This window comes from Micromonospora sp. NPDC048843, from assembly GCF_040649965.1.
In the GTDB taxonomy this organism is placed as follows: domain Bacteria; phylum Actinomycetota; class Actinomycetes; order Mycobacteriales; family Micromonosporaceae; genus Micromonospora; species Micromonospora hortensis.
In genome coordinates this window covers 1-57491 of record NZ_JBEZGJ010000018.1, presented here as the reverse complement: position 1 = coordinate 57491, position 57491 = coordinate 1, and the positions used below count along the sequence as shown (strand labels likewise).

Genomic DNA, 57491 nt, shown 5'->3' with positions numbered 1-57491 from the left:
GATGGGAACCTGATGCACCACGCCAACCACTTCTACGGCCACGCGCACGTGCTGGCCCGGTACGCCGGCCTCGGCGACCGGCACCCACCCCGGATCAACGGGTACGTGCAGCACGGCTGGAACATCGGCGACGGCCTGGCCCCCGGCCACCCGTACGCCGACCGCACCCCCAGCCTGCTCTGGTCGGAGCAGACCCGCCGCCGGGCCTGGTCGGTGGGGCGACGCAACGTTGTCGTCATCGGCGCGCCGTTCAGCTACCTGTTGGCCATGCGCCCCGAGGAACCACCGGCCGAGGAGCGCGACGGCACCATCTGGTACCCGTTCCACGGCTGGGAGGGTCAACACGTCAAGGGCGACCACCGCAAACTGATCGCCCTCATCAAGGACACCGAGCCCGGCCCGGTCACCGTCTGCCTCTACTGGCACGAGTACCGGATGCGCAACGTGCGCCGGCTCTACGAGCGCGCCGGGTTCCGGGTGATCTGCCACGGCTACCGGGGACACTGGTGGAAGGACACCGATCCGGAGTTCCTCGACCGGCAGCTCACCGAGCTGCGGCGTCACCGCCGGGTAGCATCCAACCGGCTGACCAGCGCGATCTTCTACGGCATCGCGGCCGGGTGCGAGCCTGCGGTCTACGGCGACCCGATGATCCTGTCCAACGAGGACCCCACCTTCGGCGGCACCGCTCGGATCCGACGGCAGTGGCCAGAGCTGCACGGCAGCACTGTCGACCTGCCCACGGCTGTCGAGATCGCCCGCGCCGAGCTGGGCACCGACCACCGCTGCACGCCGGCCGAGCTCCGCGAGCTGCTCGGTTGGGCGAACCTCCAGGAGGAAGAGGAAGACCGTGACGACTGAGACGGCACCCGCCGACCGGATCACCCTGCCGGGCGGCGAGATGCTGGCCTGGTCGGACCTGCCGCAGGAACGGCTGGCCAACGGTGGACCGCTCGCCGCACTGGCCGCACGGTTGGTGCCGCCCGGCGCCCGGGTCCTGGTGGCCGGTCCACACGACCCGGCACTGCTCGACCAGCTCACCCACGCCGAGGTCACCTGTCTGCTGCGCAGCCACCCGGACGCGGTGGCGCTGGCGCACCGAGCCGCCCGCGTGGTGGTGGGTGGTCCGGCCGGGCTGCCCGACGACGAAACGTACGACGTGGTGATAGCGGCTGCCGGGCTGGACCCGGTGGAGTCGGTGGAGGGCGCCCGGCTCGGGTGGGACGGTGTGCTGGCGCGACTCGTCGCCGCGGTGCGACCGGGTGGCGCGTTGCTGCTGCGCCTGGACAACCCGCTGGGCCTGCACCGGCTGGTCGACACCACCCCCTGGTACGCCCGCCGGGACGACTCCGCCTGGGTGATCGGCGGCGTGCTGGACCGGGCCCACCCGGCCAACCGGGACCAACTGCGCGAGCGGCTCGGCGCGGCGGGGCTGCGGACGGCCGCGTGCTGGGCCGCGTACCCCGGTGTCAACACCCCGACGGCGCTGCTGGACGCCGACCACCTCGACCGGGACGCCGGCTCCGGTCTGTTCGACGCGGTGCTGCACGGCGCCTGCGCCGGGGGTTTCACCGGCGCCACGGTGCTCCAGGACCCGGCCCGGCTCGCGGTGGACGCGCTGCACGCCGGGCGCGCCGCCGACCTCGCACCGGGCTGGCTGACCCTCGCCCACCGGCCCGCCGACCCCACGGACCCGACCACGCCGACCATCGAGGCGGACCTGCCGGTGGCCCTCGTGCAGACCGGTCGACCCGGGATCGGCGTGCTGGAGGTGCTGCACGGCCCCTCCGGTTGGCGCTGGGGGCTCATCCCGGCCACCGACGCGACGACGCCGGCCGTCGCGCCGTTCGCCAGCCGCGAGGCCGCGTACCGGGACGCGGAGGCGCTGTCCGGACCGGTGCCGTCCGGCCGGCTGCTGCGTACCCTGCTGCTCGACGCGGCAGTGCGCCGCGACCTGGCCACCCTGCGCGCGCTGCTGCGCGGGTACGCGGGCTGGCTCACCGACCAGGCCGACACCGACGGCCGGATCGCCGGTGCGGCGGCGCTGGCCGGCACCGACAACGTGGTGGTCGACGGCGAGCGGTACGCCGTGCTCGACCCCAGCTGGCGGGCCACCGCCGCGCTGCCCGGCGACGTGGTGCTCGCCCGCGGGCTGTGGCGCTTCGCCACGGGCCTGCTCACCGGCGGGTACGCCCACCCGTGGTCGTCCACTCTCGACGTCGCGGGCCTGACAGTGGTGCTCGGCGGAATCGCCGGCCACGACCTCGACCGCGCGACAGTCAGCGAGGCCGTCGAGGCCGAGGCAGCCATTGCCGCCGCGCTGCACGGGCTGGACGCCGGCGCCACTGTCGGCCTCGCCACCGAACTGCACGCCGTCGCGCCGACCGACCCGCCGGTCGGCGGGCACAGCTACCAGCAGCTACGCGAGGCGTGGCTGCGCCAGCGCGAGGAACTCACACGGTTGGCAGCGCTGACCGCGTGGACCGAGGAGTTGCTCACCTCGCGGGAACGGGCGCTACGCCGGGCCGAGACGACGATCGGCCTGCTCAGCGGGTCGCTCAGCTACCGGGTGGGCCGGCTCGCCATCACCCCGGCCCGGCTGGCCAAGCGGGGTGCCCGCGCCGCCAAACGCCGGGCCACAGCGGTGCTGGCCCCCAAGCAGGAGGAGCAGCAGTGACCGCCGTACCGGTGCCCGTGGTCGCCGCGGACGACGCGGGGCCACGGATCGTCGGCATCGTGCAGGCACGCATGGGTTCGTCCCGGCTGCCCGGCAAGGTGCTCCGCCCGCTCGCCGGACGCTCCGTGCTGGGCCGGGTCGTACGCGCCGCCCGGGACAGCGGCGTCCTGGCCGACCTGGTCGTCGCCACCAGCACCGACGCGGTCGACGACGCGGTGGCCGCCGAGTGCGCGCGGCTCGACGTGCCGTGCCACCGCGGGCCGGTCGACGACGTGCTGGACCGGTTCGTGGGCGCCCTCGCGGCGCACCCGGGAGACGCCGTCATGCGCTTCACGGCCGACTGCCCCCTGCTCGACCCGGAGATCATCACAGTGGTCGCGTCGGTGTACCGGGCGGTCCCCGGGCTGGACTACGCCAGCACGTCGATCGCCCGGACCCTGCCCCGAGGGCTGGACGTCGAGATCATCCGAGCGGAGACGCTGCGCACCCTCGGCCGGCTCGCCACCGACCACCACCGGGTACACGTCACCTCGTACGCGTACACCCATCCGGAGCTGTTCCGGGTGCTCGGGGTGACGCTCACCCCGGATCGCTCCGCGCTGCGGCTCACCCTCGACACCGAACAGGACTGGGCGCTGGTCAGCGCGATCATCGACCACTTCGGTGACGTCAGCGTGCCGCTGGCCAAGCTCGCCGACTGGCTCGACGGTCAGCCCCGGCTGCGCGCGCTCAACGCCGACGTACGACAGAAGCACCTGGAGGAGTCCTGAGCACCCTGAGGGTCGGGTTGCGCTGCGACGCCGGGCCACGGCGCGGCGTCGGCCACCTCGTCCGCTGCCTGGCGCTCGCCGAGGAGTTCCTCGCCCGGGGCGCCGACGTCACGGTGTTCGGCACCGTCGAACGGCTCGACTGGGCAACCGCGGAGCTGGCCGCGCGAGGCATCCCGCTGCTCCCCGGCCCGGACTCGGCGGCCGAGCTGGTCGAGGCGGCCCGCCGACACCACCTGGACGTGCTGGTCCTCGACTCCTACGAACTGGACCCGGCCGGGGCCGGCGCCCTGCGCGCCGCCGGCGTCTACACCCTCGCCATCATCGACGGCGACAGCCGAGGCCAGGTCGCGGACCTCTACCTCGACCAGAACTTCGGAGCGGAGCTGTCGGGGTTGGGTTCCGGGGCGGCACTGCCGGGGCCGGGGTTCGCAGCGGAACTGCCCGGTCGGCTGCTCGCCGGGAGCGCGTACGCCCTGCTGCGCGACAGCGTGGTCAGCGCCCGGCCGCCGGTCGTCCCGCCCGCCACTGCGGTCAGCCGCCCCCGGGTGCTGGCCTTCTTCGGCGGCACCGACGCGGTCGGCGCGGCCCCGGTCCTGACCCGGGTGCTGATGGCCACCGGTCACCCGATGGACCTCACTGTCATCGTCGGACGACCCGAGATCGAGGCGGAGGTCGACGATGTCGCGCCCGGTCGGGGGCAGACCATCCGACCGGTCCCGCCCACCACCTCGCTGCCGGCGCTGATAACCGAAGCCGACCTCGTGGTCAGCGCCGCCGGCACGTCCACCTGGGAACTCTGCTGCCTCGGCGCGCCCAGCGCACTGGTCTGCGTGGTCGACAACCAACATGAGTCGTACACCCGGGTGGTGCGGCACGGCCTGGCCGCCGGCCTCGGCGAGCTGCCGGAGCTGACCGCCGGCGGCGTCGCCGGACGAGCCGCCCGCGCGACGGCGGCGCGGACCCTGCACGGGCTGCTCAGCTCACCGCAGCGGCGCGCGACGCTCGCCGCGCGCGCCTGGGCCACCGTCGACGGGCAGGGCCGGGCGCGGGTGGTGGACGCGGTGTTCGACGCCGTACGCGCCGCCGCCGTCCCCGGCTGACCGCAAGGCCAAGGTCGGAGCGGGCCGACACGGCTCACCGCTAGTACGGGTGTACGAAAGTGCTGCTAGGGTGGTCGCATGACGCAGGCCGCCTACCAGCCGTCGATGCTCGACCTGGCCGACGCCGGGCCGGCCCTGGGGCCACTTCCCGGCCAGATCCGCCGGCACCAGCTCAGCCGGGGCGCCTGGGTCGACCACCTCCCCGGCTGGGTGCAAGGCTCCGACACGGTCCTCGACACCCTGCTCACCGAGGTGCCCTGGCGTGCCGAACGGCGCACCATGTATGACGCCGAGGTCGACGTCCCCCGCCTGCTCTGCTGGTACGACGCCGCGAGGCCACTCCCCCACCCCGTGCTCACCGCCGCGCGGGCCGCGCTCACCGGGCACTACGCGCCCGAGCTGGGAGAGCCCTTCGTCACCGCCGGCATGTGCCTCTACCGCTCCGGTCGCGACAGCGTGGCCTGGCACGGCGACACCATCGGCCGCTCGGCGCACACCGACACGATCGTCGCGATCGTCTCCTTCGGAGCACCCCGACCCCTGCTGTTGCGCCCACGCGGCGGCGGCGAGAGCCTGCGCTTTCCGGTGGGCCACGGCGACCTGATCGTCATGGGCGGCTCCTGCCAACGCACCTGGGAACACGCCATCCCCAAGACCACCCGACCCGTCGGCCCCCGGGTGAGCGTCCAGTTCCGCCCCCACAACGTCGCCTGACTCTGGCCCGTACTAGGACGGAACCAGACGTTCAAGGCGGTGGCGGACCTCCTCGGCTGCGGGGTCGCCCACGTCCTCGTAGATCCGCGCCGCCAGGCGCCAAGCGGCAGCGGCAGCGTTCCGGTCGCCCATCCCTTCCCGGGTTTCCCCGAGACGGATGAGGGTCTCCGCCTCGTGATACCGGTCCGCGGAGTCGCGGAAGAGTGTGATCGCCTGCTCGTAGCAGTTGGCCGCGCGGTCGCGTTCACCGAGGCGGTCGTAGGCGAAGCCGAGGCTGTCCAGCGTCGCGGCCTGACCGTTGCGGTCGTCGGTCCGCCGTTGTTGGTCGAGGGCCTCGGTGCAGCTGGCGATGGCCTGGACATAGTCGCCGGTGGTGGCGAGCAGCCAACCGATCGCGTTGAGGGTCCGGGCTTCGCCCGCGTGATTGCCGACCTGTCGATAGAGCCGTAGCGCCTCGCGACCGTGCGCGAGCGCCTCGTCGAGCCGGCCGTCCAGGTAGCAGAGTTCGCAGTAGTTGTGCAGCGTCTGCGCCTGGCCGATCGGGTCGCCGAGACGTTCGTGCAGCTCAAGCGCGCGCTTGAGCCGGTACTCGGCCGTGGTGCGGTCGCCCAGTCGGGTCAGCGCGCGGGAGACCAGCCGGTTGGCGACGGCCTGACCGGCTAGGTCGTCGATCTTCTCCGCGGCCCCCAGCGCGACCTCTTGGATGGCGAGCTGGTTCTGCCAGAGGCCGCGCGGCGCCACGAAGGTGGTCAGCGCCCAGGCGAGCTGCCAAGCGTACGTTTCGAAGCCGTTCTCGGCGGCCTGTCGGACCACCCGGACCAGCACCCGATACTCCGCAGTGAACCAGGCGAGCGCGCCGTCGTGATCGGTCACCGGCCGCCTGGCGGGTACGGACAGCGGCGGCACCGGCTCGATCGGGGGCCACTGCGGCTGGAGTAGCCGGGCGGCCGGATAGGCGGCGTGCAGGTAGTGGTCGTACAGGCGCTGTCGGGCCGCGACGTGTTCGTCGCCGCGCTCCGAGGACTGTGCGAGCTCGGCCGCGTAGGCCCGCAGAAGATCGTGGAAGGCGAACCGGCCGGGCGCGTGCTCCGCCAGCAGATGGAGCCGGGTCAGCTCCCGCAGGATCGGCGTGACGGCAGCGGCAGACACACCGGCGAGCGCCGAGGCCGCAGCGGTTGTCAGGTCCGGGCCCGGATGCAGCCCCAGCAGGGTGAACAGCCGGGCCGCGTCCGGGCCCAGGGCCAGGAACGACCACGAGAAGACGCGCCGGACGTCGCCGTCGGCCAACGCGTCCAGCCTCGCCTCGGCCGAGTACAGTTCGGCGGCGATCGCGCTGAGCGGGAAGGTGGGATGTGTCGCGACGCGCGCCGCCACTATCGACAGCGCCAACGGAAGCCGGCCTGAGGCCTCGATGATGTCGGCCACCGCCACCGACTCGGAGGCGATCCGGCTGACCCCGAGACGTCTGGCGAGCAGGCTCCTCGACTCCTCCGCCGTGAGCACGTCCAGTGTCAACGGCGTGGCACATTCGGCGGCGATCAAGCCGCCGAGCCGGTCACGGCTAGTGACCACGACCATGCAGCGGCCCGCACCGGGCAGCAGGGCGCGCACCTGGGCGGAGTCACGAGCGTTGTCGAGCACCAGGAGCATCCGCCGCGAGGCCAGCAGGCTGCGGTAGAGACCAGTCCGAGCCTCCATGTCGGAGGGTATCCGGGCGTGGGGCACGCCGAGCGCTTCGAGGAAGCCGGACAGGGCGTCGGGTGGGGACACCACGCCGGCTTCGTCGTAGCCGCGAAGGTTCACATAGAGCTGGCCGTCCGGGAAGCGGTCGGCAACCGAGTGCGCCCAGTGCATCGCCAGGGCCGTCTTGCCGACTCCGGCCATGCCGGACACCACGGAGATGGCGCCGCTCGTCGGCGCCTCAGCCCCGCCACGCAGAAGCCCGTCGAGGCTGGCCAGCTCGGCGCTGCGTCCGACGAACTCCGGCACCGCACGCGGCAGTTGCTCGGGGCGCTGAATGAGCGGCCCCACTGCCGTGTCCGGCAGCAGCCGGTCCGACCCCGTTGGCGGTTGCGCCGCCAGTCCCGGGCGGTGATGCAGGATGTCGTCGTACAGCGCGACGAGCTCAGGTGCGGGATCGAGGCCAGTCTCCTCCGCTAGCGTCTGTCGGGCCTGCCGGAAAGCATCCAATGCGCCGGCTACGTCTCCGATGCGGTACAGGCCCACCATCAGCTGGCCCCACGCCCGCTGCCGCAGCGGGTGCCGGTCGAGCAGGCCGCGCAACCGGTGCACGACGTCGGCCGACGCGCCGAGGGCCAGCACCGCCTCGGCGTAGTCCTCCTCGACGAGCAGCCGGCGCTCCTCCAACTGCGCCACCCGCCGAGCCAGCGTCGAGCGCAGCGGCAGGTCCGACAGCGGTGCACCACGCCACAGGCGCACCGCGGCGGACAGTTCGGCCTCGGCCCGGCCCAGATCGGAAGTGGCGAGCGCCTCGCGGCCACGCACCGCCGCGGCGTCGAACAGGTCCACGTCCCGTTCGCCTGGGCCCACCCGCAGCAGGTAGCCGCCGGCCGCAGCGGTTATCCCATCCCAGGTCGCCCCATCGCCCAGCGACCGCCGCAACCCGCGCACATAGGTGCGCAGATTCGCCGCGGCCGACGCCGGCTCTTCGTCACCCCACAGCATCGCGGTCAACTCGTTGGTGCCGACGACCTCATTCGGGCGCAGCAGCAGGGTCGCCAGCAGGAGACGCTGCTTCACCGAGCCCAGTGGAACCGGTCGGCCGTCGCGGTACACCCGGAACGGGCCAAGGAGTTCGAAACGCAACCAGGCACCTCGCATGTGGACGCTGCCATGTGCCACCACGCGTACCACACCCGGACAAGCGGGCGGGTAAATGAGCTGTGCGTGAGTTGTGCGGGGGCTGTACCGGCCCCACCGTACCTTCTCCAAGGGGGGCCCGGAGCGGTGAGGACGGCAGAACCGTCCTCACCGCCCCATCCAAGAGCACCAATCGCCTGGCCTGGTCGCACGACGACGGGGCGAGGTCAAACGGGACCGTCTGCCCACACCTGCCGCGAGGCCACCTCGCCTCGTCGTGCCGGGCCTGACACTGCCGGCTGACACGACGCCTCAGCACCGTTGCCCCCTCATGATTGCCGACCAAAGGAGATACATGTCGTCGCTCCGCTCCACCCGCCGCATCCTCAGGAGAGTTGCCGTGCCCGCCATCGGCGCGGCATTGGCCATCGGCGTCAGCGTCACCGTCGCCACGCCGGCCGTGGCCAGCGGCTCCTACACGGGCCGGGCCTTCGTCCATGGCACCGGCGCGGTGTCTGACGACTTCGATGACGAAGGCGTCACCAACGTCACCACGCACCGCAACTCGAACGTCGCCTGTCTCTGGCAGACCATTCTCTGGGCGAACGGCTACCTGCCCTCGTCCGGGGTCGACGGCGTCTTCGGCGACCAGACCGATGCCGCGACGAGGAACTTCCAGCGCGACAAGGGCCTCTCAGCGGATGGCTCCGCAGGCCGGAACAGCTGGACGAAGGCCGGCGACAAGCTGGTGCAGCACGACAACCAGAACGGATGGCTGTACGTGGTGTACCACGGGGCGACGGGATCCCGGAGCCCGTACGGCTCGCACCAATTCGTCCTGCAGCGTTCGCCCGACGGGAACTACCGCTTCTACCCTCCTCAGGGCAGCGGCCCCTACTGGGCCGCCTACAACTCCCGCACCTGCTGACCTCGCCCAGGGATGATCGTGCTCGATCCGGGATCGAGTGGCATCACCGCGTCGGTGAACCACTACTTCCAGGATCGAGCACGATCGGCGCGCCGGGCGCGCCGGACGCACGCCAGGAACACCGGGCGCACGCCGGGCGTGCGCCCTGGGGACGGCACGACAACGCGGGTGGGGGTCAGTCGCGTTCGATCAGATGGCCTACGACAGTTGGGCCGAGCATCACCGCGAAGCCGCTGCCGTCGCGGCGTGGGTCCGCCGCGGGCAGCTCCACCGGGTCGCCGGTGCCGGTCGCGCCGACCGGTCGCGGGCCCACCCAGGCGACGGCCACGTCCGTCTCACCCTTGAGGAACCGGTGTGCGCGCACGCCGGCGGTCGCCCGGCCCTTCGCCGGGTACGCCTTGAACGGCGTCACCTTGACCGTCGCGCCGGTGGAGGTGACCACCATCGGCTCGCCGTGCCCCGGGTCGTCGGTGCGCACCGCGCCGAAGAACGCGACCCGCGCCCCGGCCGGCAGGTTGATGCCGGCCATACCGCCGCCCTTGAGGCCCTGCGGCCGCACCAGCCCGGCGGGGAAGCGCAACAGTGACGCCTCCGAGGTGACGAAGGTCAGCGTCTCGGTGCCGTCGGTCAGCCAGGTCGCCCCGACCACCTCGTCACCGTCGCGCAGACCGATCACCTCGAACTCGTCGGAGCGCACCGGCCACTCCGGTGAGCAGATCTTCACCGCGCCCTGCCGGGTGCCCAACGCCAGCCCCGGTGAGCCCTCCGCCTGCCCGCCGAGCGGGGCCAGGCCGACGACGGTCTCCCCCGCCGCCAACGGCACCAGCTCGGCCGCGGACATACCGCCCCGCAGTGACACGGTGCCCGCCTGCTCGGGCAGCACCGGCAGCGGCAGGACGTCGACCTTGAACGCCCGACCGGCGCTGGTCAACAGCAGCACCCGTCCACGGGCGGTGGAGTGCGCGATGGCGCGTACCGTGTCGTGCTTGACCCGGCCGTTGCGTCGGCGCCCCTCAGAGCTCTCCTCCGACTCGGCCGCGGTCCGGGCGACCAGCCCGGTCGCGGAGAGGATCACCTGGCACGGGTCGTCGGCGACCTCCAGCGGGCCGGCCGGCGCGGACGCGGCCAGCACCTCCTTCAGGTCACCGTCGACAAGGGTCGTACGACGTTCGGTGGCGAACTGCTTGACCACTGCGGCCAGCTCGTCGGAGACCACCTTCCTGAGCACCCGCTCGTCGTCGAGAATCTTGCTCAGCTCGGCGATCTCGGAGCGCAGCCGTTCCTGCTCGGCCTCCAGCTCGATCCGGTCGAACTTGGTCAGCCGGCGCAACGGAGTGTCCAGGATGTAGGTGGCCTGGATGTCGGAGAGGCCGAACCGACTCATCAGCCCGTCCTTCGCGGCCTGCGCGTCGTCGCTGCCCCGGATCAGCCTGACCACCTCGTCGATGTCCAGCAGCGCGATCAGCAGACCGTCGACCAGGTGCAGCCGTTCCTGGCGCTTGCGCCGACGGTACGAGGTGCGCCGGGTGACCACCTCGTACCGGTGGGCCAGGAACACCTCCAGCAACGCCTTGAGGCCCAGCGTGCGCGGCTGCCCGTCGACCAGGACCAGGTTGTTGACGCCGAACGACTGCTCCAGCGGGGTCAGCCGGTAGAGGTCGGCGAGCAGCGCCTGCGGGTTGACCCCGACCTTGCACTCGACGACGAGCCTGGTGCCGCTCTCCCGGTCGGTGAGGTCCTTGACGTCGGCGATGCCGGTCAGCCGCTTGGTCTTGGTGACCTCGTTGGTGATCGCGGCGATGACCTTCTCCGCGCCGACGCCGTAGGGCAGCTCGACCACTGTGATCGCCTGGCGGCCCCGGCTGCCCTCGATCGGGCCGATCTCCACCTTGCCGCGCATCCGCACCACGCCGCGCCCGGTCTCGTACGCCCGGCGCACCTCGTCGAGGCCGAGCAGCACGCCGCCGGTGGGCAGGTCGGGGCCGGGGACGAACTCCATGAGTTTGTCCAGGGTGGCGTCCGGGTGGTTGATCAGCCAGCGGGCCGCGGAGACGACCTCCGCCAGGTTGTGCGGGATCATGTTGGTGGCCATTCCGACCGCGATCCCGGACGCGCCGTTGACCAGCAGGTTGGGGAAGGCCGCCGGCAGCACTGTCGGCTGGGTCAGCGAGCCGTCGTAGTTGGGCTCGACGTCGACGGTGTCCTCGCCCAGCTCACCGACGAGCAGCATGGCCTCGCGAGACATGCGGGCCTCGGTGTTGTGGTTGACGAAACCGCCAGCGAGGAAGGAGTGGTCCTCGGACTTGACCCGAACCGAGTAGACCTCCGCCGGCTCGCAGGGCGTCACCTCGGTGACGCGCTCGAACCGGTAGCCAGAGTCCATGATCGGGAGAATGGTCGCCAGAAGTTCCGGCTCTTTGATGCGATCGATGATCCGGAGGCGCTCGGTCTCCCATCGCTCGACGCGATCGAAGTTGTGCGTCGTCAGCCACTTGCGGCCGCTACCACGACGGTCGAAGTCCAAGGTGTCACGCACGTAACTGGCAACGAAGGGAACGTGGTCCTTGCTCAGCCGATGTGGGCGCAACGGCGCGTGTCGCAGAACCTTGTTCAGCTTTGCCTGTTTGGTGCGGAGGAAGCCCACCCGATTGGCGAATGCCTTGATGTTTCGCAGGCCGGAAATCACCAAGCGATGCTCGACCGAGCCGCTGGGGCGCGTGTAACGGCGCCAGCAGGCAACAACCCCGAATTCGGTGAGCAGCTCCTGGACCTCCCTGGTGAGCCGCTCGCTGTAACTCGTGTACTGGATGGTAAAGCTGTCCTTGGCGACCCGCACCCTGCCGTCCCCTTCGAAAAGGGACATGAGGAAGGCGCGCTTAACACCCCAGCCACCGTTCCAGACGAATTGCGGTACGAACTTGTCCCGGGCCTGGTGCCCGATGAATTCGGCCAGCGGACTTGCACGGAAAGCGTCCATACCGCCGGCATAAATCTGAACATCGATTTCCTGGACACGCTTCCGGTCGCGACGGGTCTGCCGTTCGCTGACGTACCGCCGACCACCAACCACTTGATCGTACGCATGCAGAACCTCACCGAAGAAGTGCTCGTCGGTGTTGTTGAACCCGGCCCTGGACTCACTCGCGAAGCCCTCGGACGCCCACGCGCCGCCGAGGACGCCCAGCGAGTATTCACGAGCGGTGGGTATGACCTGGGACCAAGCGTTCCGTGCCACACAGACGATCGAACCAACTGCAAGCTCGTCTAGCCGTCGCCATTGGAAGAGGGGAACGCCCGCGGGCGCCTCAAGACAGAGCACGAGGTGATTCTCGCTGCCCCGGAGCGAGAACCCGGCCTCCGTGCCGATCCGGACCGTCGGATGGACGCCGGAGTTGAACACCTTGTCGACCTGGACAGCTTTACCGTCTTTGTCGAGCACCTCGAAGTCAACATCGGCTTCGCTGTCTGCAGGGAGGCTTACCAGGTCAGCAATTCGAGGGCTGGTGCCGTCAACAAGTCGAATGCGGGTATCTCCGGTAACGCAGTATCTCGACGCGGCCGGTCCATCGTCTGGGGACCCGAAATTTCCATGCCCGTCGATGAGCGGGACGTTGAGGGAGAAGTCCTGGGCGAGCCGGACCATGGCGTCATAGATCGCCGTGTCACCGTGCGGATGGTACTTTCCCATTGTATCCCCGACAATTCGGGCAGACTTCACGTGCCCGCGATCCGGGCGGTAGCCCTGCTCGTACATCGACCAGAGGATGCGCCGGTGCACGGGCTTGAGGCCGTCACGGGCGTCGGGCAGGGCGCGGGAGTGGATGACCGAGAACGCGTACTCCAGGTAGGAGTCGGAAACCTCGGTGACCAGCGGGTTGTCGAACACCCGCGCGCCGGCCTGGTCGAACGAGGAGAGGTCGACCTTGTTTTCCTTACGGCGTGCCATGACTCAGCTCTCCATCGGAACTGGAACTGGAACGGAACGGGCGCTGCATCGAAGATTCGCTCGCTGTCGCTCGCTCACGCGTCGATCGCATCCCGGTCGACGCGGTCGGCGGAGTCGATGAGCCAGTTGCGGCGCGGCTCGACCTTCTCGCCCATCAGCAGTTCGAGGATGCGTTCGGCGGCGTCGACGTCGTCGAGGGTGATCCGGCGGACGGCCCGGGTGGCCGGGTTCATCGTGGTGTCCCACAACTCGTCGGCGTCCATCTCACCGAGACCCTTGAACCGTGGGATGGGCGTGACGATCTGCTTGCCGGCCTTCTCCAGCTTGCGGACCGTCGTCTCCATCTCGGCCTGGGTGTAGGTGTAGACGGTCTGCGGGCTGCGCCCCTTGGTGGTGATCTTGTGCAGGGGCGGCATCGCGGCGTAGAGCCGACCAGCCTCGATCAGCGGCCGCATGTACCGGGCGAACAGGGTGATCAGCAGCGTACGGATGTGGGCGCCGTCCACGTCGGCGTCGGCCATGATCAGCACCCGGCCGTAGCGCAGCGCGGAGAGGTCGAAGGTGCGCCCCGAACCAGCGCCGAGGACCTGCACGATGGCCGCGCACTCGGCATTGTCCAGAACCTGCTGGAGGTTGGCCTTCTGCACATTGAGGATCTTGCCGCGGATCGGCAGCAGCGCCTGGTATTCCGAGGAACGGGCCATCCGGCTCGTGCCCAGGGCGCTGTCACCCTCGACGATGAACAGCTCGCTGCGATCGATGCCGGTGGCCCGGCAGTCGACGAGCTTCGGCGGCATGGACGCGCCCTCCAGGGCGGTCTTGCGCCGGGCGGCGTCCTTCTGTTGCTTCTGGGTGAGCCGCACCCGAGCGGCGTCGACGATCTTCTGCAGGACTGTGCGCGCCTCGGCCTTGGTGCGCCGATCTTCCAGCCAGGCCTTGATGTGCGCGTCGACCAGGGACTGGAGGACCTTGGTGATGCCGGTGGTGGACAGCTCGTCCTTGGTCTGCGAGGTGAACTGCGGCTCGGGGATCCGCACGTGCACCACCGCCGTCATCCCCTCCAGGACGTCGTCCAGGGTGGGCGGCTCCTCCTTGGCCTTGAGCAGACCGCGGGTGTTGCGGATCGCGTCGGCGAGCGCACGGACGAGGGCCCGCTCGAACCCCTTGCGGTGGGTGCCGCCGTGCGCGTTGCGGATGGTGTTGGTGAAGCATTCGACGGTGCGCTCGTAACCGGTGCCCCACCGGAACGCCACCTCGACCTCGGCGCGCCGCTGCACGTTGGACTGCATGACGCCGTTGGCGTCGGCGGCGTTCTCCCGGTAGGTGCCCTCGCCGTTGACAAGCAGGGTGCCGGAGACCGGCCGGTCGCCGGCCGGGGCGAGGAACTCCACCATGTCGCTGAGCCCGTTGGGGTAGTGGAACCGCTCCTCGGCGGGCGCCTCGCCGGTCAGGTCGCGCAGCAGGTAGGTCACGCCGGGGACCAGGAACGCGGTGTTGCGCAGCTTCATCCGGACGGCGTCGATGTCGAGCGCGGCGCCGGTCTCGAAGTAGCGGGCGTCGTGCCACCAGCGGATCGAGGTGCCGGTGCGCTGGCCGCGCTTCATGGCGCCGGTCACCTGGAGCCCGGGGCCGGCGGTGAAGGGGGCGTCCGGCCCGTCGCCGTCGAAGATGCCCGGAACGCCGTGCCGGAACGACATCGCGTGGATCTTGCCGGCCCGGCGGACGGTCACGTCGAAGCGGCGGGACAGCGCGTTGACCGCCGACGCGCCGACGCCGTGCAGACCGCCGGAGGTCTTGTAGCCGGAGCCGCCGAACTTGCCCCCGGCGTGCAGCCGGGTCAGCACCAGCTCGACGCCGGAGATGCCGGACTTGGCGTGCACGTCGGTGGGGATGCCCCGGCCGTCGTCGTCGACCTGCACCGAGCCGTCGGCATGCAGGATCACCTCGACGTGGCTTGCATGACCGGCGACACCCTCGTCGGTGGAGTTGTCGAGGATCTCGTTGACGAGGTGACCCACGCCACGGCTGTCGGTGGAACCGATGTACATGCCGGGCCGCTTGCGGACAGCGTCCAGCCCCTCAAGGTGAGTGAGGTCATCGGCCCCGTACAGGGTGTCAGGCTCTGCGGTCAACTGGTCGTACTCCCCGGTCTCGGCGGTGTGGTGCCGCGTCCGAACTGTCAGTCGGCCGGCGCGCGCCGCAGCGAGCCTAACCGGCAGATGCGACACGACGACGGCACCCCGCAGTCGGGGCCCGCATCCTCGTTGTGGATGCGGGCCCCGCCATCGTGTGCCGCTGTCCGGATTCGACGCGTTAGCCGCGCCGTGACCGGTTGTCTCTCAGCCGTCCGACTACGGTGCCACCTCGACAACAAGCGAGCCGTGGCCGACGTTCCCGGCGCTGTCCACCGCGGCGACGTACAGCGTGTTGGTGCCGTACGCCGGCGTGGCAAGGGTCACTGACACGGTCTTGCCGGAGTAGCCGAGGCTGGTGCCGGCCTCCGCCTCCTCGGTGGGCGGGCTGCTCCAGCCGTAGCGGAAGCTGACCACGTCCGGGTCCGGCGAGCGCAGCTTGTAGGTGTAGAGCTGCCCGGGTGGGGCCGGGGTGGAAACGGCGTCGACACTCACCGCGGGCGGCTGGTCGTCGACGGTGAATTCACACCAGGCCGACCAGGGGCTGATCACGTAGCTGTCGTCGCTGCGCGCCCGGAACGCGTACGACTTCCCGCTGGCAGTGCCGGTCACCGCGGCCGTGGTGGACCGCGCGCCGGCAACCACTGTCGAGCCCGTCGGCGGGCTCATCCGGGGGGTGGAGCTGTCGTAGGTGCCCGAGGCGGGGATCTCCAGCAGTTCGTACGACGTCTGGAGGACCTGGCCCGTGTCCGCGTCGGGGAAGACGGCGGAGAGGGTCGGCGGGGTGGTCCGGGTGACCCGGCCGCCCGCGACGCAGGCCGCGCCGCCGGCCTGGAGGCTGGTGGGCTGTGTGGGCGCCGAGTCGTAGTCGACGAGCAGGCGCGCCGTGCTCGGGTCGAACTTCTTCCACCGATCCAACGTGCTCTCGCCGGTCCCTGCCGAGTCGCTACAGGCACAGAGCCCGTAGGTGATCGAGGACTGGTGAGCGGCCGTGGCGCTGCTGAGGCCGGCGGCGACGCTGCCGGTGAATCGCACGGTCATGGCTGGTTGCGGTGAGCCGGCGCAGCCAGTCGCACCGACGTGCGAACTTGCGGAAGCCCGCAGCGTGGTCAGTGCGGGGGCCCACGCGGTGCGAGGAGTGCTCGCGATGCCCGCCGACTGGTAGAGGTAGGTCGGGGTGTCGAAGCAGGACCAGGTGTGGGTCACCCCCACCTGGACGGAGGCCGACCTGATGAGCTTGCCGCTCAGCGCCGTGATCGGGAACTCGAAGTAGGAGCGGTAGATGACGCCGGAATCGACATTCTTGCCGACCCGGGCGGCCGTCGTGTCGCTGTTGGTGGAGTTGTTGTTCGTGGCGTACGCCCAGCGGGAGCGGGTGGCGGACCAGGCCGGGTCGATGAACACCGGGAAGGTGGCCTTGGCCGGGTCGAGCAGGTCCGGCGACGGACGCAGCACGAGGTCGCCGGCGCGGTCGACAGCGGTCGCCACGGGGGCGGTGCGGGCGGCTGCGCCGGGGCCGGACGGCGACGAGGTCGCCGCCGAGCGGGCCGAGCGGCCGGAGCCGGCCGAGTCCCACATCTCGGCCGCCGCGCCGCGCGCCACCTCGGTCTCGCCGGCGAGCGCCCGCAGCGAGCCGTCGGCCTCCCGCCGGACCCGCACGTCGCCGCCGAGGTCGAACCGGATCTCCCGGAGCGCCGGGTTCGCCGCCGCCTGCGGTGTCTTCACCACGAGGACATGGGTGAAGCCGGTGTGGGTCGCCGTGAGCACCAGGTCCACACCGGGCAGTACCTCGGGGTAGGTGGCCGCGTCCTTGGACACGGTCGGCGCGGGCAGCCCACCCGGCCAGCCCAGCGTCATCGCGCTCTTTCCACTGGTCAGCGTGGCCGCGGGACCGTGCCCTCCGGACGAGAACACCAGGTCGGTCGGGGAGACCGCCGGTCGGAGGCCGGTGGCGCCGCGCCGCAGGGACAGGTCGACGTCGGACCAGGATCCGTCGCTCTGACGGATTCGCTGGGGAACGGCGGCGGTTTCGGACACGAAGCCCCCGCCCGGCTTGGCGAAGACCTGGGTCAGCTCCGTGCGGGCGGAGACGATCTCCACCCGCTGGCCGGTGCGCGTGGCCGTGGCGGTTGCCTGGACGGCCTCCGGGCCGGCCGCGCCGCTCGCGGCGGCGCCCCCCGCCGGTGCGGCCGACGCGGGTGCGGCCGACGCGGGTGCGGCGAGCAGAGCGACGCCGATGGACGCCGCGATCCCGGCGGCGAGCAGGCCGCGCGTGGGTGGTCGGTGCATCGTGGACGGTTTGTGGATGTGGACAGCATGCATGGAGCGGCCAGTGGCCACCGCAACCCCCGTGGATGTAAGACAGCCAGACGGGGGAACTCTAGAGAGCGGTATCGGGCACTGTCCACGTCTGTCACATCCGGTGAGCACAAATGGAACGAGGTGCCGCATACGTGCGAGGCGCGGGCCTCGACCGGGACGGTCAGTGACAGCACGAGGAGCAGCTCGGTACGGCTGTGATCGCCGGATCACGCAGGGGCACCAACCTCCGGTAGGCTCACCCACCCGACCGGTCCTCGGAGGGTGCTCCCGGTGGACGAGACGATTCGCGACGCGCTGCGGCGCTCCCTCGGTACGCAGGCTCGGCGGTGGCTGCTGGTGGGCACCCTGGTGACCGGGCTGCTGGCCGCCGTGGCGCTGGTCTCTGCGGCGGATCCCGCCGACCGGGCCTTCGCCGAACTCTCGGGCACCGTGCAGAGCCTGATGTCGGTCGCGACCCCGCTCTTCGGCATCCTGCTGGTCCGCGACCTGCGCCGGGCGCCGGTTCGCCTCCCGGTCCTGCCCACAGTGCTCGCGGTGGGGCTGCCGGCGGTCGTCATCGGCGTGGTCGGTGTGCTGATCTGCGCCGCGACGCTGGCCCTCACCCCGGCCGACGTCGACGACGCGCCGTGGCGGTTCGCCGGGACGGTCGCGGTGGGCAGTGTGCTGGTGCAGGTCGTCGCCGGTCTGGTGGGCACCGGGCTGGGCCTGCTGCTGCGCTCGGTGATGCTGGCGTTCCTGGCCACGATCATCCTGCCGTTGGTGTTGTTCGCACTGCTGGGCGCTGTGGACGCGCTCCGTCCGGCGCAGCCGTGGCTCACCCCGTTCGGCAGCGTGCGCAACCTGCTCTCGGGGAACATGACCGCGCTGCGGTGGGTGCAGTGGCTGTGCGTACTCCTGATCTGGGGTGTCGGTCTGAATGCCGTGGGCGCGGCCCTGCTGCGCCGCCGCGATCGCCCGACCGGTCGCTGACTCCGCGCCGAGGGCTGTCGACAACCCGGGGTACGGGTCCAATCTCGACGCGGTAGCCCGTCATGTCTACGGACGCATGTCTTTCGTCGAACGAATCTGTTACGGGCCATTGACGCCTGTCGCGCAGGGGTGATCTGATCGCGCTCTCAGAGAATCTTTCATCTTTCGATGGTTGGGGGCCCCATGCCCAGGTTCCGGCGTACCGCGCTCGCCGCGGGACTAACGATCGCCATGGCCGCGTTGTCGACCGCCGTCGCGCTGCCCGCACCCGCGTCCGCCGCGTTGCCCACCGCCGCGGTGGCGCTCGGCGACAGCTTCATCAGTGGCGAGGGCGCCGGGGCGTACACCCCTGTCGTCGACGTCAACGGAGTCAGCCAGGGCTTCCCCGGTTGGACCGCGGCGAACAACAACGCGTTCTTCTGCCACCGCTCGGCGAACGCCTCGCTCAACCAGGCCAACCTGCCGGGCATCCAGAACCGATTCAATCTGGCCTGCTCCGGTGGTCAGCCACACGACATCGCCAACGCCTCCCAGGCGCGGACCAACGGTCGTACCGTCGCCTCGCAGCTCAGCCAGCTGCGCGCCGTCGCGCAGACCCAGGACATCGACCTGGTGCTGATCGGGCTCGGCTCCAACAACAGCTCGTTCACCTTCGGCAGCGTCGCGGAGAAGTGCGCCAACCGGTTCATCGCCGACGCGTGGACCGGCTGGTGGGAGTTCTGGGCGTACCTGAACGGGCCGGTGGAGCAGAAGCCGTGCAGCGACGCCGACCTGGCCACCGCCGCGCAGCTCAGCGCGGCGACCGCGGAGACCACAGCGGCCGTACGCCAGATCCTGACCACCCTCGACCAGGTGGATGCCGACGGGCAGCACCGGGTGGTGTTCCAGGACTACACCAACCCGCTGCCGCTGGACCTGAACCAGCAGTTCCACGAGGAGGACAGCCGGGACGACACCCGGGACAAGTTCCGTGACCTGGGTGCCGAGCGGTACGCGGCCGGTTGCCCGATCCACCGGGCCAGCCTGGCGCCGGGGCACCGCTTCTCCCAGGGTCTGGGCAGCATCGTGAAGTCCACCCGGGACACTCTGGCCGCCGAGTTCCCCGCCGACGACCTGGTGTACCTGAGCGTGCAGCAGGCCTTCAACGGCGCCCGGCTCTGCGAGCAGACCAGCAGCCCGAGCGGCGCGCTGGCCACTCCGATCCGGCTTCAGGACGGCGCGACCGGCACCTTCGTCACCAGCCTCGCCGGCAAGGACAAGATCGCCATCCAGCGCATCGCCAACACCTGCGTCACCTACTTCCAGACCTGCCAGGAGTCGTGGCACCCGAACGCCACCGGGCACCAGGTGCTCGGCCAGTGCCTGAGCGGCGCGGCCTCCACCAGCGCCCGTGCGGTGGCCTGCGTGCGGGCCAGCAACGGGGCGATCTCGGTTTCCTGACCGCAGCGTCCTTCGGAGGGCTCCGCCATTCGGCGGGGCCCTCCGTCGCGTCCGTCGAGCGCGCGGCACGTCTGCCCAGCGTTGTCGTGGACCCCGCGGCCTACTGCTACCCGTCGGTAACGTCAGGCCGTAGGCTGGGCCGGTGAACGGGGACCCGGAGTACGCGCAGGAGTTCGTCGACGTCGACGGTGGCCGGTTGGGTGTGCAGGTCTATCCGGAGCCGGCCGGGGTGTCGGGCGCGCCGGTGGTCGTGATCTGGCCCGCGATGGGGGTCCGGGCCCGCTACTACCGGCCCTTCGCCGCCGCGCTGCGCGCTGCCGGGCTGGCAGTGGTCGTGGCGGATCTGCGCGGCACCGGGGCGAGCACGCCCGCGCCGAGTCGGGCGGACCGGCACGGTTACGCCGAACTGGCCGGCGACGTCGGCGCCGTCCTGGCCGCCCTCAAGCCACGTCTGGACGGCCGAACCCGACTGCTCCTCGGGCACTCGCTCGGCGGGCAGGCAGCGCTGCTGCACCTCGCCGTGCACGGCAGCGGCGAGGTGGACGGGTTGGCGCTGGTGGCGGTCGGCATCCCGTACTGGCGGAGCTACCCGGGCCGGCGCGGCCTCGGCGTACTGCCCTACACCCAGGGGATCGCCGCCACGGCGGCCCTGCTCGGGGTCTGGCCGGGCTGGGGCTTCGGCGGTCGGCAGGCACGCGGCGTGATCCGCGACTGGGCCCACACCGCGCGGACCGGCCGGTTCCCCCGGCTCGACGGTACTGACACCGAGGCCGCCGTCCGCGCGGTGCGGACCCCGGTGCTGGCCGTCAGTGTGGACGACGACCAGTTCACCCCGCACGAGACCATGGACCACCTCTGCGCGAAGCTCGCCGACGCGCCGGTGACCCGGGAGCGGTACACAGTGGCGCAGGCCGGTACGACGGTGGACCACTTCACCTGGGTCCGCGCCAGTGCTCCGCTGGCGCGGCGGATCGCCGGGTTCGTCGGCGACCTGCCGCCCCGCTGAGCCGTACCGGCCGGTCGGCTCACTCGTCCTGGTCCAGCGGCACCAGCTCACCGTCGCGTTCCACCTGGATCTCGGCGTGCTCCTTGCGGGGTGCGACCTCCGCGGTGTTCCGGTGTGGGTCGTTGTCGGGGTGCATGAGCACCGCGTCTGTTTTGGGGGTCTTCTCCCGGCTCTCGTCCGGCTGCGACATCGCGTTCCCCTCTCGTCGGCGTCGCTCGGGATCTACCCGCCACCGGGCGAACGACTCCTGCTCGGGGCAGGTCGACCCGCCGACGCCACGGATGTCCGGTAACGGCTCGCCACGGCAGGGATCGGCCCGCCCGGGGCGGGGTTAGCCGCCCGACCGGCGGGTAAGCCGCACCGCCCGACACGGCGGAAGGGGATCACATGTCCGAACGGCATACCGCACTGCGCTCGATGCACGATCTGGGCCTGGCGGCCTGGTTTGGCGGCTCCCTCATGGGTGCCTTCGGCGTCAACGGCGCAGCTGCGAAAATCAGCGACTCGACCCAGCGGCTCCCGGTCGCCTCGGCCGGATGGTCCAAGTGGACACCGGTCAACGCGGCCGCGATCGGCGCCCACCTGGCCGGCGCCGTCGGCGAGCTGGTGACCGAGAGTCCACGGGTGGCGGCCCAGTCCGGCGTGGGCCGGGCCAGCGCCATCAAGACCGCGTTGACAATCGGCGCGCTGGCGGTCACCGGCTACAGCCGATTGATCGGTATGCGGCTGGAGAAGGCGGGCGGTCCGTCGGTGAGCGGTGCCACCGAGCCGAACCACCAGACTCCGGCCAGCGTGGCCTCGTCGCAGCGGCAGATGAAGCTGCTCCAGTGGGCCATTCCGGCGCTGACCGGGACCCTGGTCGTGGTCACCGCGTACATGGGTGAGCAGCAGAAGCCCGGGCAGGTGTTCCGGGGAATGCTCAGCCGGGGCGGTGGAGCGAAGAGCATGATCAAGATGGCGGGAATGAGCAACGGCAAGCGGCCGATGGCGATGGCCGGACGCTGAACGTCGGGCCGACCGGCGTCCCGCCGCCACCTCGACGGCGGGGCGCTGGCCGGCCTGTGCGCGCACCGGAGCGATGACGGGTCGCGCGCGGCGGCGTGCCGGCGACATGTCGTGCGCCGCGCCGGGGCGGGCGGTCCCGCAACCGAGGACGGCACATCGTCCGCCGTGGCGGCGGACCGACGAGCGGGGTGGCCATGACGGCGCACAAGGGACGCAGCGGTGACAACGACCGGCTGGAGCCGGAGGCGACCAAGCCGTGGGGCACCAGCGACGGCTTCGACGCCGACGCGCCCTGGGGCACTGACGACGACTCACCGATGGACGAGGGCAGCGAGGAGACAGCGGTGCCCGAGGGACGGCGCGGAGAGCGACGCGCTGGTGCCCCTGCGGGCCGGTCGGACCCGGCGGGACGACACGGCTTCGGCTCGGTCGAGCCGACCCGTACGACGATGGCCGGACCGGGTGCCCCACCCGATCCCGCCCCCAGCGGCCGGAGCTTCCCCGACGACGCGGACATCGGCGAGTCGACCCAGGACGCCCTGCGCAGCCGGGGGCGGCGGTCCTGAGCGGACCGGCGTCGGGCCGGGCGGCCCGTGCGGCGATCAGCCGGTCGCCGGGACGGCCTGCTCGACGACCATCGTCTCGGCGAGCAGTTGCGCCAGCCGGGTGGCGTCGTGCTGGGCCTGCCCGGCGCAGCAGTTGTTGAACAGCACGTGCAGCTCGTCGGAGACATCGGCGAACTCGGCCAGCCGTCCGGCCCAGTGCCGCAGCTCGGCCTCGGCGTACGCGTAGCGGAACTTCTCCTGCTTGTCGCCCTCGCCCCAGGCGTCGCTGTGACCGTGGAACCGGACGATCGCCGGCTCCGCCGTCATGGTCAGGATCGGCGGCACCGACGACGGGTGCCCCTGTGGCATGTCGACGCAGACCACTGACAGGTCGTGGGCGCGTAGCAGGTCCAGAGTGTCCGCCGCGGCGTCGTCGTCCAACCAGGAGCCGTGCCGCAACTCCACACCGACCCGCCACGGCCGGCAGCGCTGCGCCAGTTCGATGATCCGGCGTTCGGCGGCGGGGCTGCGCACCAGCCACGGCGGGAACTGCAACATCACCACACCGAGCTTGCCGGCCGCCGCGATCGGGTCGAGGGCCGCGCGGAACCGGGCCCACAGCTCGTCGTACGCCGGCTCCGGCAGGTCTCGGCGGCGGATCCGGCTCGGGCCGCTGGCCGGTCGCAGGTCCCGGGGTAGCACGGCCACCGGTGTCGGGTGACCGGTGAAGAGGCTGAACGCCTTGACGTCGAAGGTGAAGTCGTCAGGTGTGGCGTCCACCCAGCCCTGTGTCGTCTCCGGCACCGGGATGGCGTAGTAGGACGTGTCCACCTCGACCATCGGGAACCGGCTGGCGTAGAAGCCCAGTCGACGGGCCGGCGTGCTGGCCGAGCGGGGGTACCACCCGGAGCGCAGCAGGGACTGGTCCGCCCAGGACGACGTGCCCACCTTAATCACACCCATGTCATTCAGTGGACCGCCGCCGGCGCGGATCGGCAACCGCTGGGGGGTCTTCGGTCGAGGAGGTGTCGTACCCGGAAAGTGTCGGTGCCTCGCCCTACGGTGGCACCGGTGGACATCAACGAAGGGTGGCGGCATGACCAGCACTGAGCAGCTCACCGGTGAACGCGCCGACCTCCTGCAGACACTCCGCAGGCACCGCGGTTTCCTCCTGCAGACGGTCGACGGGCTCACCGACGAGCAGGCGGCGAGCCGCCCCACAGTCAGCGGGCTCTGCCTCGGCGGCCTCATCAAGCACGTGTCCGGCGTCGAGCACCGGTGGATGCTCTTCGCCGTCGGTGGCGCGGAGGCGATGGGCCGTGAGGAGATCGACTGGGTTGGTCAGTTCCAGATGTTGCCGGGCGAGACCCTCGCGGGGCTGGTCGAGCGCTTCCAGGAGGTGGCCGCCCAGACCGACGAGTTGGCAGCCTCCCTCGACCTGGACGCGGCGCACCCGCTGCCTCAGGCGCCGTGGTTCGAGCCGGGGGCGAGTTGGACGGTCCGCCGGGTGCTGCTGCACCTGATCGCCGAGACGGCCCAGCACGCCGGGCACGCCGACATCCTGCGGGAGTCGATCGACGGCGCCAGGACCATGGGCTGACTTCGACGCCGACCGTCGCCGGGCCGAGGGCTGCCGCGCCGCCTCAACGCAGACGCTGCCGACGTTCGGTGGTCCGGTCTCTCGCGTAGGCGTCGGAGTGACCCCAACGGCCCGGGATGTCCAGCAGCTCCAGCCGACCGAACCCCTCCGGCACCGCCGGGTTGACCAAAAGGTTGTCGCCGGTGGGTCGCAGGCCCAGCATGGTGCCGAGCAGCATCAGCAACGCCCCCGACGCCCACGCCTGCGGGCGACAGCTCGTCGTCAACTGGACGGGGTAGGTCGTCAGGTCGCGCGCGTAGCCGGCGATCACTCCCGGCACCGCGCCACCGAGCGTCTGCGCCATGTCGAAGATGCCGTCCGCGATCCGGGCCGCCTGCGCGTCGAGGCGGTAGCGGCGCAACCCGGCGGCGATCAGCGCGTTGTCCGACGGCCACACCGCGCCCAGGTGTGTGCCCACCGGGTTGTACGTGCGCTGCCCCGTGGCGAACGTGCGTACTCCCCACCCACTGAACAGTCGCGGCCCGACCAGGTGCTCGGCGACAGCCTCCGCTCGGTCGTCAGCGACGATCCCACTCCAGAGCAGATGCCCGATGTTGGAGGCCAGCGCATCGACCGGTTCGCCGTACGGGTCGAGCGCCAACGCGTAGTACTCCCGGTGTGGCAGCCAGAAGTCCCGGTTGAAGCGCTCCTTCAGCGCTGCCGCCTCCCGTTCCAACCGGTCGGCGTACGCGGGGTCCCCCCAGAACTCCCGGGCCAGCCGGGCGCCACGCCGCTTCGCGTCGTACGCGTAGCCCTGCAACTCGCAGGTGGCGCGGGGGAAGGCGGGTTGCCGACCGTGGGCATCGACGATGGCGTCCGGGGAGTCCTTCCAGCACTGGTTGATGGTGCCGTCGCGCTCGTTGCGACTCTGGTAGCGCAGGTAGCCGTCCCCGGTCAGGTCGCCGTACTCGTCGATCCAGTCCAGCGCCATCCGGGCCGGGTGGCGCAGCGCGCGGACAAGTTCCGCGTCACCGGACCAGCGCTCGTACTCGTCGAGCAGCACGACGAACAGCGGTGTGGTGTCCGCCGCGCCGTAGTACAGCGCGCTAGCCCGGTCGCTGAACGCCCCTGTCTCGCCGTACCGGAGCTGGGCCAGGATCTTGCCGGGCTCCTCGTCCAGCGCGTCGTCGAGTTGGCCGCCCTGCATGAGCGCCAGCATCCGTAGCGTCGCGGGAGCCAGTTCGGGGGTGAAGGCCATCGTCTGGAGGCAGGTGATGAGGGCGTCCCGCCCACACAACCCCATCGACCACGGCAGACCACCGATCGGCACCCGCTCGCGGTACGACAGCGGCCTGTAGCGCAGCGCCGCCAGGTCGGCGAGACTGCCCTGGTAGAGCTCCTCCAGGCCCTTGCGTTCGGCCACCAGCTGCGGTGCCCGGTCCAGCCAGTCCACCAGGTCCTCGCGCATCCCCGTCCGCACGGTCTGCTGGTGCGACTCGATGTCGGCGCGGATATCCCGGCCGTCCTCGCCGCCCATTGTCACGCTGACGTGCAGGTCGGTCTCCCACTTGCCGTCGGGTGCGATCCGGATCCGGAACGTCATTCCCCGCTCGTCCACGTCGGCGGGGACGGTGCTGCGCACCGTGGTCTCACGGACGAAGTGGTCCCGCTGGTAGCGCAGCACGAGCCGCTGGCTCGCCGGGTCGGCGCTGACCTCGACGGCCCGCTGCCGGAGCTGCCCGACCTCGATGATGTCGGTGAAGTCGCTGGCCATCTCCACCCGGACGGTGAACTCGGCGGGCTGCGACGAATGGTTGAGCACTGTGATGTTCTCGTGGAGACAGTCGTGCACCGAGCGGTGCCTGATGATCGACACGTCGGCGTCGACGTAGTGGCTCGCCGCTCCGGGGACCAGGAAGAACCGGGTCTCGAAGTAGGTGAGGTCGTCGCGGGAGAGCGCGTTGATCCGTTCACCGTCGATCGTGAGCACCCAGTGCGACAGGAACCGGGTGTCGTACGCGAAGAGTCCGAGCGGGGCCTGCGGATCGGCCTCGATGTCGCCCTGGGCGTCGCTGATCGCGAACAGGTTGCCGGCGATGACGTGCACCAGTTCCTGCTTCACGACCGCTCATTCCGAGCTGTCGTCGCGGCCCGGCCCACCAGCGCGGCCCTGCCAACCAGCGCGGCACGGCCCAGCTCGTGCGGGTGACGGGCGCCGTCCGGTCCGGAGAAGATCCGCCGCAGCAGCATCAGCAGTTGCATGTTGCCCTGCACTGTCAGCTCGTTGCGCAGCAGGCCCGCGCCCGGGTGCAGCTCGCCGCGGGCCATCCGATCGAAGACCGCCCGGTCGGCCCGCACCACCAGCTCGGCGTCCTCGGCTGAGCGGGTCACCCGGACCTGTTGGTCGGCGATGGTCAGGTACCAGTGATCGGTGCTGCCGTCGTCGCGGACGTCCAGCCGCAGCGTCCCCGCTGTGGTCTCCGGCAGGTCGGGCCGCCGACCGGTGTCCAACTGTCGCAGGTACTGCTCCGCCGTCGCGCCCATCGGGTCCCCTCCCCACGGTTTCCCGCAGGATCACCCACGTCGGGGTGACCCCGGCTCACCTGAAGAGGGTGAGGGCCGCGTCAGCCGGCCTCGATCAGGCCGCGCACGTAGGCGGCCTGGCCCACGTGTTGCAGATCGTCGTCGACGATGCTGACCAACCGGACGCCGAGGGTGACCGGCGGGTCCCACGCCTCGTCGACCACACGGTCCAGGTCCGCCGGGCCCAGCCCGGCCAGGAAGCCTCCGGTACGCGTCGCGACCGCCTGGTAGTAGTCGATCAGCGCCTGCGCGCTCTCCGGCCGCACCGCGGCGACCTGAGCGGGCGAGTGGCCGTAGCCGGTGTCGTCGGGGTCGGCGGCGAGCCCGAACCGATCCGCCCAGTCGCCGCTCGCCCAGATCTGCTCGGCGTCGAGCAGGTCGGCGACGTGGTGGTCCTGCACCCGGGTGAGGTGCCAGACCAGCCAGCCGACCGAGTTGGCGTCCGGCTCGGGCTGGTGGCGCAGTTGCTCGGGGCTGAGGCCGTCGACGGCCGCGCGGACGAGGTCGGGCAGCCTGTCGTACGCCTCGGTCAGCAGGTCACTCACGTCCACTGGTACGCCTTCCTGGTCGGTTTCCGAACAGGTACCGCCGGACCAGGGCGCGCAAACCTCGGCCGCTACGGTGATCGAATGGTCGCCGCGGTGGAGTTGTACCTGGACCCGGACGCCACCCGCCGGATCCGGGTGCTCTGGGACGCCCTGGAGGCCGAGGGGGTGCAGAGCATGCGCTCGCTGCTGGAGCAGCGCCACCGTCCGCACGTCTCGCTCATGGTGGCGCCCCGTCTCGACAGGGAGCAGGTTGCCGAGGCGCTACAGGGGACGGTGGTGGCCGCCCCGCTGCGGCTCGACTTCCAGCACGCCGGCCAGTTCGTCGGTCGGGTCCTCTGGCTCGGCCCGGCGCCCACCCCGGAGTTGCTGGCGCACCACCGGCTGGTGCACGACCGGCTCGCCGCCGCCGGCATCGCCCTCGCCGAGCACTACCAGCCGGGGAGGTGGGTGCCGCACTGCACACTCTCCATGCGGGTGCCGAACACGCTGATGGCCGCTGCGGTGCGGCGCTGTCTGGAGGTGTTGCCGCTGGCCGCGACAGTGGTCGGCGCGGCGCTCACCGACCACGCGCGCGGCATCGCCCACCCGCTGCCTTGACCGCTCCTCGACTGCCGAGGCGTAATGTCCGGTTTGGCGGGCGACAGTCGGAAACCCGAAAACAAGCGGTGCGGATGCGGCCGGGCGTGGGAAGGTTCGAGTGGCTGTCGTACCGGTGGTGGGCTGCTAAGGCGGTCCGCCCGGCCGGTGTGACGCGGGGTCACCCCGCGCCACCCACGGCGGCTTCGACGAGGAGAGGCAGGGCCCATGCAGGCTCAGCGCAGGCCACCGCGCACGGAGCGGAGCCAGACCCGGGACGACCGGACCGGCGGCGGAATGACCGGGGCGGCCACGCCACTGACGATCTGGGCGGCCGCCGTACTGCTCGGCCGGATCAGTGCCGGCGACGACGACGTCGAGGACGAGCGGCACATCCTTCGCGGCATCGAGTGATCCCGGCCGCGCGGCTCAGAGCCAGCCGCGCCGCTTGAAGATCACGTAGAGGGTGCCGCAGACCAGCAGCATCAACAGCAGCGCGAAGAGGTAGCCGAAGCGCCAGTTCAGCTCCGGCATGTGGACGAAGTTCATGCCGTACACGGTGCCGATGAGCGTGGGAGCGAAGAGGATCGCCGCCCAGGAGGAGACCTTCTTCAGCTCCTCGTTCTGGCTGTAGCTGGCCGCGGTGAGGCTGCGCATCTCCTCGTTCTGCTGCTGCGAGACGAGGGTGGCGTTGACGGTGAGGATGTTCTGCAACAGGTGCCGGAAACCGTCCACCCGCTCCACCACCTGGGTCAGGTGGTCGGTCACGTCGCGAAGGTAGCGGCGCAGTTCCTCGTCGGCGCTGGCGCTGCCGGCGCCGTCGGCAAGCGCGTCGAGCACGCTGAGCAGCGGGCGGGCGGCCCGCTGGAACTGGATGACCTCGCGGCTGAGCCCGTAGATGCGGCGGCTGGCGTTCGGGTCGCCACCGAACACCTGGGTCTCGATCTCGTCGATGTCGTTCTCCAGCCCGGCCACCACCGGCGCGTACCCGTCGACGACCTGGTCGAGGATCGCGTACAGGACCGCCTCCGGCCCCCGGGCGAGCATCTGCGCCTCGGTCTCCAGCCGCCGCCGCACCGCGGCCAGGTCGGGCGCCTCACCGTGTCGGACGGTGACCACGAAGCCCGGGCCGATGAACAGGTGCAGTTCGGAGAACTCGACCTCCTCCCGGAGGTCGTCGTAGCGGGCGGCGCGCAGCACCACGAACAGGGTGTGCCCGTACCTCTCCAGCTTGGGCCGCTGGTGGGCGTTGATCGCGTCCTCGACCGCCAGGTCGTGCAGCCGAAACTCGCGGGCCAGCGAGGTGATCTGCTCGATGTCGGGTCGGTACAACCCGATCCAGGCCATCGCGCCGTCCTGCTCCTGGAGGCAGCGGTACGTCTCGGCGAGGCCGGACGGCGAGGCGAACCGGTGCCCCCTGATGTAGACGGCGCTGTCCACTACGCCAGCGGCGGGTGGATGGGGCGACTCCGTCGATGGCGGCACGCCGACCCTGGTCTCGTACTCGTCCAGTTGGCGACCGAACCCATCACCTGAGCGGGAGCGCCGGCCACCGACCATGCCCTGTCCCTCCCCCGGTGACGTCCGGTGCGGCGTGATTCCGCGAACCCGGGGGCGCTGCTTCCCCCCTGTATCTGACCCGAAACCCGTGCTGACGCCGGGCGAGTTCCGGGCACCGGCGGACGGGCACGCCCCGGCGGGCGGATACTCACGGTGACCATGGGCGGGATGACGGGGGACGCGCCGATGGAGGTCAACAGGCGCGCCGGTCGGTTGCGGGGGTGGCTGCTCGACGCCGACTCGGACCAGGCCGCGCAGCACCCGGGACCAGGCGGACGTCCGCCGGAGCACCGGCACCACCCGTGGTGGAAGGTGATGTGCCTGACCGGGGTCGACTACTTCTCCACGCTGGGTTACCAGCCGGGCATCGCGGCGCTGGCCGCCGGGGCGCTCTCACCGGTGGCGACCCTGGTGCTGGTGCTGGTGACCCTGCTGGGGGCGCTGCCGGTCTACCGACGGGTGGCGGTGGAGAGCCCGCACGGTGAGGGTTCCATCGCGATGCTGGTACGCCTGCTGAGCTACTGGCCGGGCAAGTTGCTGGTGCTGGTGCTGCTCGGTTTCGCGGCCACCGACTTCATCATCACCATCACCCTCTCGGCCGCCGACGCGACGGCGCACATCGACGAGAACCCGTTCTGGCCGAGCGGGCTCAAGGATCACGAGGTGCTGGTCACGCTGCTGCTGGTGTCGCTGCTGGGCGCGGTGTTCCTCAAGGGATTCACCGAGGCCATCGGGATCGCCGTCGTCCTGGTCGCTGTCTATCTGACGCTGAACGCCGTGGTGGTGGCCGACGCGCTCTGGCGGGTGGCGACGCATTCGAGCGCGGTCGGCGACTGGACCACGATGCTGACCACCGGGCACGGCGATCCGTGGTTGGTGGTCGGGCTGTCGCTGTTGGTCTTTCCGAAGCTGGCGTTGGGTCTGTCCGGCTTCGAGACCGGGGTGGCTGTCATGCCGAGCGTACGGGGTGACCCGCAGGACTCGGAGGCACGACCGCTGGGCCGGATCCGTGGCGCCCGCCGGCTGCTCACCACAGCAGCCGTGATCATGAGCGTCTTCCTGATCACCAGCAGCGTGACGACCACAGTGCTCATTCCGCCGGAGGCCTTCCAGCCGGGCGGGCCGGCGAACGGGCGCGCGCTGGCCTACCTGGCGCACGCCCACCTCGGCGAGGTGTTCGGCACCATCTACGACCTGTCCACCATCGGAATCCTCTGGTTCGCCGGGGCGTCGGCGATGGCTGGCCTGCTCAACCTCGTACCGCGCTACCTGCCCCGCTACGGCATGGCGCCTACCTGGGCGCGAGCCGTCCGGCCGCTGGTGCTGGTCTTCACCGCGGTGGCGTTCCTGATCACGATCGTCTTCGAGGCCAGCGTGGACGCGCAGGGCGGCGCGTACGCCACAGGGGTCCTGGTGTTGATCACCTCGGCCGCGACGGCGGTGACGCTCGCGGCGCTGCGGCAGCGTCAGCGCGGCCGGACCATCGCGTTCGGGGTCATCGCGGTGATCTTCGTCTACACCACTGTCGCGAACGTGGTGGAGCGTCCGAGCGGCGTCAAGATCGCGGCCTGTTTCATCGGCGGGATCGTCCTGGTGTCGGTGCTGTCCCGGCTGATGCGGGCCTACGAGCTGCGCGTCGACCACGTCGAGCTGGACCACGCCGCGGCCCGCATGATCGACGAACGCGCCGGACGACGGATTCGCCTCATCGCGCACGAACCCGACCGGCGCGACGAGACGGAGTACCGCGCCAAGCTGGCGCAGACCATGGCGGACAACGACTTTCCCGACGACAGCGACGTCATCTTCGTCGAGGTCACTGTCACCGACCCGTCCGACTTCGAGACCGAGTTGCTGATCCGCGGCAGTGTGGTCGACGGCCGCTTCCCGGTGCTCAGCCTGGCCAGCTCGTCGGTGCCCACCGCGCTCGCCGCCCTGTTGCTGGAGATCCGCGACCGCAGCCGTCGGCGCCCCCACATCTACTTCGAGTGGTCCGAGGGCGGCCCCACCCGCAACTTCCTGCGCTACCTGGCATTCGGACAGGGCGCCATCGCCTCGGTGACCCGGGAGATCCTGCGCCGCCAGGAGCCCGACCCGCACCGTCGACCGCACGTGCACGCCGGCTGACCTGCGAGCCGGCGGACCGTCGCGCGGCGTGAGCGTGGTCATAACGACTGGACGATCCACAGGTTCGTGCTGCTAGCCTCGGCGCAGGTCATGAGTGCCAGCGCGAAGCCCCGGCTCGCTGGCCGGCAACCCTCCTCCGCGGTGGGGTGCCCCGGGTGAAGACCAGGCACCGGCAGGACGTCGGTGCAAGCGTGGCCTGGCACCCAGGTCAGCACAGACCCGGGAGAACCATGCGCATCCTCAGCACCACACCACCGACCGACGTCGCGGACTCCCGCACCGGTCGACCCTCGCCCGCACTGATCCGGCGACGGCACGTGGACATGATGCGAATGTGCAGCGCCGCCTGTCGCGGCACCGCGCTCTAGCACCCCCTTCCCCAGCTCTTTCCCACCGGTACGCCCATCGGGGCGCGCCGTCGGTGGCGCACGTCCGTGCGCGCCGAGACACCACCCTTCGGAGACACCAGTGCGATTCCTTCCTGCCCTGACCCGCGCCGCCGCCCTGGGCGCCGCCACGATCCTTGCCGCCACCGCCCTCACCGCCTGCGGCGACGACAGCTCGTCCGACGCCACCGCCAACCCGTACGGCCTGGCCCAGGCGGGTGTGCTGCGCGCCGGAACGCTGACCGACGCCCCGCCGAACGTGTACCTCAAGGACGGCAAGTTCACAGGCTTCGACAACGACCTGCTGACCGCCGTGGCCGGCAAGCTCGGCCTCACCGTCGAGTTCGTCGGCACCGACTTCTCCGCGCTGCTCAGCCAGGTCAACAACCGCAAGTTCGACGTGGGCAGCTCCTCGATCACCATCACCGAGGCCCGCAAGAAGACTGTCGACTTCGGCGACGGCTACGACTTCGGCTACTTCGGCCTGGACGTCCCGGCCGGCTCGCCGATCACCGGCTTCGACCAGCTCGCCGGCAAGCGGGTAGTGGTGGTGCAGGGCACCGTCCAGGACGACTACGCCAGCGGCAAGCAGCTCAACCCGGTGCGGGTGCCGGACTACAACGGCGCGATCAACCAGCTCAAGGCGGGCACCGCCGACGCCTGGATCGCCCCGGCGGAGATCGGCGAGAAGTCGGCCACCGACAGCAACGGCAAGATCACCGTAGCGGCCAAGGAGCTCAGCCCGGCACCGACCGCGTACGCCGTGGCCAAGGGGAACGACAAGCTGCGCGAGGCGCTGAACAAGGGCCTCGACGAGGTCGTCGCCGATGGCACCTGGAGCCGGTTGCAGGCGCAGTACTACCCGGGCCGGCCGATCCCGGCGGACTTCACGCCGGGCAGCGGCACTGTGCAGGCCCCGTCCGCGTCGGCTGCGCCGTCGGCGTCCGCGTCGACCGCGTCCTGAGCCGGTGACGAGCGAGCGGGGCGGTAGGAGGAGCGACCGATGGATCCGTTGAGCACCCTGTGGGAGACCTTCTTCGACTGGGACGCGATGCGCGAGGCACTGCCCGAGATGCTGACCGTCGGGTTGCCCAACACGCTGATCCTGGCGGTCTCCGCCGCCCTGCTCGGCTCGGTACTGGGCCTGCTGCTGGCCGTCGCCGGGATCTCCCGCAGCCGCTGGCTGCGCTGGCCGGCGCGGGTCTACACCGACGTGTTCCGAGGGCTGCCGGCCGCGGCGACGATCCTGCTGATCGGCGTCGGGCTGGCCCCGCTGGGCATGCAGGTCTGGGGGCCGGACCCCTACCCGTTGGGCATCCTGGCGCTGTCGCTCATCGCCGCCGCGTACATCGGGGAGATCTTCCGCTCGGGCATCCAGTCGGTGGAGGCCGCCCAGTTGGAGGGCTCGCGGGCGCTCGGCTTCTCCTGGGCAGAATCGATGCGGCTGGTGATCATTCCGCAGGGCATCAGGCGGGTGCTGCCAGCCTGGGTGAACCAGCTCATCGCGCTGATCAAGGACTCCAGCCTGGTCTACTTCCTCGGCCTGGTGGCCAGCCAGCGGGAGCTGTTCCGGATCGGGCAGGACTACGCGGCCACCACCGGCAACGAGTCGGCGCTGCTGCTGGCGGGGCTCTGCTACCTGGCGTTGACAGTCCCGCTGACGCACGTCGTCAACTGGATCGACAGGCGGCTGCGCAACGGTCGGCCGGCCACCGCGTCGACCGAAGAGGACGACGACATCGCGTCGTACGCAGCGACGGAAGGAGATCGGCGATGACCACCGCCACGACGACATCGGTCAGCCTCGACGTACGCGACGTGCACCTCGCCTTCGGACCGAACCGGGTGCTGCGCGGCGTCGACCTCTCGGTGCCCCGGGGCGCGACGGCCTGCGTCATCGGGCCGTCCGGGTCGGGTAAGTCCACCCTCCTGCGCACCATCAACCGGCTGATCGAACCGGACCGGGGCGACGTGCTGCTGGACGGGCGCAGCGTGCTGAGCGACGACCCGGACGCGTTGCGGCAGCGGGTGGGCATGGTGTTCCAACAGTTCAACCTCTTTCCGCACATGAGCGTGCTGCGCAACGTCACGCTGGCCCTGCGCCGGCTGCGCAAGCTCGGTGCGGACGAGGCGGAGACCGTCGCCCGGGCCCAGTTGGAGCTGGTGGGGCTGGCCGGCAAGGCGAACTCCCGGCCGGCGCAGCTCTCCGGTGGTCAACAGCAGCGGGTGGCGATCGCCCGCGCGCTGGCGCTGCGGCCCGAGGTGATGCTCTTCGACGAGGCCACCTCGGCGCTCGACCCGGAGTTGGTCAAGGGCGTCCTCGCGGTGATGGCCGACCTGTCCGCCGCCGGCATGACCATGGTGGTGGTGACCCACGAGATGGGCTTCGCCCGGCAGGTCGCCGACACCGTCGCCTTCATGGACCGGGGCGTGGTGCTGGAGGCCGGCCCACCCGAGGCGATCTTCGAGCGGGCCGAGCATCCGCGGCTTCGCCGGTTCCTCGACCAGGTGCTCTGAGCCCTCGATCACTCGTTGGGTCCGCGCCCCAGCAGCCGGATCTCCTCGTTGTCCAACGCGGCCTGGAGTTCCTGGAGCACCAGGTCGTCGATCTCCCGGTTGTCGCGCAGTCGGGTGACCTCGCGCCGCTTGTGGGCGAGGACGCCGAGGCGCAGTCGGCGCTCCAGCCGGCGCTCCTCGGCGGTGTTTCCGCCGCTCTCGTTGAGGTCCTCCAGATGCCGCCGGTACTCGGCCTCCAGCCGGCGCACCGAGTCATCCCGGGCACCGACCTCCGCGGCGACCTGCGGTAGGGCGGCCAGGCCCACCTCGGTGGCCCGCCGCCGGGCGTTGCGGGCCTCGTCGACGCGTTCCGGGTCGCCGCTCAACCCGGCCCAGCGCACCACCAACGGCAGGGTGGTGCCCTGAAGCAGCATGATCAGCACGATCACCAGCGCGGTGACGAAGATGATCAGATCGCGTTCGACCACCGGTCGGCCGTCGACCATCACCGTCGGCACGGCCAGGGCGGCGGCCAACGAGACCGCGCCCCGGAAACCGGACCAGCCCGCGACGGTCCCCACCCGCCAGGCTGAGGGACCTCGGCCGTCGTCGTCCACCATCCGGCGGCGTCGCAGCCGCGCCGACTGCGCGGTGAGGTAGATGAAGAGCAGCCGGGTGCCGATCACAACCACTGTGACCACCAGCACGATCAGCAGCGCCCGCTCGGGCGAGGTGCTGGTGATGCCCCGGACCGCGCGGGGAATCTGCGTACCGAGCAGGACGAACAACCCGCCGTTGATCAGGAAGGTGGACAGGTCCCAGAACGCGTACGCCAGCACCCGGGACCGGGCGCGGATCACCCGTGGGCCGGCGTAGGCCAGCACCAGGCCGGCGACCACCACCGCCAGCACACCACTGGCGTGCACGGAGTCGGCGAGTAGGAAGGCGCCGAACGGGGTCAGCACGCTGAGCGCGCCCTCGCGCAGCGGATCGTCGAGCCGTTTGCGGATCAGCACCACTGCGGCCCCCACCAGCAGACCCGCGACCACGCCGCCGACGCTGGCGCCGACGAACTCCTCGCCGATGCCCAGCACGCCAGGCTTGTCGCTGTGGCTGAGCAGACCCACTGCCACCGCGAAGACCACCAGCGCCGTGCCGTCGTTGATCAGGCTCTCCGCGTGCAGGGTGGTGAGCAGCTTCCGGGGCAGCCGCTTGGCCAGGCCGGTGACCGCTGCGGCGTCGGTCGGCGCGAGGACCGCGCCGAGCACCCAGGCGGCTGCGGGGTTCACCCCGAACGCCTGCGCGGCGAACGACACGGTGACCATGGTGAGCACCACCAGCACCACGGCGAGCAGCCCGATCACCGGCAGATTGGCCCGGATCTCCCGCAGGCTGATGGTGAGGCTCTCCCGGTACAGGATCGCCGGCAGGAAGATCAGAAGGACCAGGTCGGGTTCCAGGGTTACCTCGGACAGCGGCGGTGTGAGCCCGAGCAGTACGCCCAACGCGATGAGCAGGACCGGCGGGGCGACCCGGTACCGGCCGCCGAGGGTGGTGCCGACGAGGACGGTGAGGCCGAGCGCCACGATCAGGATGAGCGCCTCCACGCGTACACCCCCTCGGACCATGGCCGACGGCGGACGCGCCGGTGGTTCCATCTGACCGCACCCGCCGGTGCGTTCCGGCCCAAACCGGCAAGTCGCCAGGTAAGCAGGGGGGCTCAGGTTGGGTCGCCATCGCGGAAACGTGCGGTGAGCACCCGGGCGGTACGGCGGTGCTCGGCGGCTTCCTCGTCGCGGCCCAGAGCAGCGGCCAGATCCGCGAGGTGCCCGGCTACCGGGCCGACGGTGACCACTCCGCTGCCGGCGGCCAGTTCGGTGACGGCCGGGCGGAGCGCGGCGGCGACGCGTTCCATGGTCGGCCGGTCGTCGATGGCCAGCGCCGCCCGAGCGGTGAGGCACAGCCGCACCTCCCGCAGCAGGTCGTGCGGCCCGTCCGGCAGGGCCCGCAGTGCCGCTCGGGTGGCACTGCGGTCGCCGGCGGCGGCGAGCAGCAGGGGCTGCACCCAGGGCTCGTACGGGCCCCAGTCCAGCCGCGCCCAGCCCTCGTCGTCCGGCCCGGGAATCGGCCGCCCCTCGGCGACCAGGTGGGCGTCGCCTACTGGTGCGGCGTCGGCCAGGCGCAGGCCGAGCAGGGCGAGCGGCAGCAACCCCTGGGCCAGTCCCGGCATACCGTCGGCGGGTAGTCGTTCGGCGGCAGCGCGGTACGCCCGCGCCGCAGCGTCCGAGTCGCCGTCGAATGCCAGGCGCAGTGCGGCGTACCACCGGGTGAAGACGCCGACCAACGGCAGCTCGTACCGTTCGGCCAGGCGGTCGGCGGCACGCGCGTGCGCGTCGGCGGCGGGTCGGTCGGCCAGCGCACAGTTGGCCTGGACCAGAACGAGGTGGCCGAGCACCTCGAAGGTCACCAGGTGGTGCCGGGCGGCAAGCTCGACCAGTTCGAGGCCGATCCGGGCCCGCGTGTCGGCCAGACCGACGCGGTGGAAGGTGTGCATGAAGCGGGCGTTGAGCGCGAAGGCCACCAGCCCGGGATCGCCGATGTCGCGGGCGATCGTCTCGGCCTCGGCGGCGGCGCGGCGGCCACGATCGGTGGTGGTGCCGCGTAGCTCCAGCGCGAGGGTGCTCAGCAGCCGGCTGCGTTGCGCCGAGCCGGTCGGGCCGAGCGCGGTCAGGGCGTGTTCGGCGGCTCGGACGATGTGCCCGGAGAGCAGGTCGTCGTCGTTGCGCGTCCAACTGGCGGGCACGTCGAAGCCAGCCAGCGCCTGCTGGATCAGCAGGGGGTCGCCGGTGGTCTCGGCGACGGTGATCGCCTCGGCACGCCGTAGCCGCGCCTCGGCCAGCCGGCCCGTCACGGCCAGCGCCCGCCCCAGGCCGAGCAGCGCTGTCACCCGCCCACGCGGCTCGACACCGCCGGCCCTGTCGTACGCCTCGATCGCCTGGCCCCACAGGCGGGCGGCCTCGTGCGGGTTGCCGCCCCGTTCGGCCCGCTCGGCCGCCACCCGGGCGTACGTCGATGCCTCGGCGGCGTACACCGGCCCGCCGGCGCGCAGCAGGTGGTACGCGAGGGCCGCCGGCTCGACGGGTTCCCGCTGTCGCAACACCTCGGCGACGGCCGCGTGCCAGGCGGCGCGGCGCGGCGCGGACAGGTCGGCGTAGAGCGTGTCGCGGACCAGGATGTGGGTGAAGCGCAGCCGCCCGTCGGGCTCCCGTTCGGTGAGGAACCCGGCTGCCAGGGCGCCGTCCACGGCGTCCAGCGCTGTCGTCGGGTCACCGGCCAACACGCCCAGCACGTCCGGGTCGAGGTCCCGACCGAGCACTGCCGCCTGCCGCAGCACGGTACGGGTGGCGGCGGGTAGCTGCGCCAACCGGTGCCGGATCACGTCGCGTACCCCGGGCGGCACGGCGGCCAACCCCGCCTGCCCCGTGCTCTCGTAGAGCTGGGCCAGTTCGCGGACGAAGAACGGGTTACCGCCGCTGCGCTGGTGGATCGACCGGGCGGTGGCCGGGTCCAGTTCCGCCCCGACGATGGTGCCGGCCAGCTCGCCGGTCGCCGACGCGGGCAGGCCGGCAAGATACTCCCGGACCGGCTCCAGCCCTGCGGCGCGGGCCAGGGTGGCGGTCAGCTCCGGGCTGATCTCGGTGGCCCGGTAGCTGCCGAGGATCAGCACCGGCCCGCTGGCCGGCTGCGGGCCGGTGAGCAGTGCGGTCAGCAGGTCCAGGGTGTCGCCGTCGGCGCGGTGCAGGTCGTCGAGGACCAGCAGGACCGGCTTCCGGTCGGCGACCGCCGAGATCAGCGAGGCCACCGCGCGGTGTCGACGGAACCGCACTGTGGCGGGGTCAGCCGAACCGTCGGCCGGGTCGGCGGCGGGGGCGGTTGGGGCGGCGACGGCGGGGGCGGGCCCGGCGAGCGCGTCGGTGATCTGGGTCCACGGCCAGGCTGGTGGGGCGCCCTCGTACTCCGGGCTGTGTCCCCACGCCGTGGTCCAACCCTCGGCGGCGAGTCGCCGGGTCAGGGCCTCGGCAAGCGCCGTCTTGCCGGCGCCCGGATCGCCGCTGAGCAGGGCGAGCGTGGGCTGGCGGCGGCGGGACGCGGCCTCGGCGGAGTGTCGCAGCCGCTCCAACTCCGCGTCGCGGCCGACGAAGGGGCGCTGCTCGGTACGGACGGGTCGAACGGGCTCCCCGAGCCCGGGGGTGGCGGCCCGGTCGAGGGCCGGGGCGAGGTGCGGCGCCTGGGCCAGGATGTCGGCTTCCAGTCGTCGCAGCTCGGGCCCCGGGTCCACGCCCAGCTCGGTGACCAGGACGTGGCGGGCCTCCCGCAGCGCGGCCAGCGCGTCGCCCTGCCGGCCGGCGCGGTACCGGGCCGTCGCGAGCAGCCGCCAGGCGTCCTCGCGCAGCGGATGGCTGGCCAGGTGTGCCGGTAGGTCCGCGGCGGCCTCGTCCGGTCGGCCCACCGCCAGGAGCGCCTCCGCCCGCCGCTCGACGGCCAGCATCCGCAGCTCGTCCAGCCGGTTGATCTCCGCGACCGCCCAGGACTCGTTGGCGCAGTCGGCGTACGCGGGCCCGCGCCAGAGCCCGAGCGCCGACTCGAGCGCGGCCAGGGCCGGCGCGGGACGCCCGGCCGCCAGCAGCCGGGCCGCCTCGCCGACGGCCGCCTCGAACTGTCCGGCGTCCACAGCGTCCGGGGCGGCCTTCAGCGCGTACCCGGGCGGCTCGGTGACCAGGATCCGGGGTGCCTGGCGGGGTGGCCGGTCGGGTTCCAGGGCCCGGCGCAGGTCGGCCACGAAGGTCCGGATCGCGCCGACCGCGCCGTCCGGTGCGACCTCCCACAGGTCGTCGACGAGACGATCCACCGGCACCACCCGACCGTGGGCGATCAACAGCCGGCCCAGCACCAGGCGCTGCCGGTGTCCCCGCAGCGGGAGCGGGCCGCGCTCGGTAGCGGCGGTCACCGGCCCGAGTACGCCGAAGGTCACCGCGACGGGCGCCGTCAGCTGCCTGGTCATGGCACCAATCTAGGCCCGTGGCCTGGCCGGCACTGATCCGACGCTGACCGGCTGCTGATCACCGCCGGGCAGGCTCGGTGAGGTACGACGGCGACGGGCCGCTGCCCCCGCCGGCACTGCTCACCAGGAAGGTTCCCCGTGGACCCGAAGATCAACGGATTCGACTACCGACGCGTCACCGTCGCCGACGGGGTGACGCTCAATGCCGCCGTGGGCGGTTCCGGACCGGCGATCGTGCTGTTGCACGGCTTTCCGCAGACCCACCTCATGTGGCGGCACGTCGCCGCCGATCTGTCCGCCGACCACACTGTCATCTGCCCCGACCTGCGCGGCTACGGCGACAGTGACAAGCCCCTCGACACCGACGGCACCGGGTACGCCAAGCGCACAATGGCCGCCGACATCGTGGCGCTGGCCGGCGCGCTCGGTCACGAACGGTTCGCGTTGGCCGGGCACGACCGGGGCGCCCTGGTCGCGTTCCGCGCCGGCCTCGACCATCCGGCGGCGATCAGTCACTTGGCCCTGCTCGACGTGCTACCCACACTGGACATGTGGGACGTGTTGCACGGCGCCAGCGCCGCTGTGGCGTTTCACCTCTATCTGATGGCGCAGCCACCCGGCCTGCCCGAAGAGCTGATCGCGGGCAGCCCGGACGCCTTCTTCGGTCACTTCCTGGACGTCTGGACCCGTGATCCGGGCGCCCTGTCGGCGGAGGTGCGGGCCGCGTACCTGCGCGCGTCCCGCGACGCCGTTCCCTCGATCGTCGCCGACTACCGGGCGTCCGCCGGGGTCGACGTGACCCACGACGCCGCCGACCGGGCGGCCGGCAACCGGCTGCGGATGCCGGTGACGGTGCTCCAGCAGGACTGGGGTGCGGCGCTGGGCTACGACGCGGCGGCGGTGTGGCGGGCGTGGGTACCCGACCTGGACCACCAGACGGTCACCTGCGGACACTTCATGGCGGAGGAGGCCCCGGCGGAGGTGCTCCGGGCGCTGCGCGCCCTGCTCGCCCGTTGATCGATTGGCGACCCGGCCGCCGCCGTCACCCTGGGCAAGATATCCGACACTCATCGTCACCAGGTGGTCGTGCGGCCGGGTCGCCGCGCTGCACCCGTCCCACAGCCCCAAACCAGCCAGCAACGGACTCTGACCTGCGGGAATGCGACGTTACAGCAGGTGGACGCCAACCGGCCATCGGTGATACACAGGCAGATACCGGCAGCCAACGACGTCGAGTCCGCTCCATCTTCTCGCCCAACGACCGTCCACAGGCAACGCACCACTGGCCTCCGCCGCACGGACCGCAGCTCGACAGTCGCGACCCACCGAACGGCACTGGTCCACCGGGCGCTGCCGGACGCCGGTCCTCGACCAAGGAGTTGCCGTGGGAAACCTACGAATCCGATCCCGCCACCAGCCGTACGAGATCGCTGTCCTGGCCGCCGCACCGCTCTGCGGCATTCTCATGATGGCCCTCAACGTCCGGCCGACGTCCGTACAGACGTCGATGCCGCATCCCATCCAGGTCGCCTGGGAGTTGGGTCTGATCGCGGTGGGCGTGGGTGGACTACTGGGCATCCTCTGGCCCGGCCGGCTCTCCACCGGGCTCGGCCTCGAACTCGCGTCGGTACTGGTGCTCGGCACGCTCACCGGCATGTACTCGGTAGCCCTGTTGGTCATGTCGGGTCGAAATTCCATCGTCGCCACGTCGTTCGTGATCGCGGTGACGGTCGGGTCGCTCTGGCGGGCCGCGCAGATCGCCATCGATCTGCGTCGCCTGGCCCGAGCGTGCGAATTTGTGACCTACGAACAGTTGCAGGCAGGTGTCACGTGATTACCGCACCCGCACCGGCTGCACCCCACTGGGTGCAGGTGGCGCTCAGCGTGCTCGGCATCCTCGGCGGAGGCACCGGCTTGGCCGCCATCGCCACCGTCGTGGTGCAGCGCGGCAAGTTCAAGGCCGATGCCGCCGACACGCTCACCGAGGCCGCCCTCACGCTCGTGCAGCCGTTGCAGACACGGATCACCCAGTTGGAGGGCGAGGCGTTCAGCGCCCGGTCCGAGCTGGGCATGCTCCGCGAGCAGGTCAACCAGTTGCAGTTCGTGGTCCGGGTGCTCACCCGGACGCTGGACCGCTGGCGCGCCGCGATCCGTGCCCCCGACGCCACGCTCCGCAAGGTCCGAGCGGCGGTGGCGGAGTCCGACCGGATTCCCGGGATGGACCGTTGACCGCAGTGGGGTCCCCGTACCGCCCGGCCCGCGGCCGGCAGGCTCAGCCAGCACCACGAAGACGTTCGGCCAGTTCGCGCACCGCCGCCCGGAACTCGGGGTCGGTCTCGCCCGGATGGTGCCCCCGTAGCGGCGGCGCGGACCGCTCCCCCGGCGCCGGCAGCAGGTTCGGTGGGTCCCGCAACCGCCTGTCGACCTGGCCCGCCGGATCGGTCGGGTCCGGGGGTGGATCGCCGGGGCGGTGTGCGGCGAAGATCCAGCCACCGACCGGGTCGGTGTCCCGCCAGAGGTTGAGCCACCGCCACTCGACCCGCTCCCCTATCTCACGTAGCACCTTCTCATTGAGGTAGGCCGGGAAGAGCCGGGCGTACAGGCGGTCCAGCGGTGACCCGTAGGTGAGCAGCGCGACCCGTTGACGTACGCGCGGGGGCAGCCGCAGCACCGCGAGAGCGAGCAGCGCGGAGCCGTGGCTGTGCCCGCAGAGCAACACACCGACGTGCCGTTCGGCCAGTTGGCTGATCCGGTCGGCCAGTTCCGGCACCGCGCGGTCGGCGTAGCTCGGTGGTGCGAACGGGTGCGCGGCCCGGGGCCAGAAGGTGCCCAGGTCCCACAGGATGCCGACGTGCCGGCGGAACCACGCGGTCCGGTAGGCGAACACGCCGCCGGCCACCAGCGTGAGCAGCAACGCGGCGAGGAGAAAACTGCCCCCGCTGAGCCCCATCTGGACGGCGCCGGCCGGCAGCCCGAGCAGTTGCCGGGTCAACTCCTCCGGTTCGCGCCCGGTACGCCCCACCAGACTCGTGGCCAGTCCGACCACCGCGAGCACCGCGTACGCGGCGGCCAGCAGGCCCAACCACTCGGTGAACCGAGCCCGGGCGATCGTCTTCGTGGCCAGCCGTAGCCGCCCGACCGCCTCCGGTGGCACGACCGGAAAGTCACGGGCGGTGATCGCCGCCGCCGCACGCCGCCGGCGCCGCCGCGACACGACCGTCAACGCGCCACACACCAGCACCGCCGCGACCACGTGCAGGAAGAACGCCAGCAGCGTCCAGCGGTACGGCGACGGTGGCCCACCGTCACCGCGGTAGCCACCGAGCAACTCCCCCGTCTGGTAGACGAGGCCGGCGGAGAGCGCGCCGGTCAGGCCGACCGCGATGGCGGCGAGGACCGCCGCGCCCAGGCCACCCGGCAGCGCGGACCGGCCGCCCACCCGACCGCGCTGCCACAGCACCACCGCGCTGAGCAGCACCAGCAACATCATCTGGCCGAACAGCGCCACAGCCGCGAGCCCGTCGTAGCCGGGAAGCCCGGTCGCCGACGACCAGTCGCGCCGGTCGCTCGCCACCGTGGCGAGGGTCACCACGCTCAGGACGGCCGCCACGACGCCCGCCGTGCGGGCGGTCCAGGTGGCAGTTCGCGCGGTAGCCGCCCGGTCGATCAGTCCCGGAGCGGCGAGCAGACCGACGCAGGTCAGCAACACCGCCGCGCTGAGCGCCAGCAGCAGGGTCGTGGAGAACGTCGCGCCGCTGGCACGACGGGCCGTGAGCAGCACGACATCGAGTGCGGCGAGGGCTGCGGCCACGTGGATCGCGCGCAGCCGGTGCACCAGGGGCTCCACGGCCCACAGTGGGTTGTCGGCCGGGCCGGACCGACGGGTGCCGAGCAGGCGCAGGAGCGCTATGGCGGCGATCGGCAGGAACGCCAGCACTGCCAGTCGCTGCCCGACGTGCCGGCCGTCGAGCCCGGCCATGGTGTCGAAGGGCGGGCGGCAGCGGGCCGCACCGAGACACTGCCAGGCGAGCAGGTCGAGGGCGACTCCGGCGATGGACACCACGTACAGCACTGTGAGGTTGAGTGCGAGGAGCCGACACAGCACGCTGACCGCGGCGGCGCGGCGGCGACCGGTCGGGCGCATCCACACGGCCACGTTGCTGAGCATGAACGGCAGGAGGAAAACCATGGCGAGGGTCCGGCCGACGGTGCCCGAGGGCAGGTCCCCCCAGCGGTACGCCTCCAGCGTCACCCCGTCCGGGCCGACCCCGTCCGACCCGGCGGACCGGTGGAAGCCTCCGCTGCCGTCGCCGGCGACCTGCCGGACCTGCGGCTGGTCGAGGATGACCGTCGGGTCCGCCCCGGACACACCGTGCACCCGCAACTCCACCACGTCGTCTCGTCGCGGTTGGTCGCCGGCCATCGCCATCCTTCAGGCGATCAGGCCGGACGCCACGGTCCAGAGCCGCTCGGCGTTGCCCGGATCGACCGCGTACGCGGCCACGCCGCTGTAGTCGGCGGGCCGCTCGGTGACGACCGGGGCCTCGGCGCAGTCCTCGAAGTAGCGACCGCCGACGCCGTCCAGCAGCGGGGACGCCGCGAGCAACACCGAGGTCGCGGCGCCCTGTTGCGGGGTCTTGTGCATCTCCTTGGGCGACTTGAGCCCACCGGTGTGCTTCTGCAGGCCGGTCGCGATGGCGCCCGGGTTCAGCGCGTTGGAGTAGATGCCCTCGCCGGCCCAGCGGCGGGTGGCTTCCACGGCGAGCAGGGCCTCGGCGCTCTTGGACTGCCCGTAGGCCAGCAACGGGTCGTACGGCCGGAACGCGAAGTGCAGGTCGTCGAAGATCACCGGGGAGAAGAGGTTGCCGCTGGAGCTGACCGACACCACCCGGGCGCCGCCGGCTGCGGCGAGGGCGTCGTGCAGGCCGACTGTCAACGCGAAGTGCCCCATGAAGTTGGTGGCGAACTGCATCTCCCAGCCCTCGGCGGTGCGCTCCAGCTCGGGCAGCGCCATGATCCCCGCGTTGTTGACAAGGATGTGCAGCGGCTGGTCCCAACCGGCGACGAACTGGCGTACCGACGTCTGGTCGGCCAGGTCCAGCGCACGGACGGTGACCCGCTCCGCGCCGATGCTGGCCGCGATGTCGGCGGCGGCCTGCTCGCCCGCCGCGACCCGGCGGACCCCGAGCACGACCTCGGCGCCGGCGGCGGCGAGCGAACGGGCCGTCTCGATGCCGATACCGGCGGCGCCGCCGGTGATGATGGCCCGCTTGCCGCTCAGGTCGACCCCGGCGATGACCTCGTCGGCGGTCGAGGCGAAACCGAAGGGGGTCGTGATGCGCTCTGTCATTGCTGTCCCGTCTCTCGATCACGCTTACTCCGACACTGTCACCCCGACGGCAGGCGCTAGCCGGTTCCCTGTTTTTCCTGGTAGTGGCAGGACCAGGCTGGGCGGTCGGTGGCGGCTCCTACGATGGGCGGGTGAGCACGGCCGGCCCGCTGGGCGAATACCTGCGTGCCCGGCGCGAGCTGATCGGGCCGGGTGACGTCGGCTTGCCCGCGCACGGCCGTCGGCGGGTGCCGGGCCTGCGCCGCGAGGAGGCGGCGCTACTCGCCGGCATCAGCGCCGACTACTACCTCCGCTTGGAGCAGGGGCGCGACCGGCACCCGTCGACGCAGGTGGTCGAGGCGCTGGCGCGCGCGCTGATGCTGGACGCGGAGGCCGCGGCACACCTGCACGGCCTGGCCCGGCCGGTGCCGGCCCGCCGCGCGGCGCGACCCTCGGAGCGGGTGCCGGTGGGCATCCGGCAATTGGTCGGTTCGTGGGCTGAGACTCCCGCCTTCGTGCACGGTCGACACCTGGACGTGCTCTTCGCCAACCCCGCCGCGACCGCGCTGGCGCCGATCTTCACGACCGGGGTGAACCTGCTGCGCGCGGTCTTCCTGGACCCGAGCGTGCCGGCGCTCTATCCGGCTCTGACGGCGGTCGCGGCCAACGCGGTGGCTGGACTGCGCGCACAGGTCGGCCCCGAGGTGGACGACCCCCGCCTCATCGAGCTGGTAGAGGAGCTGACGGCCGGCAGTGAGCGGTTTCGCCGGTTGTGGGCCCGGCACGACGTCACGGCCCGTGCGGGCGGCGGGGTGCGGGTGTTCCAGCACCCGGAGCTGGGCGAGTTGGCGCTGCGCTACGAGAAGCTCACGATCAGCGGCACCACCCAGTCGCTGGTGGTCTATCACGCCGAGCCGGGCAGCCCGTCGGCGCGCTCGCTGGCCCGGCTGGCTCGACGGGCAGCACGCTAGGGCCGGCTATCGGTTGGCCGCCCGCTCGGCGACCACCACCGCGATCCCGTCGAGAACACGTTGCAGCCCGAACTCGAACGCGTACTCCGGGCCGTACGCGGCGCCGTGCTGCTGGCCGGCCGCAGTGCCGACCCGGGACGCGGTCGGGTAGGCGCCGGGCTTCAGGAAGGTCTCCAACCAGGGCGCGTGCGACTGCCACCACTGACCGTCGGTCATGCCCGTCTCGCGCTCCAGGTCGACCACCTCGGAGGCGGCCCGGGCTGCGCTCTTGACGTGACCCAGCACAAGGGTGAGCACCGCGTCGACCTCGACGTCGGTGAGCCCGATGTCGACGATCGCGCCGAGCTCGTAGTCGTACTTGGCCATCAGGTGCGGGCCGAGCACCGGTCGGGTCGTCTCGGCCCGCAGCATCCAGGGATGCCGCTGGTAGAGCGCCAGATTGTCGCGGGCGATCCGTTCCAGCCTGGTCCGCCAGTCGCCCTCGACGGTGGGGCGCGGCATCTCGCCGTACGCGGTGTCGATCATGACGGCGACGAGTTCGGTCTTGCCCGGCACGTAGGTGTAGACCGACATCGTGCCGACCCCCAGCGCCTCACCGACCCGACGCATGGTCAGCGCGTCGAGCCCCTCGGCGTCGGCGATGTCGATCGCGACCCGGACGATCCGGTCGACGCTGAGCGCCGGACCCGCGCTGCGGCTGGTCGGCTCCCGGGTGCGCCAGAGAAGGGCCAGGCTGCGGGCCGGGTCCGCTGTCGCCTTGCGCTCACTCGCCATGGTGCGGCCATCCTAACAACGCGGCCGTACGCAGTACGCCCTCGCCGGCCCGCTCCCGGGTGGTCCGCGCTGTCGCGCCAAGGCGTGCGTCAGAGCGCCTCGCGGTCGTCGGACAGCGTCGGACCGGCAGCGGCGGGCACCAGGTGTCGGACCTCCGGCTCCCCGTCGGTCAACTCCCGGGCCCGTTGCTCGGCCGCGCGGTCCTCACCGGTCAACCGGCCACCGTGCTGGCGCAGGTGCTCGTCCCAGGACGGCACGAGATACACCTCGACGAACCGGTCCACCGTCTCGGCCGGGCGGAACAGCCCCCAGCGCATCGCGCCGGTCCGCTGCCGCGCGCCACGCACCAGGTCCATCGCCGCCAGGAACCGTTGGGTCCGCTCCGGGCGGACGGTGTACTGCACCATCACCAGCACCGGTCCCACCCCCGGGTCCGGCTCGTGCGCCAGGTGCAGTTGCGGCCAGTAGGCCGCCGGTTCCCGGTCCACCGACCGCAGGTCCGGCAAGGGCCAGATCCGACTCGTCAGGGTGCCGACGAGCATCAGCGCCGCCGCCGCCAGGTACGCGAGGAGCAGCCCGGCCATCTCGGCCACCAGACCCCACAGCAGCGCGCCGGCGGCCTGTCCACCGGCGAAGCACACCTGGTAGACGGCCAGGCCCCGGGCCCGTACCCAGCTGGGCAGGAAGAGCTGCATCTCGGCGTTGACGTTGGCCAGCACCGTCACCCAGGCCATCCCGGCGGGCAGCAGGGCCAGCAGCACCAGCGGCACCACCCGCACGGTGCCGACCACTGTCAGCGCCACTGTGAACAGCGCCCCGGCGATCAGCAGGAGCTGGTTGGCCGACAGCCGGGCGCGGATCACGGCCAACAACACGCCACCCGCGATGGCGCCCACGCCGAGGGCGGCCAACAGCACCCCGTACCCGCCCGAGCCCAGCCCCAGCCGCCGACTCGCCACCAACGGCAGCAACGCCCACAGCGCGCTGGCCGGAACCACGAATACCAGCGCACGGCGCAACAGCCGGCGGACGGTTGGCGAGTGGCGTACGTAGCGGCTGCCGGCGCGCAACGCGGCGGTGAACCGCTCCGGCACCTCGACCGCGCGCGCGTTACCGGGACGCCAGCGCCACAGCGCGTACGCGAAGATCCCGAAGGCGACCGCGTTGATACCGAATACCGGGGCGACGCCGGTACGGGCGATCAGCACGCCGGCCACCGCGGGCCCGACCGCCCTCGCCACGTTCACGCTTATCGAACCGAGCGCGGACGCCGACCGCAGTTGGTCCTGCGGCACCAGCTCCGGGATCACCGCCGCCCAGGCCGGCAGGGTCAGCGCCTGCCCGACCCCGAACGCGAAGGTGAGGGTCAGCAGCAGCGCCGGCGGCATCCGGCCGGTCAGGGTGAGCAGCGTCAACGCCACCGCCACCGCCACCAGGAAAAGCTGCACGGCGATCAGCAGGTGCCGGCGGTCGAAGCTGTCGGCCAGCACCCCGGCGGGCAACGCCAGCAGCAGCACCGGCAGCAGACTGGCGGTCTGCACCAGCGCGACAAGGGTGGAGGCGTTGGAGTGGTTGATCAGCAGCCACTGCGCGCCGACGGTCTGCATCCAGGTGCCGATGTTGGCGGCGAGCAGGGCAAGCCACAGGTTGCGGTAGACCGCCGTCCGCAGCGGCGCCCAGGCCGAGGCCGGACGGTCGGCGGGTCCGGCTGCGGCCGTCACCACCGCCCGTCCGCGCGCAGCACGCGCTCACCGGAGACGTAGAGGTCGTCGGGTTCGAGCAGCAGCAACCGGACGACCTCGGTGGCGACCTGTTCGGGCATGGCGTACACCTCGTCCAGGAACTCGGCGCCCACCCGTTCCTGTAGCCGCGTCGGCATCGGCCCGGGATGCAGCTGCATCACCTTGACCCGGTTGCTGTGCTGGGCCTCGGCCAGCGAGTCGACAAGGCTGTTGCCGTAGCTCTTGGTGGCCCGGTAGACGGGGATGCCGGGCCGGGGGGCCGCCAGCGCCAGAGCGCCGATGTAGACGACGTTGCCGTGGCCCTGTCGGTGCAGGTGCTGCACCGACTCCCGCAGCAGGTACGTGATGCCCAGAACGTTGATCTCCACGGCCCGGCGGATGTGTTCCACCGACAGGTCCCCCAGGTCGCCGCCCGCCCACATGGAGGCGCAGGCCGCCACCCCGTCGATCGTGCCGTAGCGCCCGACCACATCGGCGAACCCGTCGCGGACCTGCTCGTAGGAGGAGATGTCGCAGACGGCGCCGTCGCAACCCAGCTCGTCGGTCGCGGCGGCGACCTCGGCCGGCACGTCGCCGAACACCACTACCTGATGCTCGTCGACGAGCAGTCGGGCCACCGCGAGGCCGAGACCGCTGGTCCCGCCGACCACCACGAAGGTTCTGGCACCCATGTCTCTCCAGCCGCCGCCAGCACAGGTCACGCGGGCCGCGTGACGGCGCGTTCTTCCCGTTTCCGAACCCCGCACACCCGTTCGCGGGTATTGCTGGGCATACCCCGAAGAGTGGATCTGGACGGCTGGGGCACCCGGTCGCACCCGATTAGCGTCTTCTGCATGACCACGGAACACCCTTCGCACCTGGCCGAGGCGCTGCGCCGCCGCCGCTGGCTGATCTCCGCGTGGCCCTGGCGCGCGCTGGCCTACCTGGTGACCACAGTGCCGATCGCCGGCGTGCTCGGCGTCGGGCTGCTCGTCATCGGCGCGCCACTGCTGGCCGCCGTCAACGGGCTCCGCCAGCACGGCCGACCGCCGAGCATCGCACTGATGCTGTTCCTGGCGACCGGCAGCCTCACCCTGTTGGCGTTGGCCCCGCTGGTGAGCTTCCCGGTGGCCATCGTCGAGCGGTGGCGGGTCGGGCTCGTCGACGGTCGTCCACCGTCGCCGTCGCCGTGGCCGGGCCTGGTCGCCCGCTACCGCAGCGCCGCGACCTGGCGGGAGGTGGCGTACCTGTTCTGGCTGGGCGGGTTCGCTCCGGTCGCGTACTGGGTGTTCCTGGTGCTGGTGCTGCTCGACCTTGGAATGATCTCCAGCCCCTGGCTGGCCGGCGACGCCAACCAGCCGGTGGTGATCTGGCAGCCGATCGACAGCACCGGCGAGGCCATTCCGTACGCGATCGTGGGGGTGCTGCTCATCCCGGTTCTCTGGTATGCCGTCGGTCTGCTCGCCGCCGTCCAGGCAGCCGTGGCCCGGTGGTTGCTGGCCCACCCGGTGGACGCGGCGGCGCTGCGTGAGGTCACCCGCTCCCGCACCCGACTGGTCGGCGCGTACGAGGCCGAACGCCGCCGCATCGAGCGCGACCTGCACGACGGCGCACAGCCCCGGCTCACCAGCCTCACTCTCCAGCTGGGGCTGGCCCGGCTGGACGTACCCGAGGACTCCCCCGCCTCCCGACCACTAGCCGTGGCGCACGACCAGGCCCGGGGTCTGATGGTGATGCTGCGGCAGTTGGTGCACGGCATCCGCCCGCAGAGCCTCACCGACCTCGGCCTGGCCGGCGCGGTACGCGAGCTGGCCGACGCCGCCACCATCCCGGTCGCCGTGCACGCCGACCTGCACGACGAGTTGCCGGAGATCGTGGAGACCACCGCCTACTTCGTGATCTCCGAGGCGCTGGGCAACCTGGCTCGGCACGCCCGGGCGACCCGCGCCGACGTACGCCTCACCCGGGTCGGCGGTGACCTCGTCGTCGAGCTGACCGACGACGGCCACGGCGGTGCCGACCCGGCCCGGGGTACCGGCCTGACCGGGCTCGCCGACCGGGTCGCCGCCGTGGACGGCCGGCTGCTGCTCTCCAGCCCGCCCGGCGGGCCTACAGTGGTCCGGGTGGAGCTGCCATGTCGTCGGTGACCCGGGTCGTGCTCGCCGAGGACGAGGTGCTGCTGCGGGAGGGTCTGGTCGCGCTGCTGACCCGCTTCGACTTCACTGTGTGCGCGGCCGTCGGGTCCGCACCGGACCTGCTGGTGGCGGCCCGCGACCACAGACCGGACCTGGTGCTGACCGACATCCGGATGCCGCCGGGCCGCCGCGACGATGGGCTGCGCGCGGCCGTCGCGCTGCGCACCGAGCGACCTGACCTCCCGGTCGTGGTGCTCAGCCAGTTCGTGCAGACCGGGTACGCGGCGGCGCTGCTGGACAGCGGCGACGGCCAACGCGTCGGCTACCTGCTCAAGGACCGGGTCGCCGAGGTCGCCGAGTTCGTCGACACGCTGCGCCGGGTCGCCGATGGCGGCACCGCCATCGACCCGGACGTGGTCCGGCAACTGCTGCACCGCCCCCGCGACCCGCTCGCCGCGCTGTCCGCCCGGGAACGCGAGGTGTTGGCGCTGCTGGCCGAGGGGCGGTCCAACGCGTCGATCGCCGGCCGGTTGCACGTCAGCGAGGCGGCGGTCGGCAAGCACGTCGGCAACATCCTGCTGAAGCTCGACCTGCCCCCCAGCGACGACACCAACCGGCGGGTGCTCGCGGTCCTCACCTACCTGCGCGCCGACCCGGTGAGCTGACGGGCCGAGATCGGGCCCGACCGCCCCCGGCGTAGATTCCTTTCAGCGGTACCGGCGCCAGGTCAGGGCGCGGACCAGGGAGATGGGGGCACGGCATGGCGAAGGCGCTGCGGGTTGGTCTGCTGGGGTACGGGCTGGCGGGTCGGGTGTTCCACGCGCCGCTGATCGCCGCGACTCCAGGGCTGCGGCTTGACGCCATCGTGACCCGTGATCCGCAACGACGCGAGCAGGCGCGACAGCACTTCCCGGACGCCCGCCTGGTGGACGACGCCGACGATCTGTGGCGTACCCCGGACGCCCTGGACCTGGTCGTGGTGGCGACGCCGAACCGGCAGCACGTGCCGATGGCGCGCGCCGCGCTCGCCGCCGGCCTGCCGGTCGTCGTCGACAAGCCCCTCTCCCCGACCGCCGCGGAGGGCCGCGTGCTGATCGACGAGGCCACCGAGCGAGGGGTGCCGCTGACGGTCTTCCAGAACCGGCGCTGGGACGGCGACTTCCTGACCGTCCGCCGCCTGGTCGAGCAGGGCGAGTTGGGGCAGGTGCTGCGCTTCGAGTCCCGGTTCGAGCGGTTCCGTCCGACGATCAAGCCGGGCTGGCGGGAACTCGCCGGTCCGGAGGAGGCCGGCGGCGCCCTCTTCGACCTCGGCGCCCACCTCGTCGACCAGGCGGTGCAGTTGTTCGGTCGGGTCGAGCGGGTCTACGCGGAGGTGGACCGCCGCCGCGCGGGCGCGGCCGTCGACGACGACGCCTTCGTGGCGTTGACCCACGCCAACGGGGTCCACTCGCACCTGTGGATGGGCGCGGTGACCGCTCAGCTCGGGCCGCGCCTGCGGGTGCTGGGCGACCGGGCCGGCTACACCAGCTACGGGCTGGACGTGCAGGAGGCGGCGCTGCACGACGGTGGTCGACCGGACCAGCCGGGTTGGGGCGAGGTCCCGTCGGACCGCTACGGCCTGCTCGGCGTCGACGGTGACCTGCGGCCGGTGCCGACCGAACCTGGCGCGTACCAGAGCTTCTACGCCCAGGTGGCGGCTGCGCTGCGCGACGGCACGCCGATGCCGGTGGACCCCCGGGACTCGGTCCACACTGTCGAGTTGATCGAGCTGGCCCACCGGTCGGCGGCCGAGGGTGTGGTGCTGCCGGTCCCGACCGTCTGACCGGGCCGGAACACCCGGCCGGTCGGCACCTCCCGCCACCCGGGCTCCTGACGCGTACGCGAAAACCAGTGGAGCGGCGCCGTCGTGCGCCGTTACCGTGCTGCGCAACGTGGTCGTCTAGGCAAGGACGTGCCGTTGTACACCCTGTGAGACCTCCCGAGAGCTGATCTGTCGCGCGTCGCGCAGTTGCGCCGCGCTCCTTTTTGCTGCGGACTTCTCACTGAGACCGGTGTACTTCTGTGCTCAAAAATTGGGCCGTCGTGCCCACCTGCCTGCCCATCGTTCACCGCCGTTGCCACGCGTGCGCGTCCCACCGCCTTCGGGCGAGCGGCAAGTTCCGTGTCAACGCCAACCACAAGCTCCTCGACGTCTGGCTTCTCGCGCTCTGCACCGGGTGCGGGGAGACGGCCAAGCTCACAGTCCTGGAGCGGATGACGGTGCGCTCCATCCCACCCGAACTGCTGGACCGGCTCCATGCCAACGACCGGGGCCTGACCGCCGAACTGCTTCAGGATCCGGCCGTCCAGCACCGGAACCGGTTCGTCCTGGACTGGGACAACGCCTGGCGTCTCGACACCGGCGGATCGGAGCACCTGGACCTCGACGTGATCGACGTCGCGGTCCGCAACGCGGCACGGATCCCGGTCCGGCCGACCCGTCTGATCGCTGAGGGTTGCGGTCTGTCGCGGGGCGAGGTCGACCGACTGATCATGGATGGGACTGTCGTTTCGGCGTTCCGGTTGAGCGGCAAGCTCTCCGGCGACTTCACCTTCACGCTGAAGCGCTGAGCCCCTCGCTGGCCGACAGTGGGCCTGTCCGGCAGGACGCCGGGCAGGCCCTGTTGGCGGCGGGGTTGGGCGGCCAGCACGTTGATCGACTCGGTTTCCCTGAAAGCGCGGGGTCGGACCGCCTCCAGCACCGCAGTTTCACGGAAACCGAGTGGATCTTGCCTGCTGTCCGGTTCCGGTGGCCTCAGTCGGCGTTCTGCTCGGAGCGAGCGTCGTCCGGCGCGCGGGCGTCGTCGTCGGTCAAGGCGTCATCCGACGTCGTGGCCAGGTTGGCGAGCCGGCGCTCGGCCTCCCGGACCTCCTCGTCGAGCCTGGGGTTCTCCTCGTCGGGGCCCTGCGACATGTGCGACCTCCATCGGGCGCGACCGGCAGACCCACGTGTACCCGACCTGAGGGCGGAGACACGGAGGTAGCCACGACGCCTTGGTCACGTGATGGGAAGTAGCCGGGTGCTGGGCACGCACTGAAGGGCTCTGGAGAGGCCGTGGCGAGCTGGCGGCTGCCGTGTCGCGACAACTGCTCGCAACTGGATTCGGCATTGGTGCTTCTGGCCGACGTTGCTTCCGTCATGCTTCAGAAGCGGTGACCTGCGAGCTGGACATTCGGCAGCTGAACCACTGAGCGGTTGCGGCGGACCAACGTACCGAGCGCCGGGCCGGTCGGCGGGCGCGCCGGGCTGGAGCCCGGGAGCGTTGCCGACCCGGCCCGGTGCCGGATCAGCGCTGCTTTAGCTCGCGCCAGGATGGGTGGGTGCCGCGCCAGGCGTCGGCGAGGATGGCCGCCGAGGCCCGGCTTGGGCACTGCTGCACCCGCTCACGACCCGACGCCCCACCGATCTGGGCGCGGACCTCCCAACCCTGCCCGTCAGTACGGATGTACACGTCCCGGCGCCCGCGCGGGGTCGTGTCTCCGTTCCACCAGTGCTCCTCCACCTTCATTCGCCGACCGTATAGCAATTCCCGCGCCGAGGGTACGGCGCAGGTATGCCCGGACCGGGGCAAGGGCGACAATCCAGGCGCATTTCGGGCCAACCGTTGACGGTTCGAAACCATAACGGGCGGTTCTCCCGCTCCTGACTTGCGAATCAGGAACCCCGCCCCACTCTGCACCCTCCCCGCAACTCCCACCCCCAGACCTTGTTGATCAAGAGGTTCGCGTCAACAATCGCGTTCCCGGTGACGCGAACTTCTTGATCAACGCGAGACCGGCAGGGAGAGGGGGCGGCGCGGTCAGGTTTGGGTTGTCAGGAGGTAGTCGTCGGCTTCGGGGCTCCAGCGCAGGTCCAGTACGCCGGCGGTGGCGGCGGCCTTGCAGAACTGCAGAAAGCTGCGGTAGCCGAGCTTCTTCTCGCTGAAGTCGGGGCGGGCCCGGCGTACCTGGTTCTTCAACCCGGACAACGCCACCGGGTTGCCGCCGCTACCCAGGTCCGCCACGACGCCCCGGAGTAGGCCGAACGCCACCTCGCGGTCGCCGTGCTCGGGCAGCGAGACCTCGGGGTCACCCTTCGCCGGGCCCTCGGCCAGCTCGATCACGTTGCGCTCGGCGAGGTGGCGCAGCAGTTCGCCGAAGGTGCGGAAGCCGTAGTCGGACTCGCTGAAGGTGGGGTCCTTGCGCAGCAGGGTGCGCTTGAGCCGGGAGGCGGTGACCTCACCGTTGGCACTGCCCTGCAACCCGGCGACCGACTGGGCGACGAGCACGGCGAGGGCGTCCACGTCGCGGCCGGGCTCCTCCCCCGCCGGCCGGCGGTCCACCTCCGGCTCGTGCTCCCGCTCCGGCTCGGGTGGGCGTTGCTCCGCGCCGGCCTGGCGGGTGGCGGGACGGGCGCGGCGACCACGGGCCGGCGGGATGTCCACGCCCTCCAGCCGGTCGTAGTACAGGAACTCGTCGCACGCCGGGGGAAGCAGTCCCGAGGTTGACCCCTCGACCCCGACGCCGATGACCCGCTTGTTCAGCTCGCGCAGCTTGTGCACCAGCGGGGTGAAGTCGCTGTCACCACTACAGATCACGAAGGTGGAGATGTAGTCACGTTCGAACGCCAACTCGATAGCGTCGACGGCCATCTTGATGTCCGCGGCGTTCTTACGGGACGCGCCCATCCGCTGCGGGATCTCGATCAGCTCGACGTGGGACCGGGTGAGCATCCGGCGGTCCTCGTCGAAGTAGGACCAGTCGGCGTACGCCCGGCGGACCACCACCCGACCTCGTTCGGCCAGCGCGTCGGCGATGGGCCGGAAGTCGAAGGCCGCGCCACCGCGATGGTCGCGCGCCCCCAACGCGAGGTTCTCGTAGTCGAGGAAGAGGGCAATCCGGTCTTCTTGATCCACGCGGATCAGCCTACGCCGGGCGTGAGCTGGCTGGGGCGGGCGACGCGCGACACCTCAACTCGACGACCGTCCATTTCTTGCGGCCTGATAGTCGTTTATTTTCGTTGTTCGATAGGCGTCTTGCAGTGCCCTGTCTGGTGCTGCATCATGACGATCAATGTCGGGCGTCGGGGGAACGCCGGGCGGACCTCCACCACCACCCACCCAGGAGGGTCACCGATGTTTCGCAGCCTCACGCCGGCGCGGGGACGCCCCGGCCGGCCCAGCGGCACCGCCGTCGCGCTCGCGGCCGGTCTCGCCGTGCTGGTCGCCGGGCCCACCGCGGCCGCCGCCAGTCCACCCGGGTCCGCCGGCGCGCAGCCGGTGGTCACCCGGGCCGCCCTCGATCCGGCGCTGGTAGCCGGACGCGGCGCGGACGTCGACTTCCTCGAGCAGGAAGCGGAGAACGCCCGCACCAACGGCGAGATCATCGGGCCCGACCGGTCCGCCTACACGTTGCCCGCTGAGGCTTCCGGCCGCCGCGCGGTCCGGCTCACCCCCGGGGAGTACGTGGAGTTCGTCCTGCCCAGCGCGGCGAACGGGATCACCGTGCGGTACAGCATCCCGGACGCGCCGCAGGGCGGTGGGATCACCGCGCCGCTCAAGGTCGCCGTCAACGGCAAGCACCTGCGCACCATGACGCTGACCTCGCAGTACTCGTGGCTCTACAACCAGTACCCGTTCACAAACGACCCGCAGGCCGGGCTGCTGCACCCAGACTGGTGGATCACCGAGTGCCAGTGCGTGCCGTCGGCCACCACGCCGTACCCGAGCATCGACAAGCCGTTCCGGCCCACCCACTTCTACGACGAGCAGCGGCTGCTGCTCGGACGTACCTACCGGGCCGGCGACACGGTCCGGCTCACCGCGCCGCCCGGTAGCGCCGCCGCCTGGACCGTCATCGACCTGCTCGACTCCGAGTTGGTCGCGCCGCCGCACGTCCGGCTGCTCGCCGCGAACGTGCTCGCGTTCGGCGCCGACCCCACCGGCCGGCGGGACTCCGCCGACGCGCTGGACCGGGCCATCGCCTTCGCTCGGCGCGCCCACTTCAAGGTGTACATCCCGCCGGGCACCTACCAGGTCAACCGGCACATCATCGTCGACGACGTGAGCATCGAGGGCGCCGGCAACTGGTACACCACCATCAAGGGCCGCGAGGTCGCCCTGCCGACCCCCGCGCCGGATGGCTCGGTGCACACCGGAGTCGGGTTCTACGGACGGGACGCCGCCGACGGCGGAAGCCGTAACGTGCACCTCTCCGGCTTCGCCATCGAGGGCGACGTGCGGGAGCGCATCGACACCGACCAGGTCAACGCGATCGGTGGGGCGATGAGCGACTCCACCATCGACGGGCTCTACCTGCACCACACCAAGGCGGGCCTGTGGTTCGACGGCCCGATGCGCAACGTCCGGGTCACCAACAACATCATCGTCGACCAGATCGCCGACGCGCTCAACTTCCACACCGGCGTGACCGACTCCCTGGTTGCGCACAACTTCGTCCGCAACACCGGCGACGACGGCCTGGCGATGTGGTCGGAGAAGACGGCCAACGCGCGGAACACGTTCGACCACAACACAGTGCAGTCACCGACACTGGCCAACGGCATCGCCATCTATGGCGGCACCGACACCACCGTCTCGCACAACCTGGTCGCCGACCCGGTACGCGAGGGCAGCGGTCTGCACGCCGGGGCCCGCTTCGGCGCGGAGCCGTTCACCGGGTATCTGCGGTTCACCAACAACACCACAGCCCGCGCCGGCACGTACGAGCTGAACTGGAACATCGGGTTGGGCGCGATCTGGGTCTTCGCCCTGGATCGCAGCATCGAGGCGCCCATCGAGGTGACCGGCGACGCGTACCTGGACAACACGTACAACGCGATCATGCTGGTCAGCGACTGGCCGGTGAAGGATCTCTACTCGATCTCCGATGCGCGCTTCCGGGACGTCCGGGTCGACGGCACCGGCACCTCGGTGGTCAGCGCCCGCGCGGCCGGGTCCGCCTCGTTCGCCAACGTGGACGCCCGCAACGTTGGCGCGGTCGGCGTGAACAACTGCGGATCGTTCCACTTCACCCCGGCCGGTTCGGAGTTCACACTGACCGACCTCGGCGGCAACGACGGCGGGTGGCTCGCGCCGTGGCTGCTGCCCAACACCATCACCTGCGACGACCGGCCGCCCGTGTCGCCGCCCCCGCCTCCCGCGCAGTGGTCCCGAGGCTGGCCGGGATGTGCCAGAGGTAGATGGTGACCGCTCGAGCGTTGACCACCCGGAGCACGGCGCCCAGCGGCACC

General features: G+C 71.5%; 47 protein-coding genes, 3 pseudogenes and 1 riboswitch (1 of these 51 running past the window's edge). Of the genes and pseudogenes, 28 read left to right on the top strand and 22 right to left on the bottom strand.

Annotated features, from left to right (window positions below; translation table 11 throughout):
- The 6 genes from AB0C20_RS07050 to AB0C20_RS07025 all read left to right on the top strand — a co-directional run.
- Positions 1–2, top strand: a 2-nt sliver of a protein-coding gene (locus tag AB0C20_RS07050) for an aminotransferase class I/II-fold pyridoxal phosphate-dependent enzyme (protein ID WP_357182233.1). It extends 1156 nt beyond the left edge of the window; just 2 of its 1158 coding nucleotides fall inside the window; its start codon lies off the left edge, out of view; its stop codon straddles the left edge of the window (only 2 of its three bases are visible, at positions 1–2).
- A gap of 10 nt (positions 3–12) precedes the next feature.
- Positions 13–861, top strand: coding sequence for a hypothetical protein (locus AB0C20_RS07045; protein WP_357182230.1), 849 nt, complete (start codon positions 13–15; stop codon positions 859–861).
- Entirely contained in the window at positions 851–2677 is a 1827-nt protein-coding gene (locus tag AB0C20_RS07040; RefSeq protein WP_357567561.1) for a class I SAM-dependent methyltransferase, read from the top strand. Before AB0C20_RS07045 ends, AB0C20_RS07040 begins: the two co-directional genes overlap by 11 nt.
- Positions 2674–3447: a glycosyltransferase family protein gene (locus AB0C20_RS07035; protein ID WP_357182224.1), complete on the top strand. Its 774-nt coding sequence runs from the start codon at positions 2674–2676 to the stop codon at positions 3445–3447. The genes AB0C20_RS07040 and AB0C20_RS07035 overlap by 4 nt, the downstream gene beginning before the upstream one ends.
- Positions 3444–4547 (top strand): spore coat protein, encoded by a 1104-nt coding sequence (locus AB0C20_RS07030; RefSeq protein WP_357567565.1) that lies wholly within the window; start codon positions 3444–3446, stop codon positions 4545–4547. Before AB0C20_RS07035 ends, AB0C20_RS07030 begins: the two co-directional genes overlap by 4 nt.
- Positions 4548–4625: 78 nt before the next feature.
- The gene (locus AB0C20_RS07025; RefSeq protein ID WP_357182221.1) at positions 4626–5261 is read left to right on the top strand and encodes an alpha-ketoglutarate-dependent dioxygenase AlkB; all 636 of its coding nucleotides are present in this window, start codon (positions 4626–4628) and stop codon (positions 5259–5261) included.
- 12 nt (positions 5262–5273) lie between these two features.
- On the opposite strand, the gene AB0C20_RS07020 is transcribed toward AB0C20_RS07025, so the two are convergent.
- Positions 5274–8087: a BTAD domain-containing putative transcriptional regulator gene (locus AB0C20_RS07020; protein WP_357567560.1), complete on the bottom strand. Its 2814-nt coding sequence runs from the start codon at positions 8085–8087 to the stop codon at positions 5274–5276.
- Positions 8088–8436: 349 nt separating this feature from the next.
- Here AB0C20_RS07020 and AB0C20_RS07015 point away from each other — a divergent pair, with 349 nt between their 5' ends.
- Positions 8437–9009, top strand: coding sequence for a peptidoglycan-binding domain-containing protein (locus AB0C20_RS07015; protein ID WP_357182216.1), 573 nt, complete (start codon positions 8437–8439; stop codon positions 9007–9009).
- 175 nt (positions 9010–9184) lie between these two features.
- Here AB0C20_RS07015 and AB0C20_RS07010 read toward each other — a convergent pair.
- The 5 genes and pseudogenes from AB0C20_RS07010 to AB0C20_RS06990 all read right to left on the bottom strand — a co-directional run.
- Positions 9185–11266: pseudogene (locus tag AB0C20_RS07010) on the bottom strand (DNA gyrase subunit A); the annotation flags it as partial.
- A gap of 393 nt (positions 11267–11659) precedes the next feature.
- Positions 11660–12541 (bottom strand): annotated as a pseudogene (locus AB0C20_RS07005) (LAGLIDADG family homing endonuclease); the annotation flags it as partial.
- 12 nt (positions 12542–12553) lie between these two features.
- Positions 12554–12955 (bottom strand): annotated as a pseudogene (locus tag AB0C20_RS07000) (DNA gyrase subunit A); the annotation flags it as partial.
- A 74-nt stretch (positions 12956–13029) separates the two neighbouring features.
- Positions 13030–15138: a DNA topoisomerase IV subunit B gene (locus AB0C20_RS06995; RefSeq protein WP_357567564.1), complete on the bottom strand. Its 2109-nt coding sequence runs from the start codon at positions 15136–15138 to the stop codon at positions 13030–13032.
- A 168-nt stretch (positions 15139–15306) separates the two neighbouring features.
- Positions 15307–17376, bottom strand: coding sequence for a hypothetical protein (locus tag AB0C20_RS06990; protein WP_357567559.1), 2070 nt, complete (start codon positions 17374–17376; stop codon positions 15307–15309).
- Between the two features lie 303 nt (positions 17377–17679).
- Between AB0C20_RS06990 and AB0C20_RS06985 the strand changes: the two genes are divergently transcribed.
- The 3 genes from AB0C20_RS06985 (at position 17680) to AB0C20_RS06975 (ending at position 20824) form a co-directional block, all read left to right on the top strand.
- Positions 17680–18378: a hypothetical protein gene (locus AB0C20_RS06985; RefSeq protein ID WP_357182210.1), complete on the top strand. Its 699-nt coding sequence runs from the start codon at positions 17680–17682 to the stop codon at positions 18376–18378.
- A 183-nt stretch (positions 18379–18561) separates the two neighbouring features.
- The gene (locus tag AB0C20_RS06980; RefSeq protein WP_357182207.1) at positions 18562–19818 is read left to right on the top strand and encodes a hypothetical protein; all 1257 of its coding nucleotides are present in this window, start codon (positions 18562–18564) and stop codon (positions 19816–19818) included.
- A 142-nt stretch (positions 19819–19960) separates the two neighbouring features.
- Complete coding sequence (locus AB0C20_RS06975) at positions 19961–20824, top strand: alpha/beta fold hydrolase (protein ID WP_357182204.1); 864 nt, start codon at positions 19961–19963, stop codon at positions 20822–20824.
- A 19-nt stretch (positions 20825–20843) separates the two neighbouring features.
- Here the strand turns inward: AB0C20_RS06975 and AB0C20_RS06970 are convergent, their stop codons facing one another.
- Positions 20844–21014, bottom strand: a complete 171-nt coding sequence (locus tag AB0C20_RS06970; RefSeq protein ID WP_158629581.1) for a hypothetical protein — start codon at positions 21012–21014, stop codon at positions 20844–20846.
- 197 nt (positions 21015–21211) lie between these two features.
- Here AB0C20_RS06970 and AB0C20_RS06965 point away from each other — a divergent pair, with 197 nt between their 5' ends.
- Both AB0C20_RS06965 and AB0C20_RS06960 read left to right on the top strand, forming a co-directional pair.
- On the top strand, positions 21212–21829 hold the full coding sequence (locus AB0C20_RS06965; RefSeq protein ID WP_357182200.1) for a hypothetical protein: 618 nt from the start codon (positions 21212–21214) through the stop codon (positions 21827–21829).
- A gap of 194 nt (positions 21830–22023) precedes the next feature.
- Complete coding sequence (locus AB0C20_RS06960; protein ID WP_357182197.1) at positions 22024–22395, top strand: hypothetical protein; 372 nt, start codon at positions 22024–22026, stop codon at positions 22393–22395.
- Between the two features lie 36 nt (positions 22396–22431).
- On the opposite strand, the gene AB0C20_RS06955 is transcribed toward AB0C20_RS06960, so the two are convergent.
- Positions 22432–23337, bottom strand: coding sequence for a DUF72 domain-containing protein (locus AB0C20_RS06955; RefSeq protein ID WP_357567558.1), 906 nt, complete (start codon positions 23335–23337; stop codon positions 22432–22434).
- 133 nt (positions 23338–23470) lie between these two features.
- On the opposite strand from AB0C20_RS06955, the gene AB0C20_RS06950 reads away from it, so the two are divergent.
- Entirely contained in the window at positions 23471–23974 is a 504-nt protein-coding gene (locus tag AB0C20_RS06950; RefSeq protein ID WP_357182192.1) for a DinB family protein, read from the top strand.
- A 43-nt stretch (positions 23975–24017) separates the two neighbouring features.
- Here the strand turns inward: AB0C20_RS06950 and AB0C20_RS06945 are convergent, their stop codons facing one another.
- The 3 genes from AB0C20_RS06945 to AB0C20_RS06935 all read right to left on the bottom strand — a co-directional run bounded on the left by AB0C20_RS06945 (position 24018) and on the right by AB0C20_RS06935 (position 27087).
- Positions 24018–26075, bottom strand: a complete 2058-nt coding sequence (locus AB0C20_RS06945; RefSeq protein WP_357567557.1) for a glycogen debranching N-terminal domain-containing protein — start codon at positions 26073–26075, stop codon at positions 24018–24020.
- Positions 26072–26497, bottom strand: a complete 426-nt coding sequence (locus tag AB0C20_RS06940; RefSeq protein WP_357567556.1) for an SCP2 sterol-binding domain-containing protein — start codon at positions 26495–26497, stop codon at positions 26072–26074. Before AB0C20_RS06940 ends, AB0C20_RS06945 begins: the two co-directional genes overlap by 4 nt.
- An 80-nt stretch (positions 26498–26577) precedes the next feature.
- Positions 26578–27087, bottom strand: coding sequence for a DUF664 domain-containing protein (locus AB0C20_RS06935; protein WP_357567555.1), 510 nt, complete (start codon positions 27085–27087; stop codon positions 26578–26580).
- 78 nt (positions 27088–27165) lie between these two features.
- Here AB0C20_RS06935 and AB0C20_RS06930 point away from each other — a divergent pair, with 78 nt between their 5' ends.
- Both AB0C20_RS06930 and AB0C20_RS06925 read left to right on the top strand, forming a co-directional pair.
- Positions 27166–27681, top strand: a complete 516-nt coding sequence (locus tag AB0C20_RS06930; RefSeq protein ID WP_357567554.1) for a 2'-5' RNA ligase family protein — start codon at positions 27166–27168, stop codon at positions 27679–27681.
- Between the two features lie 207 nt (positions 27682–27888).
- On the top strand, positions 27889–28074 hold the full coding sequence (locus AB0C20_RS06925; RefSeq protein ID WP_238677098.1) for a hypothetical protein: 186 nt from the start codon (positions 27889–27891) through the stop codon (positions 28072–28074).
- 15 nt (positions 28075–28089) lie between these two features.
- On the opposite strand, the gene corA is transcribed toward AB0C20_RS06925, so the two are convergent.
- Positions 28090–29220, bottom strand: coding sequence for a magnesium/cobalt transporter CorA (gene corA, locus AB0C20_RS06920; RefSeq protein ID WP_357182173.1), 1131 nt, complete (start codon positions 29218–29220; stop codon positions 28090–28092).
- Positions 29221–29388: 168 nt separating this feature from the next.
- Here corA and AB0C20_RS06915 point away from each other — a divergent pair, with 168 nt between their 5' ends.
- The 4 genes from AB0C20_RS06915 (at position 29389) to AB0C20_RS06900 (ending at position 34250) form a co-directional block, all read left to right on the top strand.
- A complete protein-coding gene (locus AB0C20_RS06915) occupies positions 29389–31347 on the top strand; it encodes an amino acid transporter (protein ID WP_357567553.1) in 1959 nt (652 codons plus the stop codon).
- 86 nt (positions 31348–31433) lie between these two features.
- Positions 31434–31545: riboswitch (SAM riboswitch) on the top strand.
- A gap of 270 nt (positions 31546–31815) precedes the next feature.
- Positions 31816–32697: an ABC transporter substrate-binding protein gene (locus AB0C20_RS06910; RefSeq protein ID WP_357182167.1), complete on the top strand. Its 882-nt coding sequence runs from the start codon at positions 31816–31818 to the stop codon at positions 32695–32697.
- Positions 32698–32736: 39 nt separating this feature from the next.
- On the top strand, positions 32737–33510 hold the full coding sequence (locus AB0C20_RS06905) for an amino acid ABC transporter permease (protein WP_357567552.1): 774 nt from the start codon (positions 32737–32739) through the stop codon (positions 33508–33510).
- Positions 33507–34250 (top strand): amino acid ABC transporter ATP-binding protein, encoded by a 744-nt coding sequence (locus AB0C20_RS06900; RefSeq protein ID WP_357567551.1) that lies wholly within the window; start codon positions 33507–33509, stop codon positions 34248–34250. Before AB0C20_RS06905 ends, AB0C20_RS06900 begins: the two co-directional genes overlap by 4 nt.
- Before the next feature lie 8 nt (positions 34251–34258).
- On the opposite strand, the gene AB0C20_RS06895 is transcribed toward AB0C20_RS06900, so the two are convergent.
- Entirely contained in the window at positions 34259–35836 is a 1578-nt protein-coding gene (locus AB0C20_RS06895) for a Na+/H+ antiporter (protein WP_357567550.1), read from the bottom strand.
- A gap of 113 nt (positions 35837–35949) precedes the next feature.
- Positions 35950–39291: a BTAD domain-containing putative transcriptional regulator gene (locus AB0C20_RS06890; RefSeq protein ID WP_357567549.1), complete on the bottom strand. Its 3342-nt coding sequence runs from the start codon at positions 39289–39291 to the stop codon at positions 35950–35952.
- Between the two features lie 138 nt (positions 39292–39429).
- Between AB0C20_RS06890 and AB0C20_RS06885 the strand changes: the two genes are divergently transcribed.
- The 3 genes from AB0C20_RS06885 to AB0C20_RS06875 all read left to right on the top strand — a co-directional run bounded on the left by AB0C20_RS06885 (position 39430) and on the right by AB0C20_RS06875 (position 41520).
- A complete protein-coding gene (locus AB0C20_RS06885) occupies positions 39430–40308 on the top strand; it encodes an alpha/beta hydrolase (RefSeq protein WP_357567548.1) in 879 nt (292 codons plus the stop codon).
- A gap of 367 nt (positions 40309–40675) precedes the next feature.
- The gene (locus AB0C20_RS06880; RefSeq protein WP_266303147.1) at positions 40676–41125 is read left to right on the top strand and encodes a hypothetical protein; all 450 of its coding nucleotides are present in this window, start codon (positions 40676–40678) and stop codon (positions 41123–41125) included.
- Positions 41122–41520 (top strand): hypothetical protein, encoded by a 399-nt coding sequence (locus AB0C20_RS06875; protein ID WP_357182148.1) that lies wholly within the window; start codon positions 41122–41124, stop codon positions 41518–41520. The genes AB0C20_RS06880 and AB0C20_RS06875 overlap by 4 nt, the downstream gene beginning before the upstream one ends.
- Before the next feature lie 43 nt (positions 41521–41563).
- Here AB0C20_RS06875 and AB0C20_RS06870 read toward each other — a convergent pair whose 3' ends face one another.
- Together AB0C20_RS06870 and AB0C20_RS06865 are read right to left on the bottom strand one after the other, a co-directional pair.
- Positions 41564–43714 carry a hypothetical protein gene (locus AB0C20_RS06870; RefSeq protein ID WP_357182145.1) on the bottom strand — a complete coding sequence of 717 codons (2151 nt, stop codon included), beginning with the start codon at positions 43712–43714 and terminating at the stop codon, positions 41564–41566.
- A gap of 9 nt (positions 43715–43723) precedes the next feature.
- Positions 43724–44641 carry an SDR family NAD(P)-dependent oxidoreductase gene (locus AB0C20_RS06865; RefSeq protein ID WP_238686323.1) on the bottom strand — a complete coding sequence of 306 codons (918 nt, stop codon included), beginning with the start codon at positions 44639–44641 and terminating at the stop codon, positions 43724–43726.
- A 131-nt stretch (positions 44642–44772) separates the two neighbouring features.
- Here AB0C20_RS06865 and AB0C20_RS06860 point away from each other — a divergent pair, with 131 nt between their 5' ends.
- On the top strand, positions 44773–45591 hold the full coding sequence (locus AB0C20_RS06860) for a helix-turn-helix transcriptional regulator (RefSeq protein ID WP_357182140.1): 819 nt from the start codon (positions 44773–44775) through the stop codon (positions 45589–45591).
- Between the two features lie 6 nt (positions 45592–45597).
- On the opposite strand, the gene AB0C20_RS06855 is transcribed toward AB0C20_RS06860, so the two are convergent.
- From AB0C20_RS06855 to AB0C20_RS06845, 3 genes are all read right to left on the bottom strand, one after another.
- Positions 45598–46365 (bottom strand): TetR/AcrR family transcriptional regulator, encoded by a 768-nt coding sequence (locus AB0C20_RS06855; RefSeq protein WP_357182137.1) that lies wholly within the window; start codon positions 46363–46365, stop codon positions 45598–45600.
- Positions 46366–46454: 89 nt separating this feature from the next.
- Positions 46455–48089, bottom strand: a complete 1635-nt coding sequence (locus AB0C20_RS06850; RefSeq protein WP_357567547.1) for an MFS transporter — start codon at positions 48087–48089, stop codon at positions 46455–46457.
- Positions 48083–48778 (bottom strand): SDR family oxidoreductase, encoded by a 696-nt coding sequence (locus AB0C20_RS06845; protein ID WP_357182131.1) that lies wholly within the window; start codon positions 48776–48778, stop codon positions 48083–48085. The genes AB0C20_RS06850 and AB0C20_RS06845 overlap by 7 nt, the downstream gene beginning before the upstream one ends.
- Positions 48779–48940: 162 nt before the next feature.
- On the opposite strand from AB0C20_RS06845, the gene AB0C20_RS06840 reads away from it, so the two are divergent.
- The 4 genes from AB0C20_RS06840 (at position 48941) to AB0C20_RS06825 (ending at position 52831) form a co-directional block, all read left to right on the top strand.
- The gene (locus AB0C20_RS06840; RefSeq protein ID WP_357182127.1) at positions 48941–50233 is read left to right on the top strand and encodes a sensor domain-containing protein; all 1293 of its coding nucleotides are present in this window, start codon (positions 48941–48943) and stop codon (positions 50231–50233) included.
- Entirely contained in the window at positions 50221–50886 is a 666-nt protein-coding gene (locus tag AB0C20_RS06835) for a response regulator transcription factor (protein ID WP_357182125.1), read from the top strand. The genes AB0C20_RS06840 and AB0C20_RS06835 overlap by 13 nt, the downstream gene beginning before the upstream one ends.
- A gap of 95 nt (positions 50887–50981) precedes the next feature.
- A complete protein-coding gene (locus tag AB0C20_RS06830) occupies positions 50982–52043 on the top strand; it encodes a Gfo/Idh/MocA family oxidoreductase (protein ID WP_357182123.1) in 1062 nt (353 codons plus the stop codon).
- Positions 52044–52282: 239 nt separating this feature from the next.
- Complete coding sequence (locus AB0C20_RS06825; RefSeq protein WP_357182121.1) at positions 52283–52831, top strand: DUF1062 domain-containing protein; 549 nt, start codon at positions 52283–52285, stop codon at positions 52829–52831.
- Between the two features lie 184 nt (positions 52832–53015).
- Here the strand turns inward: AB0C20_RS06825 and AB0C20_RS06820 are convergent, their stop codons facing one another.
- From AB0C20_RS06820 to AB0C20_RS06810, 3 genes are all read right to left on the bottom strand, one after another.
- The gene (locus tag AB0C20_RS06820; RefSeq protein ID WP_357182118.1) at positions 53016–53174 is read right to left on the bottom strand and encodes a hypothetical protein; all 159 of its coding nucleotides are present in this window, start codon (positions 53172–53174) and stop codon (positions 53016–53018) included.
- A gap of 373 nt (positions 53175–53547) precedes the next feature.
- Positions 53548–53769 carry a hypothetical protein gene (locus AB0C20_RS06815; RefSeq protein WP_030335934.1) on the bottom strand — a complete coding sequence of 74 codons (222 nt, stop codon included), beginning with the start codon at positions 53767–53769 and terminating at the stop codon, positions 53548–53550.
- A gap of 291 nt (positions 53770–54060) precedes the next feature.
- Positions 54061–55155: a PIN domain-containing protein gene (locus AB0C20_RS06810; protein WP_210784064.1), complete on the bottom strand. Its 1095-nt coding sequence runs from the start codon at positions 55153–55155 to the stop codon at positions 54061–54063.
- A gap of 219 nt (positions 55156–55374) precedes the next feature.
- Between AB0C20_RS06810 and AB0C20_RS06805 the strand changes: the two genes are divergently transcribed.
- Entirely contained in the window at positions 55375–57447 is a 2073-nt protein-coding gene (locus tag AB0C20_RS06805) for a glycosyl hydrolase family 28-related protein (RefSeq protein ID WP_357567546.1), read from the top strand.
- Positions 57448–57491 lie beyond the last annotated feature (44 nt).

Coding starts and splice junctions, on each gene's coding strand:
- AB0C20_RS07045 (WP_357182230.1), top strand. CDS start 13: ATGCACCACGCCAACCACTTCTACGGCCACGCGCACGTGCTGGCCCGG.
- AB0C20_RS07025 (WP_357182221.1), top strand. CDS start 4,626: ATGACGCAGGCCGCCTACCAGCCGTCGATGCTCGACCTGGCCGACGCC.
- AB0C20_RS07015 (WP_357182216.1), top strand. CDS start 8,437: ATGTCGTCGCTCCGCTCCACCCGCCGCATCCTCAGGAGAGTTGCCGTG.
- AB0C20_RS06990 (WP_357567559.1), bottom strand. CDS start 17,376: ATGCACCGACCACCCACGCGCGGCCTGCTCGCCGCCGGGATCGCGGCG.
- AB0C20_RS06980 (WP_357182207.1), top strand. CDS start 18,562: ATGCCCAGGTTCCGGCGTACCGCGCTCGCCGCGGGACTAACGATCGCC.
- AB0C20_RS06970 (WP_158629581.1), bottom strand. CDS start 21,014: ATGTCGCAGCCGGACGAGAGCCGGGAGAAGACCCCCAAAACAGACGCG.
- AB0C20_RS06965 (WP_357182200.1), top strand. CDS start 21,212: ATGTCCGAACGGCATACCGCACTGCGCTCGATGCACGATCTGGGCCTG.
- AB0C20_RS06960 (WP_357182197.1), top strand. CDS start 22,024: ATGACGGCGCACAAGGGACGCAGCGGTGACAACGACCGGCTGGAGCCG.
- AB0C20_RS06955 (WP_357567558.1), bottom strand. CDS start 23,337: ATGGGTGTGATTAAGGTGGGCACGTCGTCCTGGGCGGACCAGTCCCTG.
- AB0C20_RS06950 (WP_357182192.1), top strand. CDS start 23,471: ATGACCAGCACTGAGCAGCTCACCGGTGAACGCGCCGACCTCCTGCAG.
- AB0C20_RS06940 (WP_357567556.1), bottom strand. CDS start 26,497: ATGGGCGCGACGGCGGAGCAGTACCTGCGACAGTTGGACACCGGTCGG.
- AB0C20_RS06930 (WP_357567554.1), top strand. CDS start 27,166: ATGGTCGCCGCGGTGGAGTTGTACCTGGACCCGGACGCCACCCGCCGG.
- AB0C20_RS06925 (WP_238677098.1), top strand. CDS start 27,889: ATGCAGGCTCAGCGCAGGCCACCGCGCACGGAGCGGAGCCAGACCCGG.
- corA (WP_357182173.1), bottom strand. CDS start 29,220: ATGGTCGGTGGCCGGCGCTCCCGCTCAGGTGATGGGTTCGGTCGCCAA.
- AB0C20_RS06915 (WP_357567553.1), top strand. CDS start 29,389: ATGACGGGGGACGCGCCGATGGAGGTCAACAGGCGCGCCGGTCGGTTG.
- AB0C20_RS06905 (WP_357567552.1), top strand. CDS start 32,737: ATGGATCCGTTGAGCACCCTGTGGGAGACCTTCTTCGACTGGGACGCG.
- AB0C20_RS06900 (WP_357567551.1), top strand. CDS start 33,507: ATGACCACCGCCACGACGACATCGGTCAGCCTCGACGTACGCGACGTG.
- AB0C20_RS06890 (WP_357567549.1), bottom strand. CDS start 39,291: ATGACCAGGCAGCTGACGGCGCCCGTCGCGGTGACCTTCGGCGTACTC.
- AB0C20_RS06870 (WP_357182145.1), bottom strand. CDS start 43,714: ATGGCCGGCGACCAACCGCGACGAGACGACGTGGTGGAGTTGCGGGTG.
- AB0C20_RS06865 (WP_238686323.1), bottom strand. CDS start 44,641: ATGACAGAGCGCATCACGACCCCCTTCGGTTTCGCCTCGACCGCCGAC.
- AB0C20_RS06855 (WP_357182137.1), bottom strand. CDS start 46,365: ATGGCGAGTGAGCGCAAGGCGACAGCGGACCCGGCCCGCAGCCTGGCC.
- AB0C20_RS06845 (WP_357182131.1), bottom strand. CDS start 48,778: ATGGGTGCCAGAACCTTCGTGGTGGTCGGCGGGACCAGCGGTCTCGGC.
- AB0C20_RS06840 (WP_357182127.1), top strand. CDS start 48,941: ATGACCACGGAACACCCTTCGCACCTGGCCGAGGCGCTGCGCCGCCGC.
- AB0C20_RS06835 (WP_357182125.1), top strand. CDS start 50,221: ATGTCGTCGGTGACCCGGGTCGTGCTCGCCGAGGACGAGGTGCTGCTG.
- AB0C20_RS06830 (WP_357182123.1), top strand. CDS start 50,982: ATGGCGAAGGCGCTGCGGGTTGGTCTGCTGGGGTACGGGCTGGCGGGT.
- AB0C20_RS06820 (WP_357182118.1), bottom strand. CDS start 53,174: ATGTCGCAGGGCCCCGACGAGGAGAACCCCAGGCTCGACGAGGAGGTC.
- AB0C20_RS06815 (WP_030335934.1), bottom strand. CDS start 53,769: ATGAAGGTGGAGGAGCACTGGTGGAACGGAGACACGACCCCGCGCGGG.
- AB0C20_RS06805 (WP_357567546.1), top strand. CDS start 55,375: ATGTTTCGCAGCCTCACGCCGGCGCGGGGACGCCCCGGCCGGCCCAGC.